Origin of the sequence: Burkholderia sp. Tr-20390, assembly GCF_017104595.1 — a bacterium.
GTDB lineage: Bacteria > Pseudomonadota > Gammaproteobacteria > Burkholderiales > Burkholderiaceae > Burkholderia.
The window spans coordinates 1-41,817 of sequence record NZ_JAAGPC010000069.1 but is presented as its reverse complement, the minus strand read 5'-3'; the positions used below and the strand labels follow the sequence as shown (position 1 = coordinate 41,817).

Here is a 41,817-nt window from a genome sequence, read left to right as displayed (position 1 = left end):
CCTGCCGACAGTGCGTGCGCGACCGCTTCGCGCGCCGCCGCTGCGATCCGCGCACATGACGCGGCGGGCGTGAGCGTATCGCCGCTCGACGCGCCGCCGGCCGTCTTGACCGTCTCGAAATGCGCATCCGGAAACAGCGGCTGCGTTTCCTCCGCGAACACGTCGTCGCCCGTGGCCAGCGCGACGTGCGCGCCGTATTCGCGCGCCAGCGCACCGTACAGCCCGGCTTCGCCGAGTTCGACGCCGTTCAGCCATACCTGCGTAAACGCAAAGCTGTTGATCGTGTGCGCGAGCACGCCGCGCGTCTGCGATTTCGCGTGATAGCCGATCATGAACACGAGATCGGGCTGCTGCTCGAGGCCCGTCATCATCCCGAGCGTGCGCGGCTTGCCGAGGACGACACGCGCACGCGCATCGAGCCCGTCGGGCAGCAGGTTGCGGAAACCGCCGTGCGAATCGTTGACCCACACCGCCTGCGCACCGCCCATGAACGCGCCTTCGATCGCCGCGTTCGCCTCGGCGGTCATCCAGCGGCGCGCGCGCTCGTATTCCGGATTGCCGGCGCGCGTCTGCTCGATGGCGAATACGCCGGCGACGCCTTCGATGTCGGTCGAAATCAGGATCTTCATGACTGGGTAAGACGTCCTTCGTGGCCTTCGTTGAACAGGCGATCGAGATCGGGCACCGCATCGCGCAGCGATTGCCGCACGTGGCCGTCGCGCCCGGCCACCGTCACGGCCTGCAGCAGCGCGTCGGCGATCGCATGCTCGACGCTTTCGGCCGCGGCCATGAACAGTGGATCGAGCGCCGCATCGGCGACGAGGGCCGGCAGCGCGAGGGTCGATGCGTCGTGCGCGATCGTGTAGGCGGTGGAGAAGGCGAGCGCGATGTCGCCGCTGCCGTGCCCGTAGACCGAGCCCGTGCGGGCCAGCCCCGCCCCGGCGCGGCGCGCGAGCCGCGACAGTTGCCGCGCATCGAGCGGCGCGTCGGTCGCCAGCAACAGGATGATCGATCCTTGCTCCGGCGGCGCCGCATGCGCGGCCCCGGCCGCACGCCGTTGCGCGACGATGCGTCCGACCGGCACGCCGCCGAGCGTCAGCATCGGCAGCCGGCCGAAATTCGCGAGTACGAGTGCGCCGACCGTATAGGGCCGCCCGGCCGCAACGGCAACGCGCGATGCCGAACCGATCCCGCCCTTCAGGTCGAAGCTCGACATCCCGCGCCCCGCGCCCACCGCGCCGCGTGCGACGTCACGCGATGCCGCGCGGCACGCGTCGTCGTAATGCGCGGGCGTGACCGCGAACGCCTGGATATCGTTCAGATAGCCGTCATTGCACTCGAACACGAGCGGGTTGACGGTCGACCAGTCGCGGCCGACCTGCGGATTCGCCGCGATCGCCGCACGTATCTGCGCCTGCGCGAGCGCGCCGACGCCGAACGTATTGGTCAGCGCGATCGGCGTCTCGAGCGTGCCGAGTTCGTCGACCTGCACGAGCCCGACACTCTTGCCGAAGCCGTTGATCACCGCCGCCCCAGCCGGCACCTTGCTGCGGTACACGTCGCCCGGATGCGGCTTCACGACGGTCACGCCCGTCTGCACGTTGCCTGCGTCGAGCGTGCAATGGCCGACCGTCACGCCCGGCACGTCGGCGATCGTGCCGCGCGGCCCGGCGGGCAGCGTCGCCGTCCACATCGGAGAGTGGCGCATCAGCGGCGCTCCAGTTTCGGATCGAGCGCGTCGCGCAGCCCGTCGCCGAGCAGGTTGAACGCGAGCACGGTCAGGAAGATCGCCAGGCTCGGGAAGATCGCGATGTGCGGCGCCGTCACCATGTCCGCGCGCGCCTCGTTGAGCATCGCCCCCCACTCCGGCGTCGGCGGTTGCGCGCCGAGCCCGAGGAACGACAGGCTCGCGGCCGTGATGATCGACGTGCCGATCCGCATCGTGAAGTAGACGACGACCGACGACACGGTGCCCGGCAGGATGTGCCGCATGATGATCGTCCAGTCCGACGCGCCGATGCTGCGTGCGGCCTCGACATAGGTCATGTGCTTGAGCATCAGCGTGTTGCCGCGCACGAGCCGCGCGAACGCCGGGATACTGAAGATCGCGACCGCGCAGATCACGTTGACCATCCCGTTGCCGAGGATCGCCACCACGCCGATCGCGAGCAGGATGCCCGGGAACGCGAACAGCACGTCGGCCACGCGCATCGTGATGCGGTCCCACCAGCCTTCGTAGTAGCCGGCGAGCAGCCCGAAGAACGTGCCGATCACCGCGCCGAGCGCGACCGAGAAGAAGCCGGCCGCGAGCGAGATGCGCGTGCCCGCGATGATCCGGCTGAAGATATCGCGGCCGAGCGAATCGACGCCGAACCAGTGCACGACCGACGGCCCTGCGTTCAGCGCGTCGTAGTCGAAATAGTTCTCCGGATCGAACGGCACGATGTGCGGGCCGACGAACGCCAGCACGACGAGCGCCAGCACGAAGCCGCCCGCGACGAGCGCGACGGTCTGCTTGCGGAACTTGCGCCAGAATTCGCGCCACGGCGTGCGGATCGCGGCGGGTGCGGCCGGCGCCGCGGTCTGGACTGTCGCGTTCATTTGCGCCTCACTTGAACCGGATGGTCGGGTTGATGACCGCGTACAGCACGTCGACGGTCAGGTTGATCAGGATGAACTCGAGCGAAAACAGCAACACGATCGCCTGGATCACCGGGTAGTCGCGCATCGTCACCGCGTCGACGAGCAGGCGGCCGAGCCCCGGCCAGTTGAACACGACCTCGACGACGATCGAGCCGCCGAGCAGGAAGCCGAACTGCAGCCCCATCATCGTGACGACCGGGATCATCGCGTTGCGCAGGCAGTGCTTGAGCACCACCATCGGCTCGTGCACGCCTTTCGCACGCGCGGTGCGCACGAAATCCTCGTTCAGCACCTCGACGAACGATGCCCGCGTGAAGCGCGCCATCACGGCCGCGACCGCGGCGCCGAGCGTCAGCGACGGCAGCACGTAGCTCTTCCACGAACCGTCCGGTACGACCGGCAGCCAGCCGAGCTTCACCGAGAAGACTTCCATCAGCAGCATGCCGAGCGCGAACGCGGGAAACGAGATGCCCGACACCGCGAGCGTCATGCCGAGGCGATCCGGCCAGCGGTTGCGCCATACCGCCGACGCGATGCCGATCGCCATCCCGAAGGCCGTCGCCCACACCATGCTGACGAGCGTCAGCATCAGCGTCGGCATGAAGCGCTCGCCGATCTCGGTCGAGACCGGCCGCTTGCTGCGCGTCGACATGCCGAAGTCGCCGTGCGCGATCTTCGTGAAGAAGTTCACGAACTGAGCGGGCAGCGGGCGGTCGAGCCCGAGATCGGCACGCACGAGCGCGATCGTCGCGTCGTCGGCTTCGGGGCCGGCCGCGAGCCGCGCCGGATCGCCCGGCAGCAGGTGGACGAACAGGAACACCAGCACCGCGACGATCGCGAGCGTGGGCAGCAGGCCGAACAGGCGTTTGACGAGAAAATTCAGCATGGGGCACCGATCGATTCAGCGTGCCGGCGGCTCACGCCGCCGGCACCGCATGGCGGACGAGCCGCGGTCATCACCACTGTCATTTCAGCGAGATTTCGTCGAAGTTGAACGAGCCGTCCGGCATCACGTACGCGCCCTGCAGCCGCTTGCTGCGCGCATACACGATCTTCTCCTGCACGAGGAAGATCCACGGTGCATCGGTCCAGATCTGCTTCTGCGCATCGGCGTAGAGGTCGGTCTTCTTCGCGCGATCGACCGTCTCGAGCGCCTTCGTCAGATCGCCGTCGACCGTGTCGTTCTTGTAGTACGCGGTGTTGACGAGCTTCGGCGGCGCCGACGCGCCGGCGAGCAGCGGCGTGATCGCCCAGTTCGCTTCACCCGTCGACGACGACCAGCCGATGTAGTACATCCGCACCGGCGCCTTCGCCGGATCCGGCGCGCTCTCGACCTTCGCGACGCGCTCGCCGGCCTCCAGCGCCTGCACCTGCACCTTCACGCCGACCTGCGCGAGCTGCTGCTGCACGAACTGGATCGCCTTCTGCGACGTCGAGTTGTTATACGCGGACCACAGCGTCGTCTCGAAGCCGTTCGGATAGCCGGCCTCCTTCAGCAGCGCGCGCGCCTTCGCCGGGTCGTACGGCCACGGGCCCAGCTTCGTCGCATAGTCGACGCCCTGCGGCACCACGCCGGTGGACGGCGTCGCGAAGCCGGAGAACGCGACCTTCGCGAGCGCTTCCTTGTTCACCGCGTAGTTCAGCGCCTGGCGCACCTTCGGGTTGTCGAACGGCTTCTGCAGCATGTTCAGCGACACGTAGCGCTGCACGATCGACGGCCGCTCCACGATGTCGACCTTCGGGTTGCCCTTCAGGTCGACCGCCTGCTCGAACGGGATGCGGAACGCGAAATCGGCTTCGCCCGTTTTGATCAGCGCGGCACGCGTGTTGTTGTCGACCACCGGCTTCCAGTCGATCGCGTCGATCTTCGGATAGCCCTTCTTCCAGTAGCCGGCGAACTTCTTCACCTTCAGGTCGTCGGTCTGCTTCCATTCGACGAACTCGAACGGGCCGGTGCCGACCGGATGCAGCGCGATGTCGCGGCCCCACTTCTTCAGCGCGGCCGGCGAGATCATCACGGCCGACGGGTGCGCGAGCGTGTTGATCAGCGCCGAGAACGGCTCGCGCAGCGTGATCTTCACCGTGTACGGATCGACCACTTCGGTCTTCTCGATCACGCGGAACATGTTGTAGCGCTTCAGGTGGTTCGCGGGATCGGTCACGCGGTCGAAGTTCGCCTTCACGGCCGCCGCGTTGAAATCGGTGCCGTCGTGGAACTTCACGCCCTGGCGCAGCTTGATCGTGTACGTCTTCGCATCGGGGCTCGCGTCGTAGCTCATCGCCAGCACGTTGACGAGCTTCATGTCCTTGTCGAAGCCGAACAGGCCCTGGTAGAACGACTTGACGACGGCCTGCGACACCGTGTCGTTCGCGTCGTACGGGTCCATCGTCGTGAACGTCGAATCCACCGCCATCACCGCGGTCTGCTGCGCGAACGCGGGCACCGCGGCCGACAGCGCGAACGCGCCGGCAAGCGCGACGAAACACGCGCGCGGACGAAACATCGTGAACGGATGCTGCTTGGTCATGTTGCTGGGCTCCTATCGGTGAATCGGTGACGCCTCACGGGCGTTTCGGTTTCGACTTCCTGCACGCTCGCGCATCGCCATGGCGACGCATTGCTTCAGTACGCGCCGCCGACGCGATGCGTCGCGACGTAATGATCGGGGCCGACCGCGACGAGCGGCGCGACGACCGGGTCGTCGCCGACCGCGCGGATCGGGCTCGGGATTTCGTCCGCCGCCAGCTGGCGCGGCGCGTGCCTGCGTGCCGGATCGGCCACCGGCACCGCGCTCATCAGCTTCTTCGTATACGGGTGCTGCGGCGCCTCGAACACCGCGCGACGCGGGCCAATCTCGACGATCTGGCCGAGGTACATCACCGCGACGCGATGGCTGATGCGCTCGACCACCGCCATGTCGTGCGAGATGAACAGGTACGCGACGCCGAGCTCGCGCTGCAGGTCGAGCATCAGGTTGACGATCTGCGCCTGCACCGACACGTCGAGCGCCGACACCGATTCGTCGGCGATCACGACCTTCGGGTTCAGCGCGAGCGCGCGCGCGATCGCGATCCGCTGGCGCTGGCCGCCCGAGAATTCATGCGGATATCGGCGCGCGGCCTCGGGCGGCAGGCCGACCTTGTCGAGCAGCCAGTCGACGCGCGCCTGCGCTTCGCGGCCACTCGCGACGCCGTGCACCAGCAGCGGCTCCATGATCGAGAAACCGACGGTCAGGCGCGGGTTCAGCGACGCGAACGGATCCTGGAAGATGAACTGGATGTTCCGGCGCAGCGCCTGCAGGTCCGGGCCCTTCAGCGCACTGATGTCGCGGCCGTCGAACTCGATCGAGCCGCTCTGCGATTCGACGAGGCGCAGCAGCGAGCGGCCGGTGGTCGACTTGCCGCAGCCCGATTCGCCGACCAGCGCGAGTGTCTCGCCCGCGCGCAGTTCGAAGCTCACCCGTTCCACCGCATGCACGTATTGCGACACGCGGCCGAACACGCCGCTCTTCACCGGGAAGCGCGTCACGAGATCGCGCACGCGCAGGATCGGCGATGCGGACTGATCGACGGGCGGCTGCGCAGCGTCGTTCGCCGCGGGTGCGGGCGACGCAGCCGGTGCTGCCGTGCTCGCGCCCTCCACCTTCAGCAGCGGGAATTTCTCGGGCGCATCGGTGCCCTGCATCGAGCCGAGTTTCGGCACGGCCGCGAGCAACGCGCGCGTGTAGCGATGCTCAGGCGCCGCGAAGATGCGGTCCGACTCGCCCTCCTCGACCTTCTCGCCGCGATACATCACGAGCACGCGGTCGGCCACTTCGGCCACCACGCCCATGTCGTGCGTGATGAAGATCACGCCCATGTTCATCTCGTCCTGCAGCCCGCGCACCAGTTGCAGGATCTGCGCCTGGATCGTCACGTCGAGCGCGGTCGTCGGCTCGTCGGCGATCAGCAGCGACGGCCGGCACGACAGCGCCATCGCGATCATCACCCGCTGCCGCATCCCGCCCGACAACTGGTGCGGATAGCGCGCGAACACGCGGCGCGCCTCCGGGATGCGCACGAGTTCGAGCAGCCGCAGCGTTTCCGCGCGTGCTTCCGACAGGCTTTTCGACTGATGCAGCGCGATCGCCTCGCTGATCTGGTCGCCGACGGTGAACACCGGGTTCAGCGACGTCATCGGCTCCTGGAAGATCATCGCGATATCCGCGCCGCGAATACCGCGCATCGTCGCGCCGCTGGCCTGCGCGAGATCGACAATCGCGCCCCCGCGCCGGCGGAACGCGATCCGGCCGTTCGTGATCGCGCCGCCGCCGTGCTCGACGAGCCGCATCAGCGCAAGCGACGTGACCGACTTGCCCGAGCCCGATTCACCGACGATCGCGAGCGTCTCGCCGCGGTCGACGTGAAACGACACGTTGCGTACCGCGTCGAACGTCGCGCCTTCGCGGCGGAACGTGACCGACAGGTCGTCGACGGCCACCACGCGCTGCTCGGGCAGCACCAGGCCGGACGGATTACGGCTCGAAGTCATCGTGGGTCTCCTCCTCGTGCGGGCCGGAATCAGGCCGTGTCGTCGTCGCGATAGATGCCGACCACCGGCGCTTCACCGACGCGCGCATAGCCGCGGTACATCCCTTCGGTGTTGAACGGCATCGCGACGTTGCCCTGCGCATCGACCGCGATGATCCCGCCGCGGCCCGCGAGGCGCGGCAGCTTGTTCATCACGACGTCGTGCGCGGCCTCGGCGAGCGATGCGCCGCGATACGCGATCTGCGCGGCCACGTCATGCGCGGTCGCGAGCCGGATGAACATCTCGCCGGTGCCCGTCGACGACACCGCGCAGGTTGCGTCGTCCGCATAGCAGCCCGCGCCGATGATCGGCGAATCGCCGACACGCCCCGGCTGCTTGTTCGTGATGCCGCCCGTCGACGTCGCCGCCGCGATGTGGCCGTGCTGGTCGCATGCGACCGCGCCGACCGTGCCGTGCTTGCGGTCCGGATCGAGCGGTTCGGCCGGTTGCTGCGAGGGTGATGCGCCGAACGTGAACGTCGCCGCGTCGTGGTCGAGCATGGCGCCCGCCGCTGCGCGCGCCTTGACCCACTGCGCGTGACGCGCCTCGGTGTGGAAGTAATCCGGTTCCGCGAGTTCGAGCCCCTGCGCGGCCGCGAACGCATCGGCGCCGTCACCGGCGAACAGCACGTGCTCGCTGGCTTCCATCACGCGCCGCGCGGCCAGCACCGGATTGCGCACGCGCGTCGCGCAGCAGATCGCGCCGGCGCCAAGCGTCGCGCCATCCATCACCGCCGCGTCGAGTTCGTGCTTGCCCTCCGCCGTATAGACGGCGCCGCGCCCGGCGTTGAACAGCGGACAATCCTCGAGCATCCGCACCGCGACGGTGACGGCGTCGAGCGCGCTGCCGCCATCGGCCAGCACCTGCTGCGCGGCCGTCAGGATGGCGGTCAGTTCGGCACGGTACTGACGTTCGGTGTCGGAATCCATCGCCTCGCGCAGGATCGTGCCTGCGCCGCCGTGAATCGCAACGATCGCGGGTGAAGTCATGTTTTTTTCGGACGGTGAGTAGAAGGGTTGGCGGCCGGCAGCGTCGCTTGCGGCTGGACGAGCCACGGCAGCAGGAATTCGGTCATCTCGGCCGCGGATTTCGCGGACCGGTGCGTGCGCAGCGCGACCGCGTCGATCAGCGCCTCGATCATCGCGAGCACGGCCGCTTCCGACGTCGCCGCGAAGCGCCGTTCGGCCTTGACGTACAGGTTCAGCGACGCGATCGGCGCAAGCGGCGATTGCGGGCCGTCGGAGATGCCCAGCACGCGCGCACCGCGCGCCGCCGCGCGACGGGCCAGTTCGATGGTGTCCTTCACGTAGCGCGGAAACGCGAGCGCGATCACGAGATCGCGCGAGTCGGCCGTGTACAGCCGCCGCGCCGCGTGCGACGGGCCGCCGAGCAACGCGAGCGATTGCACGTTGTCATGGCAGACGGACAGCCCGTGCTCCATCAGCCCGGTGAGAAACGCGCTCGACCCCGCGCCGAGAATCAGCACGCGCCGCGCGCCGACGATCGCCTCGACCGCGGCCTCGACATCGGCTGCGTCCAGTTGCGCACGCGTGTTCTCGATGTTCGCGACGGCCTGGTCGAATACCGCGTCGATCCACGCGGCGCCGCGTACGCCGGGCTCCTGCTCCTGCGCGGAACGCAGCCGCTCGACCGGCCCGAGCGTCGCCTCGAAACCACGCACGAGCGCCGCGCGCATCGCCGGATAGCCGTCGAAACCGAGCGCCTTCGCGAAGCGGTTCGCGGTCGCGATCGACGCATTCACGGCCTGCGCGAGTTCGTCGATGCGCATCGTCGCCGCGCGGAACGGATTCGCGAGCACGAACTCGCCCATGCGGCGGTGGATCGGCGTCATCAACGGCATCGCCGACGCGATCCGCTCGGCGATCGCGGGTTCGTCGTGACTGGCGTCGGGTGGAACGAGAGGCGTCATGCGAAGGGTTGTTGCAAGGATGATGAAAATGAATTTACACAACTCCTGCCTCAAAAAGAAATAAATTTTCATCAGGGTTGTCACGTCCCGCCCCACGCCTTTTCGATCACCCGATGCGCGCACTGCCCCGCCGCACGGGCCTTCGCGCGTGATCGCCGTGCGTTGCCAACTACGCCGCGTGGCGGCGCCCCTCGGGAAAACCCCGAGCAAGTTCGTTCGAATGCATTTTCACGTTGACCGGATTCGAATTCGAACATAGGATGCTCGAAAATGATCAGTCGTCAGATAACATCGCGGCTCGATGACGACAAAATGTTCGTTCGAATACCGTATTTTCGATATAAGCCGGTATAACCGGCTCCAATCAAGATCGGACATCGTACGAATAAAACGAATAAGCCATCCCGGGCGGATGGCCCTTACGGATCGGCGGGCGCTGTGCGCCCGCCCCTCTGACAGGAGACAGCAGTGAAGACAGTCAAGGCGTTGCGCTGGTGGATCATCGTGCTCGTATGTCTCGGCACGATCCTCAACTACCTCGCACGGAACTCCCTCGCGGTGCTCGCCCCCGAGCTGAAGCAGGTCTTTTCGATCTCGACGCAGCAGTATTCGTACATCGTCGGCGCGTTCCAGATCGGTTACACGATCATGCAGCCCGTGTGCGGCTTCGTCGTCGACCTGATCGGGCTGCGGCTCGGGTTCGCGCTGTTCGCGATGCTGTGGTCGATCGTCGGCGTCGCGCACGGCTTCGCGTCGGGCTGGCTGTCGCTCGGCATCCTGCGCGGCTTTCTCGGCCTGTTCGAAGCCGCCGCGATTCCGTCCGGGATGAAGGCGGTCGCCGAATGGTTTCCCGATCGCGAGAAATCCGTCGCGGTCGGCTATTTCAACGCGGGCACGTCGCTCGGCGCCGCGATCGCGCCGCCGCTCGTCGTGTTCCTGTCGATGCGGTTCGGCTGGCAGGCCGCGTTCATGGCCACCGGCGCGCTCGGCTTCGTGTGGGCCGCGCTCTGGTACGCGCAGTACCGGTCGCCGGCCGATCATCCGCGCATCACGCCGCAGGAGCGCGCGCTGATCCGCGACGGCCAGGCGACGATGCCGCCCGTGTCGAAGCGCCGCATTCGCGACGTCGTCACCGCGCGGCGCTTCTGGGCCATCGCGCTGCCGCGCTTCTTCGCCGAACCCGCGTGGCAGACCTTCAGCTTCTGGATTCCGCTGTATCTCGCGACCGAGCGCCACATGGAACTCAAGCAGATCGCGATCTTCGCGTGGATGCCGTTTCTCGCGGCCGACCTCGGCGGCATCGCGGGCGGCTACCTGTCTCCGTATCTCGCGAAGCGGTTCGAGCTGCCGCTCGTATGGTCGCGCGTCGCGGGCATCGCGCTCGGCGCGGTGCTGATGCTCGGGCCCGCGATGATCGGGCTCGTCGCGTCGCCGTACACGGCCATCGCGCTGTTCTGCGTCGGCGGCTTCGCGCACCAGATGATCTCCGCGCTCGTCAACACGCTGTCGGCCGACGTGTTCGATCCCGAGGAAGTCGGCACCGCGAGCGGCTTCGCCGGGATGGCCGCGTGGATCGGCGGGCTCGGTTTCTCGCTGCTGGTCGGCGCGCTCGCCGACAAGATCGGCTATGCGCCGCTGTTCGCGTGCCTCGGCCTGTTCGACATCATCGGCGTCACGCTGCTCGCGATGCTGATCCGCGGGCAGTCGAAGCAGGAACGCCTGCTCGCCCGGCACGCCTGACCTTCGCCCTTACCAGGAATCGCATTCATGACTTCGCTTCTTCATCCGCCCGTGTTCCGCGTCGCCGGCCAGCACGCGAACCGTGTGCTGCTCGCATCCGAGGCGGGCGCAACCGTCGAGATCTTCGTGCTCGAGGATGACATCGTACGGGTGCGCGTGCTGCCCGACGCGACGGCACGCAACCCGCGCACGTGGTCGATCGCGCCGGGCCTCGACGACGTGCCGCTCGACGGGCGCGACCGCCTCGACCTGAGCGGCTTCGCGCTGCCCTCCTTTACCCTCGTCGAAGACGATGACAGCGTGTGCATCGAGACCGTACAGATCCGGCTCGCGGTGCGCAGGCAAGGCGGCCATTGCACGTGGTCGATGCGCGACGCGGACGGCACATGGCGCGTCGCACTCGCCGACCGTGCGACGCAGGCGTACAACTTCGGCTGGTGGGACGATCGCGCGTATCACTACGTCGCCCGCGAGCGCGGCGACAAGGTGTTCGGCCTCGGCGAACGCGCGGGCGACCTCGACCGCACCGGCGCGCGCTTCGAGATGCGCAACATCGACGCGATGGGCTACAGCGCGAAGCACACCGACCCGCTGTACAAGCACATTCCGTTTTACATCACGTGGTCGCCCGCAGCGTGCCAGGGGTTCGGGCTGTTCTACGACACGCTGTCGGACTGCGCGTTCGACATGGGCCGCGAGCTCGACAACTATCATGGCCCGTACCGCTATTTCGTCGCCGAGCACGGCGATCTCGACTACTACTTCATCGCGTCGCCCGACACGCCGCTCGCGGCCGCGCGGCGCTTCACGTGGCTCACCGGGCGCCCCGCGCGCACGCCGAAATGGGGGCTCGGCTACTCGGGCTCGACGATGCGCTACACCGATGCGCCGGACGCGCAGCAGCAGATGAACCAGTTCGTCGAGCAATGCGACACGCACGACATCCTGTGCGATTCGTTCCACCTGTCGTCGGGCTATACGTCGATCGGTGCGAAGCGCTACGTGTTCAACTGGAACCGCGACAAGTTTCCCGACGCGAAGGGCTTCGTGAAGCATTACCGCGACCACGGCATCCGTCTGTGCGCGAACATCAAGCCGTGCCTGCTGCGCGACCATCCCGCATTCGAAGAGGCGGCCAGGCGCGGGCTGCTGATCCGCTCGGCATCCGGCGAGCCCGCATGGGTGCAGTTCTGGGACGAGGTCGGCGCGTATCTCGACTTCACGCAGCCCGACGCGTACCGCTGGTGGCGCGAGCAGGTCACGTCGGCGCTGCTCGAATACGGGATCGAGTCGACCTGGAACGACAACAACGAGTACGAGATCTGGTCGCCCGACGCGATCGCGCACGGCTTCGGCCAGCCGTATCCCGTGCGTGAAGCGAAGGTGCTGCAGACGATGCTGATGATGCGCGCGTCGCGCGACGCGCAGCGCGCGCATGCGCCGGCGCGGCGGCCGTTCCTCGTGTCGCGCTCCGGCGGCGCCGGCATGCAGCGCTACGTGCAGACCTGGTCCGGCGACAACTATACGTCGTGGGAAACCTTGCGCTACAACCTGAAGATGGGCCTCGGGCTCGCGCTGTCGGGCGTATCGAACATCGGTCACGACATCGGCGGCTTCTCCGGGCCCGCGCCGTCGCCGGAACTGCTGCTGCGCTGGGTGCAGTTCGGCCTCTTCATGCCGCGCTTCAGCATCCACTCGTGGAACGACGACGGCACCGTCAACGAACCGTGGATGTATCCGGAGATCACCGCGCAGATCGCGTCGCTGATCAAGCAGCGCTACCGGCTGCTGCCCTACCTCTATCACCTGCTGTGGCTGTCGACGACGCGCTACGAGCCCGTGCTGCGGCCGACCTTCGCCGATTTCCCCGGCGACGCACGCTGCTACGACGAATGTGACGACATGATGCTCGGCGACGCGCTGCTCGTCGCGCCGGTCGTCGATCCCGGCCTGACGGCGCGCACCGTCTACCTGCCGTCGGGCGCGCGCTGGATGTGCTGCGCGAGCGCGCAAGCGTTCGACGGCGGTGCGAGCGTGACGCTGCCCGCGCCGCTCGACTCGCCGGTGATGCTGCTGCGCGAGGGCCGCGTGCTGCCGCTGAACGTCGCGGAACAGCATTTCGGCGCGCGTGCCGACACGCGCGGCTTCCTCGTTGCGCCGCGCATCGAGGACGGTGTCGCGTACGGCGAATGCGTCGAGGACGATGGCGAGACGGAAGCATGGCGTGACGGCGAATACGGGCTGTGGCGCATCGAGACCGGCCGCGAAGCGTCGGGCGCGTTCGGCGTATCGGTGCGCTGGGACGGCCGCCCGGCACGCCCGGCCGACCGCGTCGAGATCCTGTTGCCCGCGTCGCTGCAAGGCCCGGTCGCCGTGCGCGGCGCGCGCATCGAGCAGGATGCGCTCGATGACGCATGGCGCCGCCTCGTCGTCGCATTCGACAGCTGAACCGCGTCACCCGCGCAAGACGGGCCGTTCACGCGGCCCGCCGCCGGCCACTGAGGAGGCGACCGAGCCTCCCGCCCACCTTGAAAAGATGATGAGATCTGGAGATCGTCAATGAAAGCACCCGTCAATCGCTATGCAATCCTGATTTTATCGGCTGCATCGCTCGGCACGACCGCCGCCCACGCGCAGAGCAGCGTGACGCTGTACGGTGTCGTCGACGATTCGCTCGCGTACGTGAACAACCAGCAGGGCCACTCGAACGTCTACATGCGCGACGGCAACCTGTATGCGTCGAAGTTCGGGCTGCGCGGCGACGAGGATCTCGGCGGCGGCACGCATGCGATCTTCGACCTGCAGTCCGGCTTCAACCTGAACAACGGCGCGCAATCCGCCGCCGGCCTGATCTTCAATCGCCAGGCGTTCGTCGGCCTGCGCAACGATCACTACGGCACGATGACGGCCGGCCGCCAGTACACGCCCTACTTCCTGTTCGTCGGCCCGTACGCGTCGAGCAGCTGGCTGACCGGCGCGACGGGCGCGCATCCGGGTGACATCGACGGCCTCGACACGACGACACGCGTGAACAACTCGGTCACCTATACGTCGCCGACCTTCGCCGGGCTGACCGCCAGCGCGATGTATGCCTTCGGCGGCATTGCCGGCGCGACCGGCAAGGGCAACACGTTCAGCGCCGCGCTGCGTTATGCGAACGGGCCGATTGGCGTCGCGGCCGGCTACCTGCGCATCAACAGCTCGGGCTCGTCGGCGGGCTTCCTGAATCCGGCGACCGCCGCGTCGGGCAGCTTCGCGGTGTCGGTGCTGAACCAGGGCTACCTGACCGCGAAGGCCGTCGAGCAGGTCGCGGCGGCCGGCAACTACACGCTCGGCGACCTGACGATGGGCCTCAACTATTCCAACGTGAAGTACCTGCCCGGCAACGGCTCGGCGTTCACGGACACGGCCGTGTTCAACACCTACGGCGCGCTCGCCGCGTATCGCTTCACGCCGACATTCTCGGTGGCCGGCGCGTTCGCGTACACGCTCGCGTCGAAGGCGAACGGCATCAACAGTGCGGCCCGCTACCAGCAGTATTCGCTGAAGGAGTCGTACAGCCTGTCGAAGCGCACGACGCTCTATGCGCTGCAGGCGTACACGCATTCGAGCGGGCAGACGCTCGGTGCGCAAGGCGCGGGCCACGTGATCGATGCGGCGCCGATCGTCGGCGATTCGCAGCAGCTCACGCCATCGACGACGCACGGCCAGTTCGTCGGCATGGCCGGCATCGCCGTCACGTTCTGAACCCTCGCGGCAGCGCTTTCGGCGCGCTGCCCCTGCCCCGGACGACACGCGCATTTCCCGCATTCCCACGCGCGCCGTCCGGGCGGACGATAAACGTCCGCCACGGCGTTTGCCGCGCCCCGTCCGCCCGCCGGGCGAACCTCCTGGGTTTTCTCGATCCTCCCAATACCTTACAATTCGTCAGGTTCATCTCTTCTGCATGCCCCCTTCTTGCAGTCCTGACACCGCGGTACACTCGACGCACGCCGTATCAGGGTCCGACGCGCGAACACGCGCGCCGGGCGGCGTCGCGCCTCGTTGCGCCCACAACTGGATGCCAGCCATGCCAGATTCCCGTCCCTCGCCCCGCACGACGTTCAAGCCGCAGGTCGTCCTGCCCGCGCTCGCGGTCATCGGCGCACTGCTCGTCGTGTGCGCGCTGCACCCGAGCGAAGCCGGCGCGCTGTTCTCCGCCGGCCAGCAATGGGCCATCGCACGCTTCGACTGGTTCTACGTGCTCGCCGTCACCGGCTTCCTCGTGTTTCTCGTGCTGATCGCCGCCAGCGACTTCGGCAACATCCGGCTCGGCCCCGACGACGCCGAACCCGAATTCAGCTTCGTGTCGTGGACGGCGATGCTGTTCGCGGCCGGCATGGGCATCGGCCTGATGTATTTCGGCGTCGGCGAGCCGATGCAGCACTTCCTGAAGCCGCCGACCGTCGACCCCGGCACGGCCGCCGCCGCGCGCGAAGCGATGCTGATGACGTTCTTCCACTGGGGCTTCCATGCGTGGGCGATCTACGGGCTGATGGGGCTCGTGCTCGCGTACTTCGGCTTCCGCTACAACCTGCCGCTGACGCTGCGCTCGGGGCTGTATCCGGTGCTGCGCGAGCGCATCAACGGCTGGATCGGCCACACGGTCGACGCGTTCGCGCTGGTCGGCACGGTCGCCGGCATCGCGACGACGCTCGGCTACGGCGTGATGCAGATCAGCGCCGGCCTGCACACGGTCGTGGGCTGGGACACCAGCGGCAACGCGTTCCGCATCGGGCTCGTCGTGCTGGTCGTGCTGCTCGCGGGTGCTTCCGCCGCGAGTGGCCTCGACAAGGGCGTGCGGCGGCTGTCCGAGCTGAACCTGCTGCTCGCGTTCCTGTTGCTCGCGTTCGTGGTCGTCGCGGGCCCGACGTCGTTCCTGCTGCGCGCGCTCGGCGACAACATCGGCCAGTACCTGTCGCATCTCGTCGACCTGTCGTTCCGCACCTATGCGTACGCGTCGCCGCGCGAGGAAGGCTGGTTCGGCGGCTGGACGATCCTCTACTGGGCGTGGTGGGTGTCGTGGTCGCCGTTCGTCGGCATGTTCATCGCGCGCATCTCGCGCGGCCGCACGATCCGTCAGTTCGTGATCGGCGTGCTGCTCGTGCCGACCGCGTTCAACCTCGTGTGGATGACCGTGTTCGGCAACAGCGCGATCTGGCTCGATACGCACGGCGCGGCCGGCGCGCTCGCGCAGACGGCCACCAACGTCGACGCGCTGCTGTTCCGCTTCTTCGACTTCCTGCCGCTATCGCAAGGACTGTCGATCGTCGCGATCGTGCTGATCGCGGTGTTCTTCGTCACGTCCGCCGATTCGGGCGCGTTCGTGCTCGACCAGATCGCGACGCGCGGCAACGCGCACTCGCCCGTGTGGCAACGGCTGTTCTGGGCCGCGTTGCTCGGCGTGACGGCCGCGGTGCTGCTCGTCGCTGGCGGGCTCGGCGCGTTGCAGGCGATGACGCTGATCGCCGCGCTTCCGGTGGCGATCATCATGCTCGCGCTCTGCTACGGGCTGTGGCGCGGGCTCGCGGCCGACCGCGTGCACTATTCTCAGGACATCGCGCCCGCGACGAGCTTCTGGACCGGCCAGCACTGGCGCCACCGCCTGACGCACATCCTGCGGCAGACGACCGAAGCCGAAGCGCGCCAGTTCGTCGCCGAGACGGTCGAGCCCGCGTTGCGCAAGGTCGCCGACGAGCTGCGCGCGAGCGGCGTCGATGCGAACGTGCAGCGCGACAGCGACGATGCCGTGCGGCTCACCGTGCCGACCGCCGACCACCGCGATTTCGTGTACGGCGTGCGCGTGACGGTGAAATCCGCCGCCGCGTTCCTGGTGCGCGAGGCAGCCGAGCCGGAAGCGGAACGGGCCCACGTGTACGGGATCGTCACGTTCTTCGAGGATGGGCGGCTCGGCTACGACGTCGAATACCTGCGCGGCGACGAAGTGATTGCCGATGTGCTGCGCCAGTACGAACGCTACGTGTCGCTCGCGGCCGACAAGCGCACGCATCTGCTGAGCCGCGCGCCGGGGCATGCGACGGAGGCCGAATGAGCTCCGCCCTTGCCACGCCGTGGCGGTTCGCCATCCACGATGGAGCGGCACGATGACCGGACTCCTGCAAAGCCGCGCCTCCGACGTCATCGCGCTCGGCACGCTCGCCGTGCTCTATCTCGGCGGCGCCGGCATCGCGCTGTGGCGAATCCGGGCCGCGGCGCCGCGCGGCAAGGTCTACTGGATCGTCTGCGCGACGCTGCTCGCCGGCGGCGCCATCGCAATGGGCGTCAACCTGTCGCCGGTGCCGGACACCGGGAACATGCCGCCCGGGTTTGCACTCGGCGTCGAAGCCGTCTTGCTCGGTCTCGCCCTGGTCGCCGGCGGATGCGCGTGGTTGATGTTGCGCGCGCGGCGACACTGACGCGCGTGCGTCACGCGGCCCGGCTTCGTCCCGCGCGAACGGCCACGCGCGGGGCGAACCGGCCGGCCCTTCGTTGACCTGCCTCGTTACCGCAACGCATTACGCGGACGGTGCCCGCGCCGTCACGAGCCAGCATGCCGCGTCGAAGCGCACATCGGCACCCTCCACGTAAGGCGCGAACGCGGCACGCATCGTGTCGACCACGCGCCGCCGGGTCGCCTCGTCCACCTCCAGTAATGCCAGCCCGACCGGGCCCAGCCGCGAGATGTAGTCGTCCAGCGCGGAAGCAGGCAGCGCGCACGCCAGATCGACCGGCTCGATCGCGATGTCCGCCCAGCCGCTGTCCGACAGCACCGACGCAACGCGCTGCCGGTCGCCGAACGCGAATTGCCCCGGCGCGCCGGGCCGCCGGGCGGGCAGGTTCGGCAGCAACGGCGCGGCGGCCCGCTCGCCGATCGTCATGAACGGATTGTCGGCCGCGCTGCGCCATGCGATGAACCGCATCTGCGCATTCGGCCGTGCCGCATGCCGCAGATTCGCGAACGCCCTGACCGGATCGTCGAAGAACATCACACCGAGGCGCGACACGATCAGATCGACGCTCGCGGGCTCGAACGCGTGGGTCTGCACATCCGCGCGCACGAAACGGGCGCGAACGCCGCTGCGCTCGGCGCGCGCCTGCGCGGCGTCGATCATCCGGGACGAGATATCGATGCCCGTGCATTGCACGTCCGCCCCGAGCCGCCGCGCGATCGCGAGCGTGACCGCGCCCGTGCCGCAGCCGACGTCGAGCACGCTGCGCGCGGACGACGTGGCCGCCGCATCCACGAGCAACTTTTCCAGCGGCTCGAACATCCGGTCGATCGGCGCCTGCGTGTCGACCCACGCGCGCCCCGACGGGCCGTTCCACAGCGCGGATTGTTCGTCATTGGGCTGGCTGGTTTCCATCGTCGATTCCTCTTCGGGTTCATTGAGCGTGCATCGCACTTTGCTGCTTCAAGCCGGCTTGAGGTCAAGCCCCCGGGCCGTGCTCAAGCGCCCTGTCGCGCCCGGTTTTTTCATATTTCTTACATTCGCGCTGCGTATCGTTGACGACTTTCCTACGGTGCCTCCCATGCGACGACTCCTCACGCGCGCGCTGCTCGTGCGCTGCGCTCCCCTTGCTGCCCTCGCCGCGCTGTCCGCGTGCTCGAACCACATCGATTCGCCGGCCGATCCGGCGAGTGCGTCGGCCAACGTCCAGGCCGCATGGGTCGAGATCGGCGAGTCGAACCAGGCGATCGCGCGCGTCATCACGAACTACACACCCGCGTCGGCCGGCGATCCGCTGTGCCCGCAACTGACCGTCGACGGCAAGCTGTCGCGCATGGCCGTGCGCGCGGGCGCCGCGACCCTCGCCCAGCGGCCCACCGCCAGCGATCCGTCCGATTCGAAGCCGTCGAGCTTCCCGGTGTCCGTCTGCGAGATGACGCTACCGGCCGGCGCGCAGGCGGCAAGCGTCGCGGGCCGCACGCTGCCGCTGCCGAAGGCGCAGCCGCAACGCATCGCGATCATCGCCGATACCGGCTGCCGCATGAAGAAAGCCGACAACGCGTGGCAGGCGTGCAACGACGCATCGGTCTGGCCGCTCGACACGATCGCGGCCAGCGTCGCGAAGCTGTCGCCCGACCTCGTGATGCACATCGGCGACTATCACTACCGCGAGAACGCGTGCCCGCCCGACATCGCCGGCTGCAAGGACAGCCCGTGGGGCTATGGCTGGGATACGTGGCAGGCCGACCTGTTCCGTCCGGCCGCCCCGCTGCTCGCGAAGGCGCCGTGGGTCGTCGTGCGCGGCAACCACGAGGAATGCGCGCGGGCGGGCCAGGGCTGGTTCCGCTTCCTCGATCCGCGCCCGTATTCGGCCGCGCGCTCGTGCGACGATCCGGCCAACGACAACAACGCGAACTATTCGGAACCCTATGCGGTGTCGCTCGGCGGCGGCTCGCAGGTGATCGTGTTCGACACCGCGAAGGTCGGCCGCACGCCGCTCAAGACGACCGACGCGCAATTCGGCATCTACCAGAAGCAGTTCCAGACGGTCGCCGCGCTCGCGTCGAAGGCCGGCATGACGACGACGATCTTCACGAACCACCATCCGATCCTCGCGTTCGCGCCGATCGCCGGCAGCACGCCCGCGCCGGGCAACCTCGCGCTGCAGTCGGTGATGTCGAGCCTCAACGCGCAGGCGTACTACCCGTCCGGCGTGCACGTCGCGCTGCACGGGCACGTGCACGACTTCCAGGCAATCAACTTCTCGTCCGGGCATCCGGCGACGATCGTGTCCGGCAACGGCGGCGACAATCTCGACGTCGCGCTGCCCGACCCGTTCCCGGCCGGCCTGACGCCCGCACCGGGCGCCGTGATCGAACGGCTGTCGCACAACAACAGCTTCGGCTTCCTGATCATGGATCGCCGCGCCGCCCCGGCGACCGGCTGGGTGTTCCACGCGTATTCGGCGGCCGGCAAGCTGCTCGCGTCGTGCGACCAGTCGGGCACGACGCTCGCCTGCGACAAGACGGGGTTCATTGCGCCGTGAGTGAAGGGGTTCGATGTGACGGCCGCCATGCGGGCGGCCTGCAAACGCTGCGCACGCTAGCCACGGCGGCCGTATTCGCGGGCCTGGCGCTCGCGGCCCACGCCGCACCGGCCGAAACGGTCCTGCTCCCCGGCGCGCCGCCTTCGCGAGTCGTCGACACGATCGGCAACGGCACGCCGCAGGTGACGGGCAAGATCGATGCGGCGACCGCCCGCTTCGCGCCCGACCCGACGCTCGTCGCGCTCGGCCGCCGGATCTTCTTCGATCCGCGGCTGTCCGAGCCGCGCGGCATGTCGTGCGCGGGCTGCCACGATCCGGGCCGCGCGTTCGCGCCGACGCTGTCGGCCGCCTCGCTCGCGGGGCCCGGTGTGCCGGAAGGCAGCCGGCCCGGGCGTTTCAGCCAGCGCAACGCGCCGTCGCTGCTCTATGTGCGTTACGTGCCGCGCCGCCACTTCTACCAGGATGACGACGCACCCGCGCCGTCGCCGTTCGGCGGCCTGTTCAGCGATGGCCGCGCGGATACGCTCGCCGAGCAGATCCGCGGGCCGCTGTTCGATCCGAACGAGATGAACAACCGGTCGCCGGCCGCGCTGCTGCGCAAGGTCGACGCCACCGAACTCGCGCCCGATCTCGCCGCGCGCTTCGGCGCGCCGGTGCGGCGCGATCCCGAGCAACTGGTGCGTGCGATGGGCCTGGCCGTCGAAGCCTATCTGCAGAGCGACGAGATGGCGCCGTTCACGTCGCGTTTCGATGTGTTCCTGCGCACGCGCAAGCCGCTCGCGCCGGCCGAAATGCGCGGCCTCGCGCTGTTCCGGAATCCCGACAAGGGCAACTGCATGAGCTGCCATACGCTGTCGGAGACGTCGAGCCGCCCGGAGCGTTCGCTCTTCACCGATTTCGGCTACGACGCAATCGCGGTGCCGCGCAACCGCGCGCTGCCGGCGAACCGCGATCCGCGCCATTTCGACAACGGGCTGTGCGACACCGCACGGCGGCTGCGCTGGCCCGAGCCGACGCAATGGTGCGGCTACCTGCGCACGCCGGGGCTGCGCAACGTCGCGGTCAAGCAGACGTTCATGCACAACGGCGTGTTCACGACGCTGCGCGACGCGGTCGCGTTCTACAACACGCGCTCGACCGACCCGGGCTTCTGGTATCACGGGGCCAGAACGTTCGACGACGTGCCGGCCGCCTACCGCGGCAACATCAACGTCAACTCGACGCCGATGAACCGTCGGCCGGGCACGCCACCCGCACTGAGCGACGCGGAAATCGACGACATCGTCGCGTTCCTCGGCACGCTGACCGACGCGCGCTATACGAAGGTTGCGGCTCCTGTGGCGCCCGCCGCTCCTGCTGGCCGGATCACGCGAACCACCGTACCGGCTCGCTGACCCTGGCCGAACGGCCAGCCGCATGCGCACCCGCTTGCGGTCAACGCAAACACTGGTTATATTTACAGTACTGTATTTATGAACAGTGAGGTGCGCGATGGAACATCTGGTTCGTATCGTCAACGAAGCTGATCGCCAAGTGCTGGCGTGGCTCCGCGCTCAGGTCGGTGATGCACGCGTCGAGCGCGCGGCTCGCCAGCTCGGGCATACGCGCAAGCCCTTCCCGTCCGCCGTATGCCGGTATCTGGGCATGAGCGCACCGGCCACGCTGCGCCAGGCCGAACGGCCGCGCGCCGCACGCGATTTCTCGGTCGGCGATCGTTACCTGTCGTTGATCCGCCAGCACCTCGCCACGCACTCGGCCAGCCGATGAAATGGCGGCGGCTGGCCGCGTCGGTGGCCCGGAAAACCGGAGGGCCTGCGAATTCGCTGGCCCGGCCGGCCGACACCGTGCTTACGTGGCCGCGGTGGCTTCCCGTACGAGGCGGCCGAGCGTTTCAAATGCCGCTTCGTGCGCCGCATCGGACACGCGCGTGCAAGCGCGCCGGATATAGCCGTCGAAGCGGTCGAAGCGGTCGAAGCGGTCGGAATTCGAGAAGATCGAGCCGGGCGCGATCCTGACTCCGTGCGCGAGCGCGGCGTCGAACAGCGCCTCGGAGCGCACGCCGTCCGGCAGCGCGATCCACTGCGGCATCCCGCCCGGCGGCTGGCTCGTCCGGGTTCCGGCCGGGAAATGCCGCGCAATCGCATCGATCGTCACGTCGCGCTGCACGCGCAATCGCCGCACCCTGCCTGGCACGCGGCGACCCCGACATCACCGTACACTCCTGCGCCGCTCGACCCACTCGAACACCGCCATCCCGGCCAGCATCGCGACGACGAACACGATGCCCTTCGCCGACCCGAAGCCGATCGACACGATCGCGGGCCCCGGGCAGAACCCGGCGATCCCCCAGCCGATGCCGAACACCGCACTTCCGGCAACCAGCCGCACGGTGATCGCACGCACGGCCGGCAACTGCATCGGCAAGCCGAGCCACGTCCGCGTCCGGTGCTTCGCCCAGGCGAACGCGAACACGGCCACGCCCATCGCGCCGGCCATCACGAACGCGAGCGACGGATCCCAGCGGCCCGCCAGGTCGAGAAAACCGAGCACCTTCTGCGGATTGGCCATGCCCGACACGATGAGGCCGACGCCGAACAGCAGCCCCGCCAGAAACGCGAATCCTGCCTGCATGTCAGCCTCCCAGCACGTGCCGTCGCACGAAGACGGTCACGAAGCCCGCGACCATGAAGACCACGGTCGCGACCACCGAGCGCAACGCACCGCGCGACATCCCGCACACGCCGTGGCCGCTCGTGCAACCGCCCGCATAGCGCGTGCCGACGCCGACCAGCAGCCCGGCCGCCACTAGGTCGACCCAGCCTGCATCGACCTGCGGCGTCATACGATTCCCTGCGACGTACATCACAAGCGGTGCGGCGATCAGCCCGGCGATGAACGCGGCGCGCCAGTCGCGCTCACCGGCGCGTGCCGTGAGCAACCCGCCGACGATGCCGCTGATGCCGGCAATCCGGCCGTTGAATGCGATGAGCCACGCGGCCGCGAGCCCGATCAGCACGCCGCCGGCCAGCGACAGCCACGGCGTGAAACGAAGCGCATCAAGCTGCATCGCGCCGCCCCTTCGCGGCCGGGCCGCAGAACTGTTCATACAACACGCCCATCACCGCGATCGCGGCCGGGCTGTCGAGCGAATAGTGGATGTTCTTGCCCTCGCGGCGCGTGCGAACCAGCGCGTTGTCCCGCAACACGCCGAGCTGCTGCGACAGGGTCGGCTGGCGGATGTCCAGCGCCGTCTCGAGATCGCTGACGCACCGCTCCCCTTGCGACAGTTCGCAAAGCAGCAGCAGCCGGTCGGGATTCGACAGCACCTTGAGCAGCGCGCAGGCCGAATCGGCAGCCGCGCGCATCGAGTCGGGTTCCGGCAACCCGGCGGAAAGATCGTCGTTCATTGGCGCAGGAGGACAATTAAAAAATCGATATTATATTAATTTATATAATATTGCCCCCCGCTGTTTTCCGGCAGGCGGCCTTGCACCGCCTCCTTCGCTCAAGTGGTCTGCTCGCCCGCAATCGCCTTCGCGGCCGGCATGCGCGCCGCATCGGCACGCACCACACCGAGCGCCAGCACCGCCATCCCCGCGATCACGCACGGCGCCGCGACGACGGCAAACGCAGTCGACAACGGCACGCCCATCGCGAGCATCGCGCCGCCCGCCATCGATCCGACGACCGAGCCACCACGGCCGATCCCGTTCGCCCAGCTCACGCCGGTGGTGCGGCACTCGGTCGGATAAAACGCAGCCGACAGCGCGTTCGCGCCGACCTGAGAACCCGACACGCAGAAACCGGCCGCGAACACGGCGAGCGCGGCGCCCCACGGCGATGCGGCAAACACGCCGATCGCGGCGACGAATACACCGGCCGCCGCATAGCTGCAGGCCAGTACGCGATGCGGATCGAAACGGTCCATCAAGCCGCCGAGGACGATCGCGCCGAGCGTGCCGCCGATCTGGAACATCGCGGTGACGCGTGCGGCCGTCTGCAGCGTCGCGCCGGTCGTGCGCAGCAGCGTCGGCAGCCAGCTCGATAGCAGGTAGATCACGAGCAGGCTCATGAAGAACGTGAGCCACAGCAGTAGCGTGCCACGCAGCAGGTCGGCACCGAACAGGCGGCCGAGCGGCGGCCCGGCCGGCTTGCCGGCGGGCGCGATGAACGACGCGTTCGCAAGATGCGGATCGGGCGCGATGCGCGCCAGCATCGCCGCGATCCGTTCGCGCGCCGAGCCTGCGTTGACGAGATAGCGCACCGATTCCGGCAGCCGCCACGCGAGCACCGGCAGCAGCAACAACGGTGCGGCCCCGCCGACGACGAGCACCGAACGCCAGCCGTGGTGTTCGATCAACGACGCAGCCGCGAGCCCGCCAAGCGCGGAGCCGATCGTGAAGCCGCAAAACATCGTCGTCACCAGCAGCGAACGGCGCCGCGCCGGGCAGTATTCGGAGGTCAGCGTGATCGCATTCGGCATCGCGCCGCCGAGCCCGAGCCCGGTCACGAAGCGCCACGCGATCAGCTCGGTCAGGCCGCCCGCGCTCGCCGACGCGGCGCTCGCGATGCCGAAGCACGCCACGCAGGCGAGCAGCAGCCGCTTGCGGCCGAACCGGTCGCCGAACGGCCCGAACACGAGCGCGCCCGCCATCAACCCCGCGAGCCCCGCGCCGAACACCGGTGCGAGCTGCGCGGGCGACAGCCCCCATTCCGCGCGGATGACGGGGGCGATGAACCCGATCGATGCGGTATCGAAACCGTCGATCGCGACGATCAGAAAGCACAGGACGACGATCGCGGCCTGAAACGGCGCCACGCGATGCCGGTCGATCCATTCGCTGACGTCGATGGACAGCGTATCGGCCATGATGATGTCTCCTCCAGGAAGGCGGTCGCGCGTCGTGTCGTTGAAATGCGCGCCGCGGGAATCGGCCAACCGCGCCGCGTTACGCGACGGACTTCAGGCAATCCTCGGCGCGCCAGCCGTGCAGCCAGTCGAGCGCGTCGTAGAACTGCGCCTGCGTGCGGCCGACCCAAAGGCCGTTGCGCACCTGCCGCTCGACGCCCTTCGCGTGATAGATCCGCCCCATCTCGCGCGCCGAGTACAGCACGCGCGCGGTGCGCGGAATCCGCACACGTTCATACAGCGCGAACGCGGCCTCGAAGTCGCCATCGGTCCGGGCCACGGCCGCACCGAGCGTCACCGCGTCCTCGAGCGCCTGGCACGCGCCCTGCGCGATGTATTGCGTCATCGGATGCGCGGCGTCGCCGAGCACCGTTGCACGGCCTTCGCTCCAGCGTTCGACCGGATCGCGATCGGCGGTCGCCCAGCGCTTCCACGACGTCGGCCGGTCGAGCATCTGCTTCGGCAGCGGATGGACGCCGTCGAAGTACGACAGCACTTCTTCCTTGCTGCCCTCGCGCACGCCCCAGGTTTCCTGCTCGCGGCTGTGGAACGTGACGACGAGGTTGTACTGCCGCCCGCCGCGCAGCGGATAGTGGACGAGATGGCAATGTGGGCCGGCCCATACCACCGGCGCATTGATCTGCAGGTCCTGCGGCATGTTGTCGACGTCGACCACCGCGCGATACACGACGTGGCCCGTCACGCGATGCGCGTCGCCGATCAATGCTTGACGGATCGCGGATTTCACGCCGTCGCAGCCGATCACCGCATCCGCGCGATAACGCTCGCCGTGCTGGTCGGTCACCGTCACGCCGTTGTCGTCCTGCTCGAAGCCGCACACCTGCGTGCTCGTCCGGAATTCGATCAGCGGATGATCCTTGACCGCCTCGTAGATCGACAGGTGAATGTCCGCGCGATGAATCACCGCATACGGATTGCCGAAGCGCTCGCGGTACGCGGCGCCCGTATCGACGCGCGCCACCTCGCGCGCATCGACCGCATCCATCAGTTGCAGCCAGTCGGTGAACACCGCCCGGCCGCGCGCGGCCTCGCCGACACCTAGCGCGTCGAGCGCGTTGAATGCATTCGCCGCGAGCTGGATCCCCGCGCCGATCTCGCCGATCCGGTCGGCCTGTTCGAGCAGCTTCACGCGGATGCCCTGGCGCGCGAGCGCGAGCGCCGTCGCGAGCCCGCCGATGCCGCCGCCGATCACCAGCACGCGCCGGCCGTTGTGTTTTGTCTCGCCCATGTCTGTCTCCTGCTTCGTGTTACGCGACGTAATCCGGTTGCCGCTGCGGCTGTGCCGCGTCGAACGCCGGCTCGTGCCGCGCGTGTTCATATACCGCGAGGCTGCGCGGATACGCGCTCAGGTCGCAATCCATCCGCAACGCGTTCGCGACCTGCGGCACGAGGCATACGTCGGCGAGCGTCGGCGTGTCGCCGAAGCACCACGGGCCGTCGTCCGCGCGCACGAGCAGCCGCTCGACGGCTGCCATCCCTTCCGCGATCCAGTGCCGGTACCACGCGGTCTTCTGCTGCGGCGTGACCTTCAACTCGGTGTCGAGATAGCGCAGCACGCGCAGGTTGTTGACCGGATGGATGTCGCATGCGATCAGCGTCGCGAGTTCCAGCACGCGCGCACGATGGTGCAGTTCGAGCGGAATCAGTCGAGGCGTCGGCTGGATCTGGTCGAGGTAATCGAGGATCGCGAGCGACTGCCCGAGACGAAAATCCCCGTCGACCAACGCCGGCACCGCGGCCGACGGGTTCACGTTCACGACGTACGCCGCCCCGCGATGCTCGCCGGTGCGGATGTTCACCGGCAGCGTGTCGTACGGCAGCCCTTTCAGCGCGAGCGCGATACGCACCCGGTAGGACGTCGAACTGTTGAAGAAGCTATGCAGTTGCACGATGTCGCCTTTTGATCAAGATGCGTCAGACCACGCGCACGGTCAGTTCGCCGAGCCGTTCGACGCCGACCTTCATCACGTCGCCTGCGACCACCGCGCCGACACCTTCGGGCGTGCCCGTGAAGATCACGTCGCCCGGTTCGAGGCGGAAGAACTTCGACAGGTCGGCCACCGTTTCCGCGACCGACCAGATCAGGTGCGACACGTCGCTCTTCTGCTTCGTCGCATCGTTGACGGTCAGCCACAGGCCGCCCTGTTCGAAGTGACCGACGTCGCTCGCCGGATGCACGGGCCCGATCGGCGCCGAGCGGTCGAATGCCTTGCCGATTTCCCACGGCCGGCCCATCTCGCGCATCTTCATCTGCAGGTCGCGGCGCGTCATGTCGAGGCCGACCGCGTAGCCCCACACGTGCTCGAGCGCGTGCTCGAGCGGGATGTCCGAACCGCCCTTGCCGATTACCGCGACAAGCTCGGCTTCGTAGTGATAGTTCTGCGTCTGCGACGGATAGGCGAGGTCGAGCGTGTCGCCGTACGCGACCGGCACGATCGAATCGGCCGGCTTGCAGAAGAAGAACGGCGGCTCGCGATCGGGATCGAAGCCCATTTCACGTGCATGGGCCGCATAGTTGCGACCGACGCAATACACACGGCGTACCGCGAACCGCGCGTCGCTGCCGGCGACGGGGAGCGCCACGGGCGCTTCGGGCGGGAAAACGAAAGTCATGAATGGCTCCAGCGTCAATACGAATGAAGGTGGGGCGCGCCGCCGCAGCGACGCACAGGAAACGGGAATCGGGAAACGGGAATCGGGAAACGGGAATCGGGAAACGGGAAACGGGAAACGGGAAACGGGAAACGAATCGTCGAAACCGGCCGGCGTCAGTCGCGCGCTTCGCGCAGCAGGTTCAGCGCGGACAGCACGGGCCGGTCGGAATAGCTGAACAGCACGCTGTCGGACGACGCCGACAGCCGCACCGGCGCCCACGACGGCGCGACGAAGATGTCGTGCGGCTCGAATTCGAATGCATTGCCGCCGATATACGCTGTGCCGCGGCCTTCGACGACGCAGTAGATCGTCGCGTCGGTGCTGCGGTACGTGCGGCCGTCGAAACCGGCCGGCAGGAACTGCATGAAGGTGGCGATCGTCGGCATCGGCCAGCCGCCCGTCGCGGGGTTGACGTAGCGCAGCTTCACGCCGTCCCACGCATCGAGCTCGCCGTTCCGGTACAGCGCGTCGAGCGCCTCGCGGGTGCGGGCATACGGGTAGCTGAACACCGGCGACGTCGGATCGCTCACGCGATGCCGCACCGGCACCATGTTGTGACCGAAGCGCGCAAAGCTGTCGCCTTCCGGGCGATTCACCGGCTGCACGGCTTCCGGGTAATTCTCCGCGAAGCCTGCGTCGAGATTCGCGAGCAGCGGGATGTCGAGCCCGTCGAGCCATACGACCGGCTCGCCGCCCGCTTCCTCCGACGGGTTGCCGTGGTCATGCCAAGCCCACGACGGCGTGATGATGAAGTCGCCCGGATGCATCGTCGTGCGTTCGCCGTTCACGGCTGTCCACGCGCCACGCCCTTCGACGATGAAGCGCAGCGCCGACTGCGTGTGCCGGTGGCTTGGCGCGATCTCGCCCGGCAGGATCAGTTGCAGGCCCGCGTACAGGGTCGGCGTCATGCTCGACTTGCCGGGCAGCCCCGGGTTCTCCAGCACCAGCACCCGGCGCACGGCTTCTTCCGCGCTGATCACGCTGCCGGCCTGCATCACGAGGTCGCGCACCTGCGCGTATTTCCAGATCGCGGCCTGCGCGGCCGGCTGCGGGGATGTCGGCACGAGGTTGTGCAGCGATTCCCACAGCGGCGCCAGGCGTTGCTCGGCGATCCGTGCGTAGTAGGCGGCGCGCGACGCGTCCGGATGGGTCGTCATGATGTCTCCTTGGAATCGGCCGATCGGTGCCGGCGCTATGTCGGGGCGGGACCGTGCTGCAGTCCGTTAGCTGATTTATATTCGACCCAGGCATACCCGGTAAAATGGTCAAATCATCTGATCCATATGTTTCTGGATATACCTACTCGCGACGAGGCATGCGATGGACTGGACCCACCGGCTGCGGCTGCGGCATCTGCAGGTACTGTTGAGCCTTGCCGGCACCGGCAATCTGAGCCAGTCGGCGGTCGTGCTCGCCACCACGCAGCCCGCGCTGTCGAAATGGCTGAAGGAACTGGAAGAGGATGTCGGGCTGCCGCTGTTCGAGCGGCATGCGCGCGGCCTGCGGCCGACGCCGTACGGCGAAGCATTGATCGAGCATGCGCGCCGCGTCGAAGCGCAGCTCGACATTGCACGCGACGACATGGCCGCGCTGCGGGAAGGCGGCAGCGGCCTCGTGACGATCGGTACGTCCGGCGTGGCGGCGGCCGACACGGTGCCGCTCGCGGTGTCGCAATTGCTGAAACGGATGCCGCGCGCGCAGGTCCGGATGACCGAAAGCACGATGAACCAGCTGATGCCGCAGCTCGCACGCAGCGAACTGGATATCGTCGTGGGCCGCTCGGGATCGACATCCGTCGATCCGCTGCTGCATGCCGAAGCGCTGTATGTCGATCCGGTCGTGTTCGTCGCGCGGCCCGGCCACGCGCTCGCCGGCGCGGCGTCGGTCGGCTGGGACGACGTGCTCGCCTACTCGTGGATCGTATGGCCGTCGGGCACGCCCGTGCACAACGCGCTGGAGGCCGCGCTGTCGGCCGCCGGCCGCGTACGGCCGCCGCACTGTGTCGAATCGAATTCGTCGATCCTCAACCTCACGCTGCTGAACAACACCGACCTGCTCGGCGTGGCATCGCACCGCGCTGCGCAGCGCTTCGCGCAATTGAACGCGATCCGGATCCTGCCGATGCAGCTCGAAGGCCAGGGCGCGGTGTCGATGTACTGGCACCCCGACAGCGCGAATCGTGCGGCCGTGGCCGCGACGATCGAGTGCCTGCGCGCCTGTGCGGCGCCGCAAGTCGGCGGATGGGAGAAAGTGAAGGTGGAATGAATGGCGCGGCCCGGTGTCAACCGGGCCGTGTTGCCGTGTTGCCGTGTTGCCGTGTTGCCGTGTTGCCGTGTTGCCGTGTTGCCGTGTTGCCGTGTTGCCGTGTTGCCGTGTTGCCGTGTTGCCGCGACGCGTCACGCGCCGTCGCAGGATGCCGTACCGTCCAGCATCAGCGTGCCGATCCGCGCGGGTACGAGCGGCGTGCGCGGCACCGGCGGTGTCCAGCCGAACAGCGCCTGCGCGGCGGCGCCGCACACGCGGCCCTGACACGCGCCCATCCCACAGCGTGATTGCAGTTTCGCGGCTGTCCAGCCCGGTGCTCGCGCGACGGCGTCGAAACGCACGTCCTCGCAACGGCACAGCAACGTGTCGGCCCGCGCGAGCCGGCGGATCGGTTCGCGGATCGCGAAACGCTCGCGTACGGCATCGGCAAACACCTGCCAGTGCGCCCGTTGCGTAACCAGCGCGGCCAACTGCGCGGTCTGCCCGGTCGCCGCCAAACCGGCGATTTCGCCTTCGACCATCGCCAGTTCGCTGCCGCCGACGCCCGTACACTCACCCGCCGCAAAAACACCATCGCGGCTCGTGCGCTGGTGCACATCGACCGCCACCGCGCCATCGTCGATCCGGCAGCCGAGATGACTCGGCAGCACGGTATTCGGCACAAGCCCGAAGCCGCACGCGAGCCGGTCGCAGTCGACGTCGAACTCGCGATCGCCCTGACGAATCCGCACGCGTTCGAGCCGCTTGTCGCCGAACGCCTCGACGACATGCGCATCGGGCCGATAGGCGGCGGTGACGAGCTTCGCGGCCTGCGCAAGCTTCGACGGCCAGCGCCACAGCCCCGCCCCGAACCCGGCCACGTCGGCCCATGCGGCCTGTTCGAGCACGTGCGACACGCGCGCGCCGGCGTGCCGGGCCGTCGCCGCGCTCGCCAGCAGCAGCGGCCCGCTGCCCGCGATCACCGTGCGCTGCCCGCGCACGTCGAGGCCGTACTTGATCAACGCCTGCAAGCCGCCTGCGCCGGTGACACCCGGCAGCGTCCAGCCCGGAAACGGCAACAGCAGCTCGCGTGCGCCGCAGCAGAGAATCAGCGTGCGGAAATCGAGCAACAGCCCGCGTTCGTCATCCTCGAGCAGCAGCGTGCCCGGCTGCGTTTCGGCGACGATGCGCGTCGCCGCGAGATGCGTGACGTTCGGCTGCCGCAATACGGCGAGCCGCTCGGCGGCGGCCGGCGTCGGCATCGCCGCCGCGCCTTGCCGCCAGATCTGCCCGCCCGCTCGCGGGTTGTCGTCGACGATCGCAACCGTCGCACCACTGCGTGCGGCGGCCCGCGCGGCCGACAGCCCGGCCGGCCCCGCGCCGACGATCGCGACGTCGACGCTCAGTCGTTCCTGTTTCATCGCGTGCGCTCCACCTGCATGCCGTCGCGGCACAGCGTCTGGCAAGCCAGCCGGCGTCGGCCATCGATCGTCATCCTGCACTCCTGGCAGATGCCCATCCCGCAAAACGGCGCACGCGCCGCACCCGTGCACGACACGCGCGTCGTGTCGTCGCCGCTCGCCGCGACGGCGGCCGCGACGGTCGCGCCGTCGGCCACCGTCAGCGCGCGGCCGTCCAGATGAATGATCATGTCAGCCTCCGCCGGGCCGCCCCAAGGGGGCTGACCGCCCCCACGAGGGGCAGCGAACGAAGTGAGCGTGGGTATCGTTTCATGTCAGCGCTCCGGCTACGAGGGACGCGCTCAGAAAGCGTCCCGGCAAATACGGTTCGATATCGATGGGCGGCCGTTCGCCGGCCATCAGCGCAGCGACGAGCCGCGCGCTGCCCGGCGCGGTCGTCACGCCGAGCCCTTCATGCCCGACCGCGAGCCACACGCCCGGCCGCGCCGGATGCTCGCCGAGCAGCGGCAGCCCGTCGGGGCTCGCGGAACGGAAGCCCGTCCATGCGCGGATCCCGTTCAGGTCTGCCAGGTCCGGCAGATAACCCACCGCGCGGCGCAGCATGCGCGCGAGCACGGGCGGGTCGACTTGCGCGTCCTCGGTGTCGAACTGGCGCGACGAACCGATCAGCAACTGGCCGGTCGGCCGCGGCTGCACGTTGAACGCGACCGACGTGCCGTCGCTCGCATGCGCGCTCGCCGCATAGCCCAGCTCGACGAGCTGGTGCGACACCTGGCCCGGATAGCGGTCGGTAATCAGCAGATGGCCCTTTTTCGGGCGCAGCGGCAACTCGGGCAGCAGCGTGCGCGCGGCGACGCCGTTCGCGACGACCACCCGCTCCGCGCGCAGCGTGTCGCCGCTCGCGAGCGTCACGCTCGGGCCGTCGACCGCGACGGCCCGGTCGCGCCGCAACGTGATGCGCGGCGCGCGCTGCAGCAGCCAGTTCGCGGTGACGGGCGCATAGAGGATCGCGTCGCCGGGAATCTTCAGCGCACCGCCGAGGCCCGCGCGCAGCATCGGCTCCAGTCGCGCGAGCGTCGCCGCGTCGATCAGTTCGCCCGCCACGCCATGCGCGGCCAGCGTCGCCTGCTTCGCGCGCGCCAGATCCATTTCGTGCGCATCGGCGGCGAGCCACAACGTGCCGCAGTTGCGGTACGCGCACTCTTCCGGCATCTCGCCGCTCAGCGCGCGCCACAGTTCGATCGAGTAATGGCTGAGCGCGAGTTCGGCCGCGTTGTCGTCCATCGCGACGAGGTGCCCCATGCCCGCGCCGGTTGCCCCGCCGCTCGCGTCGTCGACGACGAGCACGCGCAGCCCGCGCTGCGCGAGTTCGTGCGCGCACGCCGCGCCGACGATGCCGGCGCCGATCACGACGACATCCGTCTTCGTGTCGCTCACGGCGCAATACCCCAGCCGAATGGATCGTCTTCCTCGATCAGCAGCGTCGCTTCCGCGCTCAGGTGCGCGCTGCCACGAATCGTCGGCACGATGCCGCCGTCGGCCTGCTCGTAGCTCGCCTGGAACACGCTGCCGATCACGCTCGCCTGCCGCCATACGGCGCCCGGTTCGAGCTTGCCGTCGGCCGCGAGGCACGCGAGCTTCGCGCTCGTGCCGGTGCCGCACGGTGAGCGGTCGTACGCGAGGCCCGGGCACAGCACGAAGCTGCGGCTGTCGTGTTCGGGATCGTCGGCGAACAGTTCGATATGGTCGATCTCGCCGCCGTTCGCGCCGGTGATGCCCGCGCGTTCGAGCCCTTCGCGCACGGCCGACGCATACGCGGTGAGCGCCGCGACGTTGTCGCCGGCAACGCGCTGCCCATGGTCGCTGATCAGGAAGAACCAGTTGCCGCCCCACGCGACGTCGCCCTTCACGGGGCCGTAACCCGGCACGTCGAGCGCGACGCCCTTCGCATGGCGATACGCAGGCACGTTGCGCACGCTGACCGACAGGTCGTCATGCAGCGTCGCCTCGACGGTGCCGACGGGCGTCTCGATCCGGTGCATGCCGGGCGCGATGCGCCCCATATGGTGCAGCGTGCGCACGACGCCGATCGTGCCGTGCCCGCACATCCCGAGATAGCCGCTATTGTTGAAGAAGATCACGCCGGCCGCCGCCTCGGGCGACACGGGTTCGCACAGCAGCGCGCCGACCAGCACGTCGCTGCCGCGCGGCTCGAGAATGCAGGCGGTGCGGTAACGGTCGTGCTCGCGCGCGAGCACGTCGCGACGCTCGGCCATGGTGCCGCTGCCGAGCGCGGGGAAACCGGACACGACGAGCCGAGTGGGTTCGCCGCCCGTGTGCGAATCGATGATCTGGATGCGCTTCATCATGAGCCGTCCGAAGTGGGGAAAGGAGCACAGCTTCCTCCGTCGCGCGTCCGCCCGCTTGTGGCTTTTCGATGAGGACGACGACGAAATCGGCATAGTGCGAAGCGCCCTTCCCGCGCCGTCCGGCCGCTGTGCCGATTTCGTCATTTTGCTCCGCGATACGACTCAAGCGTGATGGGCATTTGCGCGGCGATACTGGTTGCCACACCGACACCTGTCGGCCGACCGATACAAACACGTAGGAGATTGAAGTGAGCCGAAACGCCATTCAGTGGACCGGGGTTTTCCCGGCCGTCAGCACCCAGTTCAAGCCGGACTTTTCCCTCGACATCGATGCCACGCACCGCGTGGTGAAGAACCTGGTGAACGACGGCGTATCGGGCCTCGTGGTCTGCGGCACGGTCGGCGAGAACACGTCGCTGTCGACGAGCGAGAAGCTCCAGGTGATCGAAGCCGCACGCGACGCGGCCGGCGGCAAGATTCCGGTGATCGCCGGCATCGCCGAATTCACGACCGAATTCGCGCGCAACACGGTGCGTGAGGCGCAGCGCGTCGGCGTCGACGGCGTGATGGTGATGCCCGCCCTCGTCTACTCGGCGAAGCCGCACGAAACCGCCGCGCACTTCCGCGCGGTCGCAACCAGCACCGACCTGCCGGTGATGGTCTACAACAACCCGCCGATCTACAAGAACGACGTGACGCCCGACGTGCTGATCGCGCTGCAGGATTGCGAGAACATCGTCTGCTTCAAGGATTCGTCGGGCGATACGCGCCGTTTCATCGACCTGCGCAACGCGGTCGGCGATCGCTTCGTGCTGTTCGCGGGCCTCGACGACGTCGTGGTCGAGAGCATCGCCGTCGGCGCCGAAGGCTGGGTGTCGGGCATGTCGAACGCGTTCCCGAAGGAAGGCGAGACGCTGTTCCGCCTCGCGAAGCAGAAGCGTTTCGACGAAGCGCTCGCGCTGTATCGCTGGTTCATGCCGCTGCTGCACCTCGACGCACGCCCCGACCTCGTGCAGTGCATCAAGCTGTGCGAAGAGCTGGTCGGCCGCGGCAGCGCGATCACGCGCCCGCCGCGCCTCGCGCTGCAGGGCGACACGCTCGCGGAAGTGAAGGCCATCGTCGCGAAGGCGCTCGAAACGCGCCCGGCGCTGCCCGACGTCGGTCTCTGATCGACTCCCTCTGCGGCGGCGTGCGGGCTTTCCCCCCTGCGCGCCGCCGTCTTCGGTCCGGCATGGCCTGCGGGCCCGTTCATACCGGCGCCCGAGCGCGCCGCGCGTGAACGCCCCGCAGCCCGCCCCGGTCGTTCGAACCGGGCGACGCCGGCCGGCAGGCTGGTGCCGCTGCTCCGTCGGAGCGCGGCGCACCTCGAGCCTGTGCCGACATTCCTCCAGGAGACACGCCCATGCCAGGCCAAGGCAACGCTCACCCGTCTGTCCCGCTTTCCCGTTCCGCGCACCCCGACGCGGGTCACGGCAAATTCAAGAAACAGCTGTCGCTGACCGATCTCACGTTCATCGGTCTCGGCGCCATTTTCGGTTCGGGGTGGCTGTTCGCCGCGAGTCACGTGTCGACGATCGCGGGCCCGGCCGGCATCTTCTCGTGGCTGCTCGGCGGCTTCGCGGTGCTGCTGCTCGGCATCGTCTACTGCGAACTCGGCGCCGCGCTGCCGCGCGCGGGCGGCGTGGTCCGCTACCCGGTGTTCTCGCACGGCCCGCTGCTCGGCTACCTGATGGGCTTCATCACGCTGATCGCCTTTTCGAGCCTGATCGCGATCGAAGTCGTCGCCGCGCGCCAGTATGCGGCCGCGTGGTTTCCGGGCCTGACCGTCGCAGGATCGAGCGACCCGACCACGCTCGGCTGGCTCGTGCAGGCCGCGCTGCTGGGCTTCTTCTTTTACCTGAACTATTCGAGCGTGAAGACGTTCGCGAAGGCGAACAACATCATCAGCGTCTTCAAGTTCATCGTGCCGCTGGCGGTGATCGCCGTGCTGTTCACGTTCTTCAAGCCCGCGAACCTGACGATCCAGGGCTTCGCGCCGTTCGGCATGCCGGGCATCGAGATGGCCGTGTCCGCCGGCGGCATCATCTTCGCGTACCTCGGGCTCACGCCGATCGTGTCGGTCGCGAGCGAGGTGCGCAATCCGCAGCGCACGATCCCGATCGCGCTGATCCTGTCGATCCTGTTGTCGACGCTGATCTACGTGCTGCTGCAGCTCGCGTTCATCGGCAGCATCCCCACCGACATGCTCGCCGCCGGCTGGCACGACGTAAGCAAGGCGTTCTCGCTGCCGTACCGCGACATCGCGCTGGCGCTCGGCGTCGGCTGGCTCGCGGTGATGGTCGTCGCCGACGCGATGATCTCGCCGAGCGGCTGCGGCAACATCTACATGAACGCGACGCCGCGCGTGGTCTACGGCTGGGCCAAGACGGGCACGTTCTTCAAGGTGTTCACGCGCGTCGACGAAGCATCGGGCATTCCGCGCGCGGGCCTGTGGCTCACGTTCGGCCTCGCGATCTTCTGGACGCTGCCGTTCCCGTCGTGGGAAGCGCTGATCAACATCGTGTCGGCCGCGCTGGTGCTGAGCTATGCGGTCGCACCGGTGTCGGTCGCCGCCCTCCGCCGCACCGCGCCGGACCTCCCCCGGCCGTTCCGCGCCAGCGCGTTCGGCATCACCGGCCCCGCGTCGTTCGTGATTGCCGCGCTGATCGTCTACTGGTCGGGCTGGAGCACGGTGTCCTGGCTGCTCGGCCTGCAGATCGTGATGTTCGTGATCTATCTCGCGTGCCGCCGCTGGGTGCCGACCGCGCACCTGAGCCTCGCCGAGCAGGTGCGCTCGTCCGCGTGGCTGATCGCGTTCTATGCCGCGATGATCGTCCTGTCGTATCTCGGCGGCTTCGGCGGCACGGGCCAGCTTGCCCATCCGTACGACACGGTCGTCGTCGCGGCCGTCGCGCTCGTCATCTATTACTGGGGGGCGAACACCGGCGTGCGCTCGGAGAAGCTGCAACTCGACGACGACGAGGACTGACGCACTCGCTCCTTTTCCCATGATCCCTTCGGCCGGGCGCTCCACGCCCGGCTCCTGTTTTTTTTCCGAGGAAAACCATGCAACTCACAGGTCAGCTCCTGATCGGCCCGTCCGCCGTCGCCGGACAGAACGGCACCCTCCACGCGATCGCCGCCGCCACCGGCGAACGGCTCGAACCCGCCTTCGGCGGTGCGAGCCTGCACGACCTGGAGACGGCCTGCGCGCTCGCCGACGACGCCTTCGACACCTATCGCGAAACGTCGCTCGAAGCCCGCGCCGCGTTTCTCGACGCGATCGGCCGCCACATCATGGCGCTCGGCGACGACCTGATCGAGCGCTGCGTCATCGAAACGGGCCTGCCGCGCGCGCGCATCGAAGGCGAGCGCGGCCGCACGGTCGGCCAGCTCGCGCTGTTCGCGTCGCTCGTGCGCGACGGCGGCTTTCTCGACGCGCGGATCGATCCGGCGCGCCCCGAGCGCAAGCCGCTGCCGCGCGTCGACCTGCGCCTGCGCAACGTCGCGGTCGGGCCCGTCGCCGTGTTCGGTGCGTCGAACTTCCCGCTCGCGTTCTCGGTCGCCGGCGGCGATACCGCCTCGGCGCTCGCGGCCGGCTGCCCGGTGATCGTCAAGGCGCATTCGGCGCATCCGGGCACCTCGGAACTCGTCGGCCGCGCAATCCAGCAAGCCGCGCATGAATGCGGGATGCCGGCCGGCGTGTTCTCGCTGCTGTTCGACGCGTCGCGCGAGATCGGCCAGGCGCTCGTCGCCGATCCGCGCATCAAGGCCGTCGGCTTCACCGGCTCGCGCCGCGGCGGCGTCGCGCTGATGCACATCGCGGCTGCGCGCCCCGAGCCGATTCCCGTCTATGCGGAAATGAGCTCGATCAATCCCGTGCTGCTGTTCCCCGCCGCGCTCGACGTGCGCCACGATGCGATCGCGCCGCAGTTCGTCGCGTCGCTCACGCTCGGCGCAGGACAGTTCTGCACGAACCCGGGCCTCGTGCTCGCCGTCGACGGTCCCGCGCTGCGCGCGTTCGAGGAAACGGCCGCCGCCGCGGTGCGTGCCGCGCCCGCGCAAACGATGCTGACGCCGCCCATCCACGCCAGCTACGAACAGGGCGTCGCGGCGCTGCGCGATCACGCGGCCGTCGAGCTGCTCGCACAAGGCGTCGAAGGCAACCGCCTGCAGGCCCGCGCGGCGCTGCTCGCGACCTCGGCCGACGCGTTCGTCGCGCATCCCGAATTGCGCGAAGAGGTGTTCGGCCCCGCTTCGCTGATCGTGCGTTGCCCGGACGCCGACACGCTGCATCGCGTGCTGAAGTCGCTCGAAGGCCAGTTGACGATCGCCGCGCATCTCGCCGATGGCGACGCGCCGCTGTTCGCCGCGCTGCGCCCGCTGCTCGAGCGCAAGGCCGGCCGCATTCTCGTCAACGGCTTCGGCACGGGTGTCGAGGTCGGCCATGCGATGGTGCACGGCGGCCCGTTCCCGGCCACGTCCGATACGCGCACGACGTCCGTCGGCGCACGCGCGATCGAGCGCTTCCTGCGCCCGGTGTCGTATCAGGACCTGCCTGATGCGCTGCTGCCGGACGCGATCCGCAACGGCAATCCGCTGAACGTGCCGCAACGTATCGACGGCGTGCCCGCGCCGCGGGAGGCGTGACATGACCGCATCCACCGACGAAATCGTCCTGTCGCTCGATGAAGTCCACGCGCTCGCGCTGCGCGTGCTGACGCACAACGGCATGTCCGACGCGCATGCGCGTGCCATCGCCAACGTGATCACACAGGGCCAGCGCGACGAATGCCATTCGCATGGCGTGTACCGGCTGCTCGTCTGCGTGCGTTCGCTGAAGAAGGGCAAGGTCGATCCGCAAGCCGTGCCGACGCTGCGCCGGCTGTCGTCGTCGATCGTCTCGGTCGACGCACATCGCGGCTTTTCGCTGCTGAGCTTCGAGACCGGCCTGCCGGTGCTCGTCGAGATGGCGAAGCAGCACGGCATCGCCGCGATGACGATCAACCACTGCTACCACTTCTCCGCGCTGTGGCCCGAGGTCGAGGCCATCGCGGCCGAGGGGCTGGTCGGCATCGCGATGAACCCGAGCCATAGCTGGGTTGCACCGGAAGGCGGCAAGGAGCCGGTGTTCGGCACGAACCCGATCGCGTTCGCATGGCCGCGCCCGGGCGGCATGCCGTTCGTGTTCGATTTCGCGACGAGCGCGATCGCGCGCGGCGACATCGAGCTGCATGCGAAGCAAGGCAAGGCGATCCCGCCGGAATGGGCGATCGACGCCGACGGCCGGCCGACCACCGATCCGAAAGCCGCGCTGCAGGGCGCGATGCGCACGTTCGGCGGCCACAAGGGTTCGGCGCTCGCGGCGATGGTCGAACTGCTCGGCGGCGCGCTGATCGGCGACATGACGAGCCGCGAATCGATGGACTTCGACGAAGGCGTCGGCGCGACGCCGTGCCACGGCGAACTCGTGATCGCGTTCGACCCGAAGGTGTTCCTCGGCGACGATCTCGACACGGGGCTCGCGCGCGGCGAGCGGATGTTCGAATCGATCGTCGCGCAGGGTGCGCGGCTGCCGTCGCAACGCCGCTTCGACGCCCGTGCGCGCAGCATCGCGAACGGCGTGCGGATTCCGAAGGCGCTGTACGACGAGATCCTGACGCTGCTCGACTGACGCGCGATCGAGCGGCGCGGCTTCGTCGTCGGCAAGACGGGCGATGAAGCCGCTGCCGGGCTCCGCTGGCGATGGCCGGCTTCCGGCTTCGCGTGTTCCCGCCATTCCGTCTTCGCGCCGCGCTTTGTTCGCTTTGTTCGCTTTGTTCGCTTTGTTCGCTTTGTTCGGTACTTTCGGCTTGTGCGCCCGCGCGCTGCCCGCCGCGCCCCACCCGCGCCGTTCGGCGTTGCCCGCCGGCGCCGCGCGCCCGGCGGCTGTGGGATAATCACGGAGTTTGCCCAGGGCGCAGCTCAAGAGGTTGTTCGCACGGGCGCGAGAGAGGCCTTTATTCCCCGTGCCTCCACCCTTTTCCCGCGATATTTCTTCAGCAACGACCATGCCCACTTACCGTTCCAAAACCTCCACCGCTGGCCGCAACATGGCAGGGGCGCGCTCGCTCTGGCGCGCCACCGGCATGAAAGACGACGATTTCTCGAAGCCGATCATCGCGGTCGTCAACTCGTTCACGCAGTTCGTGCCGGGGCACGTGCACCTGAAGGATCTCGGCCAGCTCGTCGCGCGCGAGATCGAGGCGGCCGGCGGCGTCGCGAAGGAATTCAACACGATCGCGGTCGACGACGGCATCGCGATGGGCCACGACGGCATGCTGTATTCGCTGCCGAGCCGCGACATCATCGCCGACTCGGTCGAATACATGGTGAACGCGCACTGCGCGGACGCGATGGTCTGCATCTCGAACTGCGACAAGATCACGCCGGGGATGCTGATGGCCGCGATGCGCCTCAACATCCCGGTGATCTTCGTGTCGGGCGGCCCGATGGAAGCGGGCAAGACGCGCCTCGCGAACCCGGTCACCAAGGCCATCGAGGTGAAGAAGCTCGACCTCGTCGACGCGATGGTGATCGCGGTCGACCCGTCGTATTCCGACGCCGAAGTCGCCGAAGTCGAACGCTCGGCCTGCCCGACCTGCGGTTCGTGCTCGGGCATGTTCACCGCGAACTCGATGAACTGCCTGACCGAAGCGCTCGGCCTGTCGCTGCCCGGCAACGGCACGGTGGTGGCCACGCACGCCGATCGCGAGCAGTTGTTCAAGCGCGCCGGCCGTCGCATCGTCGAACTCACCCGCCAGCACTACGAGCAGGACGACGACCGCGTGCTGCCGCGCTCGGTGGGCTTCAAGGCATTCGAGAACGCGATGACGCTCGACATCGCGATGGGCGGTTCGACCAACACGATCCTGCACCTGCTGGCGATCGCGCAGGAAGCCGGCATCGACTTCACGATGAAGGACATCGACCGCCTGTCGCGCGTCGTGCCGCAGCTGTGCAAGGTCGCGCCGAACACGAACAAGTACCATATCGAGGACGTGCACCGCGCAGGCGGCATCATGGCGATCCTCGGCGAGCTCGACCGCGCCGGCAAGCTGCACACCGACGTGCCGACCGTGCACGCGCCGTCGCTGAAGGACGCCCTCGACCAGTGGGACATCGTCCGCACGCAGGACGACGCGGTCCGCACGTTCTACCAGGCCGGCCCGGCCGGCATCCCGACGCAGGTCGCGTTCAGCCAGAACACGCGCTGGCCGAGCCTCGATCTCGATCGCGCCGAAGGCTGCATCCGCTCGTACGAGCATGCGTTCTCGAAGGAAGGCGGCCTCGCCGTGCTGACGGGCAACATCGCGCTCGACGGCTGCGTGGTGAAGACGGCCGGCGTCGACGAGAGCATCCTCGTGTTCGAAGGCACGGCGCACGTGACCGAATCGCAGGATGAGGCAGTCGACAACATCCTGAACGACAAGGTCAAGGCCGGCGACGTGGTGATCGTGCGCTACGAAGGCCCGAAGGGCGGCCCCGGCATGCAGGAAATGCTCTACCCGACCAGCTACATCAAGTCGAAGGGCCTCGGCAAGGCATGCGCGCTGCTGACGGACGGCCGCTTCTCGGGCGGCACGTCGGGCCTGTCGATCGGCCATTGCTCGCCGGAAGCGGCAGCGGGCGGCGCGATCGGCCTCGTGCGCGACGGCGACAAGATCCGCATCGACATCCCGAATCGCACGATCAACGTGCTGGTGTCGGACGAGGAACTGGCGCGCCGCCGCGAAGAGCAGAACGCCAAGGGCTGGAAGCCGGCGCAGCCGCGTCCGCGCAAGGTGTCCGCTGCGCTGAAGGCCTACGCGAAGCTGGTCATGTCCGCCGACAAGGGTGCGGTGCGCGACCTGTCGCTGCTCGACGACTGATTGGGGTAGCAACAGCAAGGCCGGCTGCTTGTAACACGTAGCCGGTCAGGCTGCGGGCCGAAGCCCGCTCGCCCGATCCAGAAGCCGCTCTCCGGAGCGGCTTTTTTTCGTCCTGCGCCGACCGAATGCATCGGCATCGTCAGTGACGGAATTCTTCCGGGCCGCCGCCTCCGCCACCACCGTGGCTTCCGCCGCCGTTCCCGCCACCCTGCGGTCGCGCGCCGCCGTAACCGCCGCCGCCCCCACCACCGCCCGGGTGCACCGGTACCGGCATCGAACGGCCCTCACCGCCCGGCGCGGGAGGCGGACGCATGACGGCGGCCGGTGGCGGAA

Annotated in this window: 35 protein-coding genes and 1 pseudogene; 14 read left to right on the top strand and 22 right to left on the bottom strand. The window is 68.4% G+C overall.

All coding sequences use genetic code 11. The annotated features are described in order from the left end of the window. From G3N98_RS20190 to G3N98_RS20155, 8 genes are all read right to left on the bottom strand, one after another. A partial coding sequence (locus tag G3N98_RS20190) for a M55 family metallopeptidase (protein WP_206149043.1) occupies positions 1 to 629 on the bottom strand: 629 nt, incomplete at its 3' end. Further along, entirely contained in the window at positions 626 to 1,708 is a 1,083-nt protein-coding gene (locus G3N98_RS20185) for a P1 family peptidase (RefSeq protein WP_206149042.1), read from the bottom strand. The genes G3N98_RS20185 and G3N98_RS20190, both read right to left, overlap by 4 nt. Continuing rightward, positions 1,708 to 2,601: a glutathione ABC transporter permease GsiD gene (gene gsiD / locus G3N98_RS20180; protein ID WP_089458029.1), complete on the bottom strand. Its 894-nt coding sequence runs from the start codon at positions 2,599 to 2,601 to the stop codon at positions 1,708 to 1,710. Before gsiD ends, G3N98_RS20185 begins: the two co-directional genes overlap by 1 nt. Positions 2,602 to 2,608: 7 nt before the next feature. Continuing rightward, positions 2,609 to 3,529: a glutathione ABC transporter permease GsiC gene (gene gsiC, locus G3N98_RS20175; RefSeq protein ID WP_089427700.1), complete on the bottom strand. Its 921-nt coding sequence runs from the start codon at positions 3,527 to 3,529 to the stop codon at positions 2,609 to 2,611. A gap of 79 nt (positions 3,530 to 3,608) precedes the next feature. Then, positions 3,609 to 5,171 (bottom strand): glutathione ABC transporter substrate-binding protein GsiB, encoded by a 1,563-nt coding sequence (gene gsiB, locus G3N98_RS20170; protein WP_206149041.1) that lies wholly within the window; start codon positions 5,169 to 5,171, stop codon positions 3,609 to 3,611. A 95-nt stretch (positions 5,172 to 5,266) separates the two neighbouring features. After that, entirely contained in the window at positions 5,267 to 7,174 is a 1,908-nt protein-coding gene (locus G3N98_RS20165; RefSeq protein ID WP_206149040.1) for a dipeptide ABC transporter ATP-binding protein, read from the bottom strand. A 29-nt stretch (positions 7,175 to 7,203) separates the two neighbouring features. Then, positions 7,204 to 8,202 carry an isoaspartyl peptidase/L-asparaginase gene (locus G3N98_RS20160; protein ID WP_206149039.1) on the bottom strand — a complete coding sequence of 333 codons (999 nt, stop codon included), beginning with the start codon at positions 8,200 to 8,202 and terminating at the stop codon, positions 7,204 to 7,206. Next, the gene (locus G3N98_RS20155; RefSeq protein ID WP_089427704.1) at positions 8,199 to 9,143 is read right to left on the bottom strand and encodes a MurR/RpiR family transcriptional regulator; all 945 of its coding nucleotides are present in this window, start codon (positions 9,141 to 9,143) and stop codon (positions 8,199 to 8,201) included. Before G3N98_RS20155 ends, G3N98_RS20160 begins: the two co-directional genes overlap by 4 nt. 468 nt (positions 9,144 to 9,611) lie before the next feature. Between G3N98_RS20155 and G3N98_RS20150 the strand changes: the two genes are divergently transcribed. From G3N98_RS20150 to G3N98_RS20130, 5 genes are all read left to right on the top strand, one after another. Continuing rightward, positions 9,612 to 10,883, top strand: a complete 1,272-nt coding sequence (locus G3N98_RS20150; RefSeq protein WP_206149038.1) for an MFS transporter — start codon at positions 9,612 to 9,614, stop codon at positions 10,881 to 10,883. Between the two features lie 27 nt (positions 10,884 to 10,910). Further along, positions 10,911 to 13,331 (top strand): glycoside hydrolase family 31 protein, encoded by a 2,421-nt coding sequence (locus G3N98_RS20145; RefSeq protein WP_206149037.1) that lies wholly within the window; start codon positions 10,911 to 10,913, stop codon positions 13,329 to 13,331. A gap of 111 nt (positions 13,332 to 13,442) precedes the next feature. Beyond that, the gene (locus G3N98_RS20140; RefSeq protein WP_206149036.1) at positions 13,443 to 14,630 is read left to right on the top strand and encodes a porin; all 1,188 of its coding nucleotides are present in this window, start codon (positions 13,443 to 13,445) and stop codon (positions 14,628 to 14,630) included. Positions 14,631 to 14,952: 322 nt separating this feature from the next. Next, the gene (locus G3N98_RS20135) at positions 14,953 to 16,974 is read left to right on the top strand and encodes a BCCT family transporter (protein ID WP_206149035.1); all 2,022 of its coding nucleotides are present in this window, start codon (positions 14,953 to 14,955) and stop codon (positions 16,972 to 16,974) included. A gap of 52 nt (positions 16,975 to 17,026) precedes the next feature. Continuing rightward, positions 17,027 to 17,338: a hypothetical protein gene (locus G3N98_RS20130; RefSeq protein WP_174971669.1), complete on the top strand. Its 312-nt coding sequence runs from the start codon at positions 17,027 to 17,029 to the stop codon at positions 17,336 to 17,338. Positions 17,339 to 17,437: 99 nt separating this feature from the next. Here the strand turns inward: G3N98_RS20130 and G3N98_RS20125 are convergent, their stop codons facing one another. Beyond that, positions 17,438 to 18,286, bottom strand: a complete 849-nt coding sequence (locus G3N98_RS20125) for a class I SAM-dependent methyltransferase (RefSeq protein ID WP_206149034.1) — start codon at positions 18,284 to 18,286, stop codon at positions 17,438 to 17,440. Positions 18,287 to 18,452: 166 nt separating this feature from the next. Here G3N98_RS20125 and G3N98_RS20120 point away from each other — a divergent pair, with 166 nt between their 5' ends. The 3 genes from G3N98_RS20120 (at position 18,453) to G3N98_RS20110 (ending at position 21,683) form a co-directional block, all read left to right on the top strand. Then, positions 18,453 to 19,916, top strand: coding sequence for a metallophosphoesterase (locus G3N98_RS20120; RefSeq protein WP_206149033.1), 1,464 nt, complete (start codon positions 18,453 to 18,455; stop codon positions 19,914 to 19,916). Continuing rightward, complete coding sequence (locus G3N98_RS20115) at positions 19,913 to 21,310, top strand: cytochrome c peroxidase (RefSeq protein ID WP_206149032.1); 1,398 nt, start codon at positions 19,913 to 19,915, stop codon at positions 21,308 to 21,310. Before G3N98_RS20120 ends, G3N98_RS20115 begins: the two co-directional genes overlap by 4 nt. 97 nt (positions 21,311 to 21,407) lie before the next feature. Further along, on the top strand, positions 21,408 to 21,683 hold the full coding sequence (locus tag G3N98_RS20110; protein ID WP_011355479.1) for a hypothetical protein: 276 nt from the start codon (positions 21,408 to 21,410) through the stop codon (positions 21,681 to 21,683). An 81-nt stretch (positions 21,684 to 21,764) separates the two neighbouring features. On the opposite strand, the pseudogene G3N98_RS20105 reads toward G3N98_RS20110, so the two are convergent. The 9 genes and pseudogenes from G3N98_RS20105 to gtdA form a co-directional block, all read right to left on the bottom strand. Then, a pseudogene (locus tag G3N98_RS20105) lies at positions 21,765 to 22,091 on the bottom strand (PLP-dependent aminotransferase family protein); the annotation flags it as partial. Positions 22,092 to 22,124: 33 nt separating this feature from the next. Then, positions 22,125 to 22,547, bottom strand: a complete 423-nt coding sequence (locus G3N98_RS20100; RefSeq protein WP_206149031.1) for a DUF6691 family protein — start codon at positions 22,545 to 22,547, stop codon at positions 22,125 to 22,127. 1 nt (position 22,548) lies between these two features. Beyond that, on the bottom strand, positions 22,549 to 22,983 hold the full coding sequence (locus tag G3N98_RS20095; RefSeq protein ID WP_206149030.1) for a YeeE/YedE family protein: 435 nt from the start codon (positions 22,981 to 22,983) through the stop codon (positions 22,549 to 22,551). Continuing rightward, positions 22,973 to 23,323: a metalloregulator ArsR/SmtB family transcription factor gene (locus tag G3N98_RS20090; RefSeq protein ID WP_089474669.1), complete on the bottom strand. Its 351-nt coding sequence runs from the start codon at positions 23,321 to 23,323 to the stop codon at positions 22,973 to 22,975. Before G3N98_RS20090 ends, G3N98_RS20095 begins: the two co-directional genes overlap by 11 nt. Positions 23,324 to 23,421: 98 nt before the next feature. Continuing rightward, positions 23,422 to 24,786 (bottom strand): aromatic acid/H+ symport family MFS transporter, encoded by a 1,365-nt coding sequence (locus tag G3N98_RS20085; RefSeq protein WP_206149029.1) that lies wholly within the window; start codon positions 24,784 to 24,786, stop codon positions 23,422 to 23,424. 79 nt (positions 24,787 to 24,865) lie between these two features. Then, positions 24,866 to 26,074, bottom strand: coding sequence for a 3-hydroxybenzoate 6-monooxygenase (locus tag G3N98_RS20080; RefSeq protein WP_206149028.1), 1,209 nt, complete (start codon positions 26,072 to 26,074; stop codon positions 24,866 to 24,868). Between the two features lie 19 nt (positions 26,075 to 26,093). Then, on the bottom strand, positions 26,094 to 26,735 hold the full coding sequence (gene maiA, locus G3N98_RS20075) for a maleylacetoacetate isomerase (RefSeq protein WP_206149027.1): 642 nt from the start codon (positions 26,733 to 26,735) through the stop codon (positions 26,094 to 26,096). Between the two features lie 25 nt (positions 26,736 to 26,760). Next, positions 26,761 to 27,459, bottom strand: a complete 699-nt coding sequence (locus G3N98_RS20070; protein ID WP_206149026.1) for a fumarylacetoacetate hydrolase family protein — start codon at positions 27,457 to 27,459, stop codon at positions 26,761 to 26,763. Between the two features lie 155 nt (positions 27,460 to 27,614). Next, the gene (gene gtdA / locus G3N98_RS20065) at positions 27,615 to 28,658 is read right to left on the bottom strand and encodes a gentisate 1,2-dioxygenase (RefSeq protein ID WP_206149025.1); all 1,044 of its coding nucleotides are present in this window, start codon (positions 28,656 to 28,658) and stop codon (positions 27,615 to 27,617) included. Between the two features lie 163 nt (positions 28,659 to 28,821). Between gtdA and G3N98_RS20060 the strand changes: the two genes are divergently transcribed. Next, positions 28,822 to 29,766, top strand: coding sequence for a LysR substrate-binding domain-containing protein (locus G3N98_RS20060; RefSeq protein ID WP_206149024.1), 945 nt, complete (start codon positions 28,822 to 28,824; stop codon positions 29,764 to 29,766). Between the two features lie 131 nt (positions 29,767 to 29,897). Here the strand turns inward: G3N98_RS20060 and G3N98_RS20055 are convergent, their stop codons facing one another. From G3N98_RS20055 to G3N98_RS20040, 4 genes are all read right to left on the bottom strand, one after another. Then, positions 29,898 to 31,166 (bottom strand): FAD/NAD(P)-binding oxidoreductase, encoded by a 1,269-nt coding sequence (locus G3N98_RS20055; RefSeq protein ID WP_206149023.1) that lies wholly within the window; start codon positions 31,164 to 31,166, stop codon positions 29,898 to 29,900. Then, complete coding sequence (locus G3N98_RS20050) at positions 31,163 to 31,396, bottom strand: 2Fe-2S iron-sulfur cluster-binding protein (protein ID WP_012338331.1); 234 nt, start codon at positions 31,394 to 31,396, stop codon at positions 31,163 to 31,165. Before G3N98_RS20050 ends, G3N98_RS20055 begins: the two co-directional genes overlap by 4 nt. A 79-nt stretch (positions 31,397 to 31,475) precedes the next feature. Continuing rightward, the gene (locus G3N98_RS20045) at positions 31,476 to 32,603 is read right to left on the bottom strand and encodes an FAD-dependent oxidoreductase (protein ID WP_206149022.1); all 1,128 of its coding nucleotides are present in this window, start codon (positions 32,601 to 32,603) and stop codon (positions 31,476 to 31,478) included. After that, on the bottom strand, positions 32,600 to 33,532 hold the full coding sequence (locus G3N98_RS20040) for a 4-hydroxyproline epimerase (protein ID WP_206149044.1): 933 nt from the start codon (positions 33,530 to 33,532) through the stop codon (positions 32,600 to 32,602). Before G3N98_RS20040 ends, G3N98_RS20045 begins: the two co-directional genes overlap by 4 nt. A 251-nt stretch (positions 33,533 to 33,783) precedes the next feature. On the opposite strand from G3N98_RS20040, the gene G3N98_RS20035 reads away from it, so the two are divergent. The 5 genes from G3N98_RS20035 (at position 33,784) to ilvD (ending at position 41,484) form a co-directional block, all read left to right on the top strand. Further along, the gene (locus G3N98_RS20035; RefSeq protein WP_006484863.1) at positions 33,784 to 34,704 is read left to right on the top strand and encodes a dihydrodipicolinate synthase family protein; all 921 of its coding nucleotides are present in this window, start codon (positions 33,784 to 33,786) and stop codon (positions 34,702 to 34,704) included. 233 nt (positions 34,705 to 34,937) lie between these two features. Beyond that, a complete protein-coding gene (locus G3N98_RS20030; RefSeq protein WP_206149021.1) occupies positions 34,938 to 36,563 on the top strand; it encodes an APC family permease in 1,626 nt (541 codons plus the stop codon). A 77-nt stretch (positions 36,564 to 36,640) separates the two neighbouring features. Further along, on the top strand, positions 36,641 to 38,224 hold the full coding sequence (locus G3N98_RS20025; RefSeq protein WP_206149020.1) for an aldehyde dehydrogenase (NADP(+)): 1,584 nt from the start codon (positions 36,641 to 36,643) through the stop codon (positions 38,222 to 38,224). Position 38,225: 1 nt separating this feature from the next. After that, positions 38,226 to 39,248: an Ldh family oxidoreductase gene (locus tag G3N98_RS20020; RefSeq protein ID WP_206149019.1), complete on the top strand. Its 1,023-nt coding sequence runs from the start codon at positions 38,226 to 38,228 to the stop codon at positions 39,246 to 39,248. A gap of 376 nt (positions 39,249 to 39,624) precedes the next feature. Continuing rightward, entirely contained in the window at positions 39,625 to 41,484 is a 1,860-nt protein-coding gene (gene ilvD / locus G3N98_RS20015) for a dihydroxy-acid dehydratase (protein WP_089474658.1), read from the top strand. Positions 41,485 to 41,817: the final 333 nt, after the last annotated feature.

What these genes read in the sequence shown, in the direction of transcription:
- G3N98_RS20085 (WP_206149029.1), bottom strand. Translation starts at nt 24,786, where the DNA reads ATGGCCGATACGCTGTCCATCGACGTCAGCGAATGGATCGACCGGCAT.
- gsiC (WP_089427700.1), bottom strand. Translation starts at nt 3,529, where the DNA reads ATGCTGAATTTTCTCGTCAAACGCCTGTTCGGCCTGCTGCCCACGCTC.
- G3N98_RS20030 (WP_206149021.1), top strand. Translation starts at nt 34,938, where the DNA reads ATGCCAGGCCAAGGCAACGCTCACCCGTCTGTCCCGCTTTCCCGTTCC.
- G3N98_RS20090 (WP_089474669.1), bottom strand. Translation starts at nt 23,323, where the DNA reads ATGAACGACGATCTTTCCGCCGGGTTGCCGGAACCCGACTCGATGCGC.
- G3N98_RS20135 (WP_206149035.1), top strand. Translation starts at nt 14,953, where the DNA reads ATGCCAGATTCCCGTCCCTCGCCCCGCACGACGTTCAAGCCGCAGGTC.
- G3N98_RS20145 (WP_206149037.1), top strand. Translation starts at nt 10,911, where the DNA reads ATGACTTCGCTTCTTCATCCGCCCGTGTTCCGCGTCGCCGGCCAGCAC.
- G3N98_RS20095 (WP_206149030.1), bottom strand. Translation starts at nt 22,983, where the DNA reads ATGCAGCTTGATGCGCTTCGTTTCACGCCGTGGCTGTCGCTGGCCGGC.
- G3N98_RS20025 (WP_206149020.1), top strand. Translation starts at nt 36,641, where the DNA reads ATGCAACTCACAGGTCAGCTCCTGATCGGCCCGTCCGCCGTCGCCGGA.
- G3N98_RS20155 (WP_089427704.1), bottom strand. Translation starts at nt 9,143, where the DNA reads ATGACGCCTCTCGTTCCACCCGACGCCAGTCACGACGAACCCGCGATC.
- G3N98_RS20165 (WP_206149040.1), bottom strand. Translation starts at nt 7,174, where the DNA reads ATGACTTCGAGCCGTAATCCGTCCGGCCTGGTGCTGCCCGAGCAGCGC.
- G3N98_RS20160 (WP_206149039.1), bottom strand. Translation starts at nt 8,202, where the DNA reads ATGACTTCACCCGCGATCGTTGCGATTCACGGCGGCGCAGGCACGATC.
- gtdA (WP_206149025.1), bottom strand. Translation starts at nt 28,658, where the DNA reads ATGACGACCCATCCGGACGCGTCGCGCGCCGCCTACTACGCACGGATC.
- G3N98_RS20050 (WP_012338331.1), bottom strand. Translation starts at nt 31,396, where the DNA reads ATGATCATTCATCTGGACGGCCGCGCGCTGACGGTGGCCGACGGCGCG.
- G3N98_RS20020 (WP_206149019.1), top strand. Translation starts at nt 38,226, where the DNA reads ATGACCGCATCCACCGACGAAATCGTCCTGTCGCTCGATGAAGTCCAC.
- G3N98_RS20055 (WP_206149023.1), bottom strand. Translation starts at nt 31,166, where the DNA reads ATGAAACAGGAACGACTGAGCGTCGACGTCGCGATCGTCGGCGCGGGG.
- G3N98_RS20130 (WP_174971669.1), top strand. Translation starts at nt 17,027, where the DNA reads ATGACCGGACTCCTGCAAAGCCGCGCCTCCGACGTCATCGCGCTCGGC.
- G3N98_RS20040 (WP_206149044.1), bottom strand. Translation starts at nt 33,532, where the DNA reads ATGAAGCGCATCCAGATCATCGATTCGCACACGGGCGGCGAACCCACT.
- G3N98_RS20100 (WP_206149031.1), bottom strand. Translation starts at nt 22,547, where the DNA reads ATGCAGGCAGGATTCGCGTTTCTGGCGGGGCTGCTGTTCGGCGTCGGC.
- gsiD (WP_089458029.1), bottom strand. Translation starts at nt 2,601, where the DNA reads ATGAACGCGACAGTCCAGACCGCGGCGCCGGCCGCACCCGCCGCGATC.
- G3N98_RS20110 (WP_011355479.1), top strand. Translation starts at nt 21,408, where the DNA reads ATGGAACATCTGGTTCGTATCGTCAACGAAGCTGATCGCCAAGTGCTG.
- ilvD (WP_089474658.1), top strand. Translation starts at nt 39,625, where the DNA reads ATGCCCACTTACCGTTCCAAAACCTCCACCGCTGGCCGCAACATGGCA.
- G3N98_RS20125 (WP_206149034.1), bottom strand. Translation starts at nt 18,286, where the DNA reads ATGGAAACCAGCCAGCCCAATGACGAACAATCCGCGCTGTGGAACGGC.
- G3N98_RS20080 (WP_206149028.1), bottom strand. Translation starts at nt 26,074, where the DNA reads ATGGGCGAGACAAAACACAACGGCCGGCGCGTGCTGGTGATCGGCGGC.
- G3N98_RS20120 (WP_206149033.1), top strand. Translation starts at nt 18,453, where the DNA reads ATGCGACGACTCCTCACGCGCGCGCTGCTCGTGCGCTGCGCTCCCCTT.
- G3N98_RS20070 (WP_206149026.1), bottom strand. Translation starts at nt 27,459, where the DNA reads ATGACTTTCGTTTTCCCGCCCGAAGCGCCCGTGGCGCTCCCCGTCGCC.
- gsiB (WP_206149041.1), bottom strand. Translation starts at nt 5,171, where the DNA reads ATGACCAAGCAGCATCCGTTCACGATGTTTCGTCCGCGCGCGTGTTTC.
- G3N98_RS20140 (WP_206149036.1), top strand. Translation starts at nt 13,443, where the DNA reads ATGAAAGCACCCGTCAATCGCTATGCAATCCTGATTTTATCGGCTGCA.
- G3N98_RS20185 (WP_206149042.1), bottom strand. Translation starts at nt 1,708, where the DNA reads ATGCGCCACTCTCCGATGTGGACGGCGACGCTGCCCGCCGGGCCGCGC.
- G3N98_RS20060 (WP_206149024.1), top strand. Translation starts at nt 28,822, where the DNA reads ATGGACTGGACCCACCGGCTGCGGCTGCGGCATCTGCAGGTACTGTTG.